At 74.8% G+C, this 53361-nt stretch carries 60 protein-coding genes and 1 pseudogene (1 of these 61 running past the window's edge); 42 read left to right on the top strand and 19 right to left on the bottom strand.

Annotated features, from left to right (window positions below; genetic code table 11):
- The first annotated feature begins 113 nt into the window (after positions 1–113).
- From PHK61_RS17125 to PHK61_RS17090, 8 genes are all read left to right on the top strand, one after another.
- A complete protein-coding gene (locus PHK61_RS17125; RefSeq protein ID WP_274282204.1) occupies positions 114–485 on the top strand; it encodes a hypothetical protein in 372 nt (123 codons plus the stop codon).
- Positions 486–1186: 701 nt separating this feature from the next.
- Positions 1187–1720, top strand: a complete 534-nt coding sequence (locus PHK61_RS17120) for a GtrA family protein (protein WP_274282203.1) — start codon at positions 1187–1189, stop codon at positions 1718–1720.
- A 322-nt stretch (positions 1721–2042) separates the two neighbouring features.
- Complete coding sequence (gene gatC, locus PHK61_RS17115; RefSeq protein ID WP_274282202.1) at positions 2043–2351, top strand: Asp-tRNA(Asn)/Glu-tRNA(Gln) amidotransferase subunit GatC; 309 nt, start codon at positions 2043–2045, stop codon at positions 2349–2351.
- Between the two features lie 672 nt (positions 2352–3023).
- Entirely contained in the window at positions 3024–4232 is a 1209-nt protein-coding gene (locus tag PHK61_RS17110; protein WP_274282201.1) for an epoxide hydrolase family protein, read from the top strand.
- A gap of 31 nt (positions 4233–4263) precedes the next feature.
- Positions 4264–5763 carry a DHA2 family efflux MFS transporter permease subunit gene (locus PHK61_RS17105; protein WP_274282200.1) on the top strand — a complete coding sequence of 500 codons (1500 nt, stop codon included), beginning with the start codon at positions 4264–4266 and terminating at the stop codon, positions 5761–5763.
- 48 nt (positions 5764–5811) lie between these two features.
- The gene (locus tag PHK61_RS17100) at positions 5812–6420 is read left to right on the top strand and encodes a sulfite oxidase-like oxidoreductase (protein ID WP_274282199.1); all 609 of its coding nucleotides are present in this window, start codon (positions 5812–5814) and stop codon (positions 6418–6420) included.
- Complete coding sequence (locus PHK61_RS17095; protein WP_274282198.1) at positions 6390–7124, top strand: ferredoxin reductase; 735 nt, start codon at positions 6390–6392, stop codon at positions 7122–7124. Before PHK61_RS17100 ends, PHK61_RS17095 begins: the two co-directional genes overlap by 31 nt.
- A gap of 13 nt (positions 7125–7137) precedes the next feature.
- The gene (locus tag PHK61_RS17090; RefSeq protein WP_274282197.1) at positions 7138–7404 is read left to right on the top strand and encodes a DUF6510 family protein; all 267 of its coding nucleotides are present in this window, start codon (positions 7138–7140) and stop codon (positions 7402–7404) included.
- Between the two features lie 32 nt (positions 7405–7436).
- Here the strand turns inward: PHK61_RS17090 and PHK61_RS17085 are convergent, their stop codons facing one another.
- Positions 7437–8624, bottom strand: a complete 1188-nt coding sequence (locus PHK61_RS17085; protein ID WP_274282196.1) for a TDT family transporter — start codon at positions 8622–8624, stop codon at positions 7437–7439.
- Positions 8625–8713: 89 nt separating this feature from the next.
- Between PHK61_RS17085 and PHK61_RS17080 the strand changes: the two genes are divergently transcribed.
- The 3 genes from PHK61_RS17080 to PHK61_RS17070 all read left to right on the top strand — a co-directional run bounded on the left by PHK61_RS17080 (position 8714) and on the right by PHK61_RS17070 (position 11030).
- Entirely contained in the window at positions 8714–9625 is a 912-nt protein-coding gene (locus tag PHK61_RS17080) for a LysR family transcriptional regulator (RefSeq protein ID WP_274282195.1), read from the top strand.
- A gap of 100 nt (positions 9626–9725) precedes the next feature.
- Positions 9726–10280 (top strand): hypothetical protein, encoded by a 555-nt coding sequence (locus PHK61_RS17075; protein WP_274282194.1) that lies wholly within the window; start codon positions 9726–9728, stop codon positions 10278–10280.
- Positions 10281–10382: 102 nt separating this feature from the next.
- On the top strand, positions 10383–11030 hold the full coding sequence (locus tag PHK61_RS17070) for a DUF305 domain-containing protein (protein WP_274282193.1): 648 nt from the start codon (positions 10383–10385) through the stop codon (positions 11028–11030).
- 35 nt (positions 11031–11065) lie between these two features.
- Here PHK61_RS17070 and PHK61_RS17065 read toward each other — a convergent pair whose 3' ends face one another.
- Positions 11066–11818: a MerR family transcriptional regulator gene (locus PHK61_RS17065; RefSeq protein ID WP_274282216.1), complete on the bottom strand. Its 753-nt coding sequence runs from the start codon at positions 11816–11818 to the stop codon at positions 11066–11068.
- Positions 11819–11890: 72 nt separating this feature from the next.
- The gene (locus PHK61_RS17060) at positions 11891–12922 is read right to left on the bottom strand and encodes a class I SAM-dependent methyltransferase (protein WP_274282192.1); all 1032 of its coding nucleotides are present in this window, start codon (positions 12920–12922) and stop codon (positions 11891–11893) included.
- Between the two features lie 241 nt (positions 12923–13163).
- Between PHK61_RS17060 and PHK61_RS17055 the strand changes: the two genes are divergently transcribed.
- From PHK61_RS17055 to PHK61_RS17035, 5 genes are all read left to right on the top strand, one after another.
- Positions 13164–13463, top strand: a complete 300-nt coding sequence (locus PHK61_RS17055; RefSeq protein ID WP_274282191.1) for a hypothetical protein — start codon at positions 13164–13166, stop codon at positions 13461–13463.
- Positions 13460–14857: a chloride channel protein gene (locus PHK61_RS17050; protein ID WP_274282190.1), complete on the top strand. Its 1398-nt coding sequence runs from the start codon at positions 13460–13462 to the stop codon at positions 14855–14857. Before PHK61_RS17055 ends, PHK61_RS17050 begins: the two co-directional genes overlap by 4 nt.
- Entirely contained in the window at positions 14838–15278 is a 441-nt protein-coding gene (locus PHK61_RS17045) for a DUF6325 family protein (protein WP_274282189.1), read from the top strand. The genes PHK61_RS17050 and PHK61_RS17045 overlap by 20 nt, the downstream gene beginning before the upstream one ends.
- Positions 15279–15290: 12 nt before the next feature.
- The gene (locus PHK61_RS17040; RefSeq protein WP_274282188.1) at positions 15291–15563 is read left to right on the top strand and encodes an SHOCT domain-containing protein; all 273 of its coding nucleotides are present in this window, start codon (positions 15291–15293) and stop codon (positions 15561–15563) included.
- Positions 15564–15630: 67 nt separating this feature from the next.
- Complete coding sequence (locus tag PHK61_RS17035) at positions 15631–16323, top strand: ankyrin repeat domain-containing protein (protein ID WP_274282187.1); 693 nt, start codon at positions 15631–15633, stop codon at positions 16321–16323.
- A gap of 58 nt (positions 16324–16381) precedes the next feature.
- On the opposite strand, the gene PHK61_RS17030 is transcribed toward PHK61_RS17035, so the two are convergent.
- Positions 16382–16843, bottom strand: a complete 462-nt coding sequence (locus tag PHK61_RS17030; RefSeq protein ID WP_274282186.1) for a group II truncated hemoglobin — start codon at positions 16841–16843, stop codon at positions 16382–16384.
- 212 nt (positions 16844–17055) lie between these two features.
- Entirely contained in the window at positions 17056–18123 is a 1068-nt protein-coding gene (gene oxdA / locus PHK61_RS17025) for an aliphatic aldoxime dehydratase (RefSeq protein WP_274282185.1), read from the bottom strand.
- A 127-nt stretch (positions 18124–18250) separates the two neighbouring features.
- Between oxdA and PHK61_RS17020 the strand changes: the two genes are divergently transcribed.
- The 4 genes and pseudogenes from PHK61_RS17020 to PHK61_RS17000 all read left to right on the top strand — a co-directional run bounded on the left by PHK61_RS17020 (position 18251) and on the right by PHK61_RS17000 (position 22048).
- Positions 18251–18526 carry a DUF4242 domain-containing protein gene (locus PHK61_RS17020; protein ID WP_274282184.1) on the top strand — a complete coding sequence of 92 codons (276 nt, stop codon included), beginning with the start codon at positions 18251–18253 and terminating at the stop codon, positions 18524–18526.
- 55 nt (positions 18527–18581) lie between these two features.
- Positions 18582–20633: pseudogene (locus PHK61_RS32085) on the top strand (ATP-binding protein); the annotation flags it as partial.
- A 187-nt stretch (positions 20634–20820) separates the two neighbouring features.
- Positions 20821–21225 carry a nuclear transport factor 2 family protein gene (locus PHK61_RS17005; RefSeq protein WP_274282181.1) on the top strand — a complete coding sequence of 135 codons (405 nt, stop codon included), beginning with the start codon at positions 20821–20823 and terminating at the stop codon, positions 21223–21225.
- 97 nt (positions 21226–21322) lie between these two features.
- On the top strand, positions 21323–22048 hold the full coding sequence (locus PHK61_RS17000) for a 2OG-Fe(II) oxygenase (RefSeq protein ID WP_274282180.1): 726 nt from the start codon (positions 21323–21325) through the stop codon (positions 22046–22048).
- 19 nt (positions 22049–22067) lie between these two features.
- Here PHK61_RS17000 and PHK61_RS16995 read toward each other — a convergent pair whose 3' ends face one another.
- A complete protein-coding gene (locus PHK61_RS16995) occupies positions 22068–22991 on the bottom strand; it encodes a LysR family transcriptional regulator (protein WP_274282179.1) in 924 nt (307 codons plus the stop codon).
- Between the two features lie 128 nt (positions 22992–23119).
- Between PHK61_RS16995 and solA the strand changes: the two genes are divergently transcribed.
- Genes solA through PHK61_RS16970 form a run of 5 tightly spaced genes read left to right on the top strand, consistent with a single transcriptional unit; the run spans position 23120 to position 29183 of the window.
- Positions 23120–24307, top strand: a complete 1188-nt coding sequence (solA, locus tag PHK61_RS16990; protein WP_420791403.1) for an N-methyl-L-tryptophan oxidase — start codon at positions 23120–23122, stop codon at positions 24305–24307.
- The gene (locus PHK61_RS16985; protein ID WP_274282177.1) at positions 24300–25625 is read left to right on the top strand and encodes an aromatic ring-hydroxylating oxygenase subunit alpha; all 1326 of its coding nucleotides are present in this window, start codon (positions 24300–24302) and stop codon (positions 25623–25625) included. Before solA ends, PHK61_RS16985 begins: the two co-directional genes overlap by 8 nt.
- The gene (locus PHK61_RS16980) at positions 25622–27028 is read left to right on the top strand and encodes an aldehyde dehydrogenase family protein (protein WP_274282176.1); all 1407 of its coding nucleotides are present in this window, start codon (positions 25622–25624) and stop codon (positions 27026–27028) included. The genes PHK61_RS16985 and PHK61_RS16980 overlap by 4 nt, the downstream gene beginning before the upstream one ends.
- Complete coding sequence (locus PHK61_RS16975; RefSeq protein WP_274282175.1) at positions 27025–28236, top strand: NAD(P)/FAD-dependent oxidoreductase; 1212 nt, start codon at positions 27025–27027, stop codon at positions 28234–28236. Before PHK61_RS16980 ends, PHK61_RS16975 begins: the two co-directional genes overlap by 4 nt.
- Before the next feature lie 11 nt (positions 28237–28247).
- Positions 28248–29183 carry a PDR/VanB family oxidoreductase gene (locus PHK61_RS16970; protein WP_274282174.1) on the top strand — a complete coding sequence of 312 codons (936 nt, stop codon included), beginning with the start codon at positions 28248–28250 and terminating at the stop codon, positions 29181–29183.
- Here PHK61_RS16970 and PHK61_RS16965 read toward each other — a convergent pair.
- Genes PHK61_RS16965 through PHK61_RS16955 form a run of 3 tightly spaced genes read right to left on the bottom strand, consistent with a single transcriptional unit; the run spans position 29167 to position 31466 of the window.
- Complete coding sequence (locus PHK61_RS16965; RefSeq protein WP_274282173.1) at positions 29167–29790, bottom strand: maleylpyruvate isomerase family mycothiol-dependent enzyme; 624 nt, start codon at positions 29788–29790, stop codon at positions 29167–29169. The genes PHK61_RS16970 and PHK61_RS16965 overlap by 17 nt on opposite strands.
- A 60-nt stretch (positions 29791–29850) precedes the next feature.
- The gene (locus PHK61_RS16960; protein ID WP_274282172.1) at positions 29851–30375 is read right to left on the bottom strand and encodes a formaldehyde-activating enzyme; all 525 of its coding nucleotides are present in this window, start codon (positions 30373–30375) and stop codon (positions 29851–29853) included.
- Between the two features lie 17 nt (positions 30376–30392).
- Positions 30393–31466 (bottom strand): alkaline phosphatase family protein, encoded by a 1074-nt coding sequence (locus tag PHK61_RS16955; protein ID WP_274282215.1) that lies wholly within the window; start codon positions 31464–31466, stop codon positions 30393–30395.
- A gap of 222 nt (positions 31467–31688) precedes the next feature.
- On the opposite strand from PHK61_RS16955, the gene PHK61_RS16950 reads away from it, so the two are divergent.
- A complete protein-coding gene (locus PHK61_RS16950) occupies positions 31689–31859 on the top strand; it encodes a hypothetical protein (protein WP_274282171.1) in 171 nt (56 codons plus the stop codon).
- A gap of 16 nt (positions 31860–31875) precedes the next feature.
- On the opposite strand, the gene PHK61_RS16945 is transcribed toward PHK61_RS16950, so the two are convergent.
- Together PHK61_RS16945 and PHK61_RS16940 are read right to left on the bottom strand one after the other, a co-directional pair.
- On the bottom strand, positions 31876–32676 hold the full coding sequence (locus PHK61_RS16945) for a hypothetical protein (protein ID WP_274282170.1): 801 nt from the start codon (positions 32674–32676) through the stop codon (positions 31876–31878).
- Between the two features lie 7 nt (positions 32677–32683).
- A complete protein-coding gene (locus PHK61_RS16940) occupies positions 32684–33232 on the bottom strand; it encodes an HdeD family acid-resistance protein (RefSeq protein WP_274282169.1) in 549 nt (182 codons plus the stop codon).
- A gap of 157 nt (positions 33233–33389) precedes the next feature.
- Here PHK61_RS16940 and PHK61_RS16935 point away from each other — a divergent pair, with 157 nt between their 5' ends.
- Genes PHK61_RS16935 through PHK61_RS16925 form a run of 3 tightly spaced genes read left to right on the top strand, consistent with a single transcriptional unit; the run spans position 33390 to position 36363 of the window.
- Complete coding sequence (locus PHK61_RS16935) at positions 33390–33860, top strand: pyridoxamine 5'-phosphate oxidase family protein (RefSeq protein ID WP_274282168.1); 471 nt, start codon at positions 33390–33392, stop codon at positions 33858–33860.
- On the top strand, positions 33857–34744 hold the full coding sequence (gene bla / locus PHK61_RS16930) for a class A beta-lactamase (RefSeq protein WP_274282167.1): 888 nt from the start codon (positions 33857–33859) through the stop codon (positions 34742–34744). Before PHK61_RS16935 ends, bla begins: the two co-directional genes overlap by 4 nt.
- Positions 34745–34764: 20 nt before the next feature.
- Entirely contained in the window at positions 34765–36363 is a 1599-nt protein-coding gene (locus tag PHK61_RS16925; protein ID WP_274282166.1) for a metallophosphoesterase family protein, read from the top strand.
- A gap of 45 nt (positions 36364–36408) precedes the next feature.
- On the opposite strand, the gene PHK61_RS16920 is transcribed toward PHK61_RS16925, so the two are convergent.
- Together PHK61_RS16920 and PHK61_RS16915 are read right to left on the bottom strand one after the other, a co-directional pair.
- Positions 36409–37152 (bottom strand): SDR family oxidoreductase, encoded by a 744-nt coding sequence (locus tag PHK61_RS16920; protein ID WP_274282165.1) that lies wholly within the window; start codon positions 37150–37152, stop codon positions 36409–36411.
- Positions 37152–37820 (bottom strand): RraA family protein, encoded by a 669-nt coding sequence (locus tag PHK61_RS16915; RefSeq protein ID WP_274282164.1) that lies wholly within the window; start codon positions 37818–37820, stop codon positions 37152–37154. Before PHK61_RS16915 ends, PHK61_RS16920 begins: the two co-directional genes overlap by 1 nt.
- A 51-nt stretch (positions 37821–37871) precedes the next feature.
- On the opposite strand from PHK61_RS16915, the gene PHK61_RS16910 reads away from it, so the two are divergent.
- Together PHK61_RS16910 and PHK61_RS16905 are read left to right on the top strand one after the other, a co-directional pair.
- Entirely contained in the window at positions 37872–38744 is an 873-nt protein-coding gene (locus PHK61_RS16910; protein WP_274282163.1) for a beta-keto acid cleavage family enzyme, read from the top strand.
- On the top strand, positions 38741–39478 hold the full coding sequence (locus PHK61_RS16905; protein ID WP_274282162.1) for a putative protein N(5)-glutamine methyltransferase: 738 nt from the start codon (positions 38741–38743) through the stop codon (positions 39476–39478). The genes PHK61_RS16910 and PHK61_RS16905 overlap by 4 nt, the downstream gene beginning before the upstream one ends.
- On the opposite strand, the gene ligD is transcribed toward PHK61_RS16905, so the two are convergent.
- Positions 39479–40456, bottom strand: coding sequence for a non-homologous end-joining DNA ligase (ligD, locus tag PHK61_RS16900; protein WP_274282161.1), 978 nt, complete (start codon positions 40454–40456; stop codon positions 39479–39481).
- Between the two features lie 224 nt (positions 40457–40680).
- Between ligD and PHK61_RS16895 the strand changes: the two genes are divergently transcribed.
- On the top strand, positions 40681–41190 hold the full coding sequence (locus PHK61_RS16895; protein WP_274282160.1) for a L,D-transpeptidase: 510 nt from the start codon (positions 40681–40683) through the stop codon (positions 41188–41190).
- Positions 41191–41233: 43 nt separating this feature from the next.
- Here PHK61_RS16895 and PHK61_RS16890 read toward each other — a convergent pair whose 3' ends face one another.
- The gene (locus PHK61_RS16890; RefSeq protein WP_274282159.1) at positions 41234–42886 is read right to left on the bottom strand and encodes an ABC-ATPase domain-containing protein; all 1653 of its coding nucleotides are present in this window, start codon (positions 42884–42886) and stop codon (positions 41234–41236) included.
- Positions 42887–43088: 202 nt separating this feature from the next.
- Between PHK61_RS16890 and PHK61_RS16885 the strand changes: the two genes are divergently transcribed.
- The 5 genes from PHK61_RS16885 to PHK61_RS16865 are packed head-to-tail and all read left to right on the top strand — an operon-like array spanning position 43089 to position 47935.
- The gene (locus PHK61_RS16885) at positions 43089–44840 is read left to right on the top strand and encodes a carbamoyltransferase family protein (RefSeq protein ID WP_274282158.1); all 1752 of its coding nucleotides are present in this window, start codon (positions 43089–43091) and stop codon (positions 44838–44840) included.
- Positions 44837–45850: an LLM class flavin-dependent oxidoreductase gene (locus PHK61_RS16880; protein ID WP_274282157.1), complete on the top strand. Its 1014-nt coding sequence runs from the start codon at positions 44837–44839 to the stop codon at positions 45848–45850. The genes PHK61_RS16885 and PHK61_RS16880 overlap by 4 nt, the downstream gene beginning before the upstream one ends.
- Entirely contained in the window at positions 45847–47418 is a 1572-nt protein-coding gene (locus PHK61_RS16875) for an amino acid adenylation domain-containing protein (protein WP_274282156.1), read from the top strand. The genes PHK61_RS16880 and PHK61_RS16875 overlap by 4 nt, the downstream gene beginning before the upstream one ends.
- 2 nt (positions 47419–47420) lie before the next feature.
- Positions 47421–47681 (top strand): acyl carrier protein, encoded by a 261-nt coding sequence (locus PHK61_RS16870; protein WP_274282155.1) that lies wholly within the window; start codon positions 47421–47423, stop codon positions 47679–47681.
- Positions 47678–47935 carry a hypothetical protein gene (locus PHK61_RS16865; RefSeq protein ID WP_274282154.1) on the top strand — a complete coding sequence of 86 codons (258 nt, stop codon included), beginning with the start codon at positions 47678–47680 and terminating at the stop codon, positions 47933–47935. The genes PHK61_RS16870 and PHK61_RS16865 overlap by 4 nt, the downstream gene beginning before the upstream one ends.
- Before the next feature lie 44 nt (positions 47936–47979).
- On the opposite strand, the gene ald is transcribed toward PHK61_RS16865, so the two are convergent.
- On the bottom strand, positions 47980–49077 hold the full coding sequence (ald, locus tag PHK61_RS16860) for an alanine dehydrogenase (protein ID WP_274282153.1): 1098 nt from the start codon (positions 49075–49077) through the stop codon (positions 47980–47982).
- A 93-nt stretch (positions 49078–49170) separates the two neighbouring features.
- Between ald and PHK61_RS16855 the strand changes: the two genes are divergently transcribed.
- The 3 genes from PHK61_RS16855 to PHK61_RS16845 are packed head-to-tail and all read left to right on the top strand — an operon-like array spanning position 49171 to position 50450.
- Complete coding sequence (locus PHK61_RS16855; RefSeq protein ID WP_274282152.1) at positions 49171–49683, top strand: Lrp/AsnC family transcriptional regulator; 513 nt, start codon at positions 49171–49173, stop codon at positions 49681–49683.
- Positions 49684–49693: 10 nt separating this feature from the next.
- Positions 49694–50068 carry a hypothetical protein gene (locus PHK61_RS16850; RefSeq protein ID WP_274282151.1) on the top strand — a complete coding sequence of 125 codons (375 nt, stop codon included), beginning with the start codon at positions 49694–49696 and terminating at the stop codon, positions 50066–50068.
- Positions 50058–50450, top strand: coding sequence for a hypothetical protein (locus tag PHK61_RS16845; RefSeq protein ID WP_274282150.1), 393 nt, complete (start codon positions 50058–50060; stop codon positions 50448–50450). Before PHK61_RS16850 ends, PHK61_RS16845 begins: the two co-directional genes overlap by 11 nt.
- A 24-nt stretch (positions 50451–50474) precedes the next feature.
- Here PHK61_RS16845 and PHK61_RS16840 read toward each other — a convergent pair whose 3' ends face one another.
- Positions 50475–51230, bottom strand: a complete 756-nt coding sequence (locus PHK61_RS16840; protein WP_274282149.1) for an alpha/beta fold hydrolase — start codon at positions 51228–51230, stop codon at positions 50475–50477.
- A gap of 46 nt (positions 51231–51276) precedes the next feature.
- On the opposite strand from PHK61_RS16840, the gene PHK61_RS16835 reads away from it, so the two are divergent.
- Positions 51277–51723, top strand: coding sequence for a MarR family winged helix-turn-helix transcriptional regulator (locus PHK61_RS16835; RefSeq protein WP_274282148.1), 447 nt, complete (start codon positions 51277–51279; stop codon positions 51721–51723).
- A gap of 44 nt (positions 51724–51767) precedes the next feature.
- Here the strand turns inward: PHK61_RS16835 and PHK61_RS16830 are convergent, their stop codons facing one another.
- Positions 51768–52568: a siderophore-interacting protein gene (locus PHK61_RS16830; protein ID WP_274282147.1), complete on the bottom strand. Its 801-nt coding sequence runs from the start codon at positions 52566–52568 to the stop codon at positions 51768–51770.
- Positions 52569–52629: 61 nt separating this feature from the next.
- Positions 52630–53187, bottom strand: coding sequence for a dihydrofolate reductase family protein (locus tag PHK61_RS16825; protein WP_274282214.1), 558 nt, complete (start codon positions 53185–53187; stop codon positions 52630–52632).
- Between the two features lie 69 nt (positions 53188–53256).
- On the opposite strand from PHK61_RS16825, the gene PHK61_RS16820 reads away from it, so the two are divergent.
- Positions 53257–53361, top strand: partial view of an FAD-binding oxidoreductase gene (locus PHK61_RS16820; RefSeq protein WP_274282146.1) — the beginning only. Its footprint extends 1257 nt past the window's final position; only the first 105 of its 1362 coding nucleotides appear in the window; its start codon is at positions 53257–53259; its stop codon lies beyond the right edge, outside the window.

The raw sequence follows: 53361 nt of genomic DNA, 5'->3' as shown, positions 1-53361 counted from the left end.
CCACGGCCAGCATGCTCGCCGACATCACGCTCAAGATTCAGGAGACACGCCCTAGTGGGTTATCCCCGAGAGGGAGACGCTGAAGAGCACACAAACCTGAGCGGAGGCCGCTCGTGGACGCCCAGACACCGCGAACCATCCTCCTTGCTGGCACGCTCGGCGCCTCCGAGATGGCGAGTATCGCTAACTACTGCGACCAGCTCCACCGCGGCGGCCAGACCGAGCTGCACCTGAACATGAGTGCCGTGACGGACTGCCGCCGTGCCGGCCTTGCCGGGCTGGAGGCCTTGGCCGCTGGGTCTTCCGCCATGGCGGTTTCCATTGGGGGCGCGCGCTGGGGCCAGTTCACGGCTCTGCTCAGCACGGCACCCATGCTCGATCTTCAGGACTTGTGCGACTCCGTCCACGCGCTGGTTCATGGCGAAGCCCCGTCCGGGGTGGGCTCAGGCCCGGGCCCGCCGCCTAGCGGGGGCATGACCGCGTGATCGGACCCCTGGGTCCAACGGCGACGCAACGTCGCGGACCGTGTCGAGCCGGCTCGCGACGGAGGACGGGCCGGGCACAACCGACTCGGCACTCGGCGGTGTTGCCGTGCGAACAACGAGGGCAGACTTGTCCGCACCCGTAGACCCTGGAGGTTCGGGAGCGGATAGGCGCCGGGGCTCGGGGCGGGACGAGGGGGCCCCGGCGCTGGCCAACCCGGCTGGCAGGTTCGTCCCTGCAGATGCGACTTGACGGCGGCGCCGACTCGAGCCGTGTTCAGGACGTGGATCGCACAGGGCCCCGGACCGGGCCCACCGGTGATACCAAAGGTGTCCCGACAATCCCGCGTCGTGAATCACCGGGTTCGGGAGTCGTTCGGGCTGTAGCGTGCGCCCGTGGTGGCGTGGCCGTGGGACGGTTCGTGGGACGAACGGGAGGCCACAGGAGACTTGTGTAGGCTCCCGGCGCGACCCCCCGCCACCCTGAAGACCAGGCAGAACGCCTGCGGGCACCGGGTCGCCCGGCCTCCGGGGGCGGGCGCGCAGGTTCGAATTCTGCCGGGGGCACGCGGTGATGTCTCAGGACATCCGGACGCCCGGACCCACGGTGTGTGGGTTCGGGCGTTCGTCGTTTCGGGGTTGTCGGTCGTCCGGGCTGGTGGTCGCGCATCAGGTCGATCTCGAGCTCGCCGAGGAGTCCGCCGATGGCGGCGCGGATCGGTCGTACCGTGGACGGTGTGTCCGCCGCGAGGTCGTGCCGGCCGTGCTCGCAGGGGTCGCGGCCCTGGCAGGTAGCACTGTGCGGCACTCGGGCACGGCTGCACGGCGACGACCCGGCCGCTCAGCTCGTCCGCTTCGTCACGGTGGGCGTGATCAGTTCTGCGGTCTATTTCGGTGCGTTCCTGCTGCTGCGGCCACTCGGTAGCCAGCCGGCCAACCTGATCGGCGCTGTCGCCTCGTCGGTTCTCGCCAACGAGCTCCACCGGCGACTCACCTTCCACGCCGGCGGGAGGATCAGCTGGTGGACGGCGCAATGGGAGGGCGGCGGGCTGGCCGTGGCCGGCCTGGTGGCCACCGCCACCGCCCTGGCCGTGTTCGATCCCGTGGTGAGCGACGCCTGGTGGGCGCAGGTGCTGCTCATCGGCGCGGTGACCGGCACGGTCGGTCTGGCGCGATTCTTCTTCCTGCGGCTCTGGGTGTTCTCCAGCCACACACGCCGGCCCGTACCCACGGCCTGAGCCGGAACCGGGAGCGGATACCTCGCGGCAGTGGTCGGAAACCACCACGGCCTGTGCCGCGCACGCGTTCGGGAGGACATTCTCCGGCATCGCGGCCGATGCCGACGACATTCCGAGAGACAGGGCACGAGCTCCGACCACCGGACGGAACGGATTCCGCGAGTCGGGATCGATGACCCGGCGGGCTGCTCGATCCCGAACTGCTCACCGGGACACCGACCGGACGAGTCCTCCGTGTGCTCGAAGACCCACAGTTCGGCCGTCTCCGTTCATGCCACGATTTCTCTCGCGGAGTGCCGAGGCGTGTCGGTACCGTCGAGCGATGGCCGCAGGCGCCGAGGCGGGGACCGGGATGAATCGGGCGACGGTCGCGCACCTGGCCCGCCTCGCGAGGCTCGCGCTGACCGACGAAGAGCTCGACCGCTACGTCCCGCAGATCGAGGCCGTCATGGCCATGGTCGGGACGGTCGGCGAGATCCCCGAGGACGTGCCGTCCACGGCACGACCCGCCGCCCTGGTCAACGTCACGCGACCCGACGTCGTCCTCCCCTGCCTGGCTCGGGACGAGGCGCTCCGCGCCGCGCCGTCGGTCGACGACGGGTACTTCCGCGTACCGCCCTCGGCGCTGTGATGCGTCGTCCGCGCGGCCGCCGACCGGCGTCAGCGCACCGTGCCCGGGCGATCGTGCTGGGCGGTGAGGCGGGCGATCAGATGATTCCCTTCCGTATTCACCGTCGGTATCCGCGGTGTCGCCTTCCGCACGATGCATGGATCGTGGCGTTGCGGGCACGCATCGTGAACATGTGAACGGTTCTTGACCCGACGTGGTGAAGGTCCTCAGGGCATCGAGCCGAGAGCGGTCGGCGATCCGTCCGCTCTTGTCCTCCATGTCACCTGGAAGGCCGCTTTTCGGGCATACTCTCGACGACAAGCCTGCTCCCCGTCGACGAGAGGAGCAACGATGGCCCGCACGTCGACCGCGCCTGTTCATTCAGGCGGCCTTCTGGCTTCTCAAGCCCCACACTGAGTCACGAGACGCGCTTGCTGCCTCTCTTCTGCCGCGGCGGTGACGCCCGGAAGCATTGTCGTAGGCCAGGTGTCCGCTCGGTACTGCGGGTGACATCCATTCGTTCGTCCGACCCGGTGGCGGTCGGACGTCCTCGTGCCGGCTCTCGCGCCCGGCATGTCGCACGTCGTCCGGAACGAATCGGACGTCGATTCCATCGAGCTCGAGAGCTCACCCGCCATGCCGTCCGCAGCCCGGGCCGCGTGGTCGGTTCCCGATCCATCCCAGGAGATGTTCGTGTCCCTCATCACCGATTCACGGGAAAGCACGACCGTCCGGCCCTTCCGCATCGCGACGCCGGAAGAGGATCTCACCGACCTGCGCCGCCGCCTCGCCCACACGCGCCTGCCGTCTCGCGAGCTCGTCGAAGACCGCTCGCAGGGTGTGCAGTCGGCAGCGATCCAGGAGATCGCCCGGTACTGGGCGTCCGACCACGACTGGCGCGCGTGCGAGGCCAGGCTGAATGCGCTCCCGCAGTTCAGCACCACGATCGACGGTGTCGACATCCACTTCATCCACGTGCCGTCGTCGCACCAGGACGCCCTGCCCCTGATCATGACGCACGGCTGGCCCGGCTCGGTGGTCGAGCTCCTGGACACCATCGGTCCACTGACCGACCCGGTCGCCCACGGAGGCCGCCCCGAGGACGCGTTCCACCTGGTGCTGCCGTCCCTTCCGGGCTACGGCTACTCGGCGTCCCCCACCGAGCTCGGCTGGGATTCCGGCCGGATCGCCCGAGCATGGGCGGAGCTGATGGCCCGCCTCGGCTACACCCGCTACGTCGCGCAAGGAGGCGACGTGGGCGCCGACGTCACGGACGCGATGGGCCGGCAGGGCCCCGAGGGACTGCTCGGCATCCACGTCAACCTGCTCGCGGGTGCTCTCGGCCTCAAGGACCAGCTACCGAACGACACCGACCAGGAGCGCGCCGCGCATGTCGCGGTCACCACGTTCACGACCGACGGCTTCGGCTACTTCCTCGAACAGTCCACCCGGCCGCAGACCATCGGCTACGCCCTGCTCGACTCGCCTGTCGCCCTCGCGGCCTGGATGCTCGACCACGACACGGACAGCTACGAGAAGATCCGGCGCGCATTCGTCGACGGCGCCCCCGTCGGCAACCTCACCCGCGACACCGTCCTCGACAACATCACCCTGTACTGGCTCACGGGTACCGGCGCCTCGGCCGCCCGGTGGTACTGGGAGTTCGGACGGTTCGTGGCCGGGGCGCAGGCATCTGGTCAGCCCCCGCCCGCGGTGTCGGTCCCGGTCGGCTTCACGACCTTCCCCGGCGAGCTGTGGGCCGCGCCGCGAAGCTGGGTCGACGCGGTGTATCCCGGCGTCGCCTACTTCAACGAGGTCGACCGCGGCGGGCACTTCGCCGCGTGGGAGGAGCCTGAGCTCTTCGCCCGGGAGGTCCGCGCCGCGTTCGCCGGCCTCCGCTGATCGTCCATTCCGCCGAGGGAGGGTCACCGCCGTGACGCAGCTCCCGGTGCCGGCAGCGGTCCCGCTCTCGTCCCCGGCCGGCCGATGGCTGGTCGTGGCCGCGGCCCTCGGGTCCGGCGTGGCGTTCCTCGACGGGTCCGTGGTCAATGTGGCGCTGCCGGCGATCGGCGACGATCTCGGGGGCGGGTTCTCCGTTCTGCAGTGGGTGCTCGACGGTTACCTGCTCACCCTCAGCGCACTGCTGCTGCTCGGCGGGGCCCTCGGAGATCGCTTCGGCCGCCGGCGGGTCTTCCTGCTGGGCCTCGTCGTCTTCACCGTGGCCTCGGTCGGATGCGGCCTGGCACCCGGCGGCGCCGCGCTGATCCTCGCGCGCCTCGCGCAGGGGATCGGGGGTGCGCTGCTGATCCCCGGGAGCCTGGCCCTCATCGACTCGGTCATCCGCAGCGACGACCGGGGTCGCGCGATCGGCACGTGGGCAGGGCTCAGCGGCGTCGCCGCCGCGCTGGGCCCCTTCCTGGGTGGCTGGCTGGTCGACGCGGCATCGTGGCGCTGGGTGTTCCTCATCAACGTCCCGATCGCCACCGCAGCGTTCTGGGTGACGGCACACCACGTCCCCGAGACCAAGGACCCCTCGGCACGAGGCAGGCTGGACGTCGCGGGCGCAGCCGCAGCCACCGTCGGGCTCGGTGGGATCGTCTACGGCCTCATCGAGGCGCCGGTGCACGGCTGGACCGCGCTCACCGTGGGCGCCACCGTCGGAGGGGCGCTCGCGCTCACCGCCTTCCCCGTGATCGAGCTGCGCTCCGCGAACCCCCTGATGCCGCTCGCGATGTTCCGCTCGGCCCAGTTCACCGGCGCGAACCTCGTGACCTTCACGGTGTACACCGCGCTCGGCGGCGCGCTGTTCCTGCTCGTCCTGCAGCTGCAGCAGGGTCTCGGGTACTCGGCCCTGGCCGCCGGGCTGGCGTTCCTCCCCTTCACCGTCATCATGCTGCTGCTCTCCAGCAAGGTGGGCGCGTGGGCGCAGCGGGTGGGCCCGCGGTGGCTGATGACCTTCGGCCCGGTCGTGGCCGGCGCAGGGCTGGTCCTGCTGATCGGGGTCGTCCCCGGCGCGGGCTACCTCGAAGCGGTGTTGCCTGCTGTCGTCGTCTTCGGGGTCGGGATGGCGTGCACCGTCGCGCCGCTGACATCCGCAGTGCTCGCGTCGGTGGCGCCCGAGCACGTCGGCGCAGCCTCCGGCGCGAACAACGCCATCTCCCGCGTCGCCAGCCTCCTCGCCGTGGCCGTCCTCCCGCTCGTCGTCGGCCTCGACACCAGCGGGTCCGGGCCCCTCGGACCCGGATTCTCCCGGGCGATGCTCATCTCGGCCGGGCTCTGCGTCCTCGGCGGCGCCGTCGCCGCCGTCACCATCGATCGGGGTGCCGCACTCACGCCGCACGTCCTGCCCGGACTGCACCAGGCCTGCCAGACGCCACCTCCGCCGCGCCCCACCCCGCCGACCGGCGCACCCACCGCAGAGGGTTCGCGGTGATCGCACCCGTGTCCTCCATCGGACCCGAACCACAGGAGCGTGAGGAAGATGGCATTCGTCTCCCGGGGATTCCTCGGGCGGTCCGGAACCCACCGGGGGACGGGGGAACTCCCCCCGGGCCAGTACGACGTCGGGGACGGCTTTCCCGTCCTGTCCGCCGGACCGACTCCGAGGACCGCGACCGAGGACTGGGACTTCACCATCGACGGCGAGGTCGCCGAGCGCGCGCGGTGGACCTGGCAGGAGTTCCGTTCGCTGCCCCGCGAGGACGTCGTCGTCGACATCCACTGCGTGACGAAGTGGTCGAAGTTCCGCACCGCATGGAGCGGGGTCTCCCTGGACACCCTGCTCGCCGCCGTCGACACGTCGGCCGAGTACGCCGTCGCCGTCAGCGACGGCGGATACACCACGAACCTCCCGCTCGAGGACCTCGTCGACGGCCGCGCGTGGATCGTCGACCGGTACGAGGGTGAGCCGCTGGCCGCAGAGCACGGCGGCCCCGCCCGCCTGCTGTGCCCGCACCTCTACTTCTGGAAGTCCGCGAAGTGGGTGCGTGGCCTCCGGCTGTCGAGCACGGACGAACCCGGCTTCTGGGAGACGCTGGGCTACCACGACTACGGTGACCCATGGCGCGAGCAGCGATACGCCGGCGACTGACGTGGCGGATCGCGACCGTCGCCACCATCACCCGCGAGTCCGACACCGCGCGGCGGCTGGCGCTCCGCATCGACGACTGGGACGGGCACCTACCCGGTCAGCACGTCGACGTGCGGCTGACCGCGCCGGACGGCTACCAGACCCAACGCAGCTACTCCATCGCCTCCGCGCCGGAGACCCCGACCGTGGACCTGGTGGTGCAACGGGTCCCCGGTGGGGAGGTCTCGCCCTACCTGGTCGACGAACTCCGGGTCGGCGACGAGCTCGAGCTGCGGGGACCCATCGGCGGCTACTTCGTGTGGCACCCCGACACGGACTCCCCGCTGCAGCTCGCGGCCGGTGGCTCCGGCGTCGCCCCGTTCCTGGCGGTGCTGGACCACCACGCCGCGATCCGGTCGTCGGTGCCTGTCCGGCTCCTGTACTCGGCACGATCTCTGGGCGACGTCATCGGCCGCGACCGACTGGACGGGCACGCCGGACGCGGTGTCTCCGTGACCATCGCCCTGACCCGGGAGCAGCCGCCCGGCTGGAGAGGCCTCCGGGGTCGGATGGACGCGGAGGCGATCCGGGAGCACACGACACCCGCCGACGCGCTCCCGAGGGTCCTGCTGTGTGGACCGACGTCGTTCGTCGAGGCCGTCGCCGACGGTCTCGTCGCGGAAGGCCACCCGACCACCGCCATCAAGATCGAGAGGTTCGGATGAAGCAGGAGCAGTCATGACCACGGAATCCCGACGCCTGGACGGCAACGCCGCGGCCGGGCGACTGGCCGACGTCTTCGTCTTCGACGCGACCGTGGTGCGGACCCGGTGCGGAACCTGCGGCACGAGCGCCCCGCTGGGGCACTACCACGTCTACGCCGATGGACCGGGCATGGTCGTCCGCTGTCCGACGTGCGAGAAGATGATCATGCGCCTCGCACAGACCCCGGGCCACACGTGGCTCGACATGGGCGGCGCAGCCACGCTCGACATCGGCGAGTGAGGTGAGCAGCCCGTCGAGGACACCCACGAGGGTCAGGCGAAGAGGTGCCCGCGGACGAGGCTGCCGTGGGCGGTGCGGGTGGCGACGACGGCCCAGGTCGCGAGCAGCAGCGCGTAGAGGCCGAGCGCGGCCCAGGCGAACGACGGCAGGTGCGTGCGCGCCGCCAGCGCGCTGGTGCCGGTGACGACGGTGCCCACGGGGAAGGTGAAGCTCCACCAGGTCAGCGAGAACGGCAGCCCGCGCCGCGCCGTGCGGATCGTGACCGCGGCGGCCAGGGCGAGCCAGATCATCGCGAAGCCCCACGTGGGGACGCCGTAGAGCAGGCCGAGCACCTGCGCGCCGGTCGCGTAGGGCTCGGGCAGTGTGCCGGCGGCCTGGGTGCCGAGCAGGTTGACCGCGGTCACCGACTGGCCCAGCGGTCCGAGCACGATCCACATCGTCGGCACCGCCGCGGCCGGGCCGGTGCCGTGCACGACGAGCTTGTTCCAGACCTGGGGCAGGATCGCCAGGGTCGCGAAGAGACTGATCCCGACCATCGCGTAGCAGGCCAGGATCAACGTGGTCCTGCCGGTACCGACGGCCATGTGCGGCAGCAGCAGGGCCCCGTCGGCCGCCGAGACCATCGGCGGCACCACCGGCATCAGCCAGCCACCGAACGCGGAGTCGGCGCCCACCTCGTGCTGAGTGATCATCCGGTAGGGAATCCAGACCGCGGTGACCAGCCCGATCGCGGTGCCGGCGCTCCAGAGCACCCAGCTGATCGTCACGGCCGCGGTCGTGCCGAGGACCGGCCCGCCGAGCAGCACCGACCCGGCGCCGACGGTCATGACGCCCATCGCGACCGCGCCCCAGGACTGGGCCATCACCGGGTTGCTCGCGTATCCGCGCGCGGTGTCGGTGTGACGCACCCAGTGCACCGCCCACGCGGTGGTCAGGGCGAGCAGCAGGACCGCCGCCAGGCCCCACACCACCGTGGCGAACACCCGCAGGCCGGGGAACCCGATCGGCAGGCTCGCCGCGGCACCACCGACGATGCCGGTGCCCATGATCGAGGAGAACCAGTTCGGCCCCAGGGCGGCGAACACGTCCCCGGGGCGGTCGAGATCGCGCAGCAGCCCCGCGCGGGCGAGCCGGTGCGGCGGGCGGACCTCGGGCCGGGCGGGGGTCGCCCCCGGGATGGTCGTCGGCGCCTGCGCCTCGCGCTCACCGGTCAGCGTCATGCGACCAGGCTGGCCGCGGACACCCCCGGTCCGGTAGGTGGCCGGACCTTGACAACTCATAAGCTGTGGTTGTGCCTCTGAGTCCGCGAGTGGTCGACCTCGGACCCTACGAGCTCCTGCTCTCGATCGCCGCCGAGGGCAGCATGGGGCGGGCCGCCGCGGTCCACGGCGTGAGCCAGGCCGCCGTGAGCGCACGCATCCGATCGCTGGAGGCCGCGCTCGGCCTCACCCTGCTCGAGCGCTCACCGCGCGGTACCCGGTTCACCCCGACCGGCGCGCTCGTGGCCGAATGGGTCCGCGCCGCGATCGCCGCGGCGGAGGCGCTGGACGCGGGCGTCGGCGCCCTGCGTGCCGAGCAGACGGGACGGCTGCCCGTGGCCGCGAGCCTCACGGTCGCCGAGTACCTCCTGCCGCACTGGTTGGTCGCCCTGCGCGACGAGCTGCCCGCGACGTCGGTCTCGCTGTCCACCCGGAACTCCGCCGACGTCGCCACCGACGTCCTGGCCGGCGACGCCGTGCTCGGCTTCGTCGAGGGCCCGACGATCCCCGACGACCTCGACGCCCAGGTCGTCGCCCGCGACGAGCTCGTCGTCGTCGTGGCACCCGACCACCCGTGGGCCGCGCGCCGGCGCGCCCTCGACGCGGCCCGGCTGGCCGAGACACCGCTGGTGGCGCGCGAACACGGGTCGGGCACGCGGGCCTTCCTCGAGGACTCGCTGGCCGTCCCGCTGGCGGCGCCCGCCCTCGAGCTCTCCTCCACCACGGCCATCAAGAACGCGACCGCGGCCGGGGTCGCGCCGGCCGTGCTCAGCTCCCTCGCGGTGGCCGGCGACCTCGCCGCCGGCACCCTCGCCCCGGTCCGGGTCGCCGGCCTCGACCTGCGCCGCGCCCTCCGGGCGGTGTGGCCCCGCGGGCGGCCCCTGACCGGCCCCGCCGCCCGGCTCCTGCGGATCGCGGCCGTGGCCGGGCGGTCGGCCGCCGGCGACCGGGACGGTCCGTGACGTCTCGGCGAGTCACCGAGCGGGCCCGCCGGCGGGCCCGTCCGTCGCGGGGGCGCCGGCACCTCGGGTGCGACACACCGGACTCGGTATCGTGGCCGCCGTGATCCGCCGGCACGGCCGCTCGCGGCGTCGCGCCGACCGCGCGGTGTCGGGGCGGCTGCTGGGCAGCCGGCCGGGCCGGGTCGCCCTCCTGGTGCTCGCCCTCGGGCTGGTGCTCATGCACCACGTCGTCGGCGCCCACCAGCACGCCGGTCCCGACGTCGCCCTCGACGGGGCCACACCGCTCACCGCGATCGCCGCCGACCGTGTCGTGCCGCCGGCGGCGCACCACGGCACCGCGCACGCGGAGGCCCACGCCGACGGTGCCCGGGAGCACGCCGCGAGCCAGGCCCTCCCCGGCACCTCCGACGCGGGCGCCGCGCTCCTGCACCGCCACACCGACGGGACCGGACACGACCACGCCGGGTCCCTGCTCCACCTGTGCCTCGTCGCCCTCCTGGGCGCCGCGGCCCTCCTGCTCCTGCTCGTGCTCGTCGCGCTGTGGCCGCGGCCGCCGTCCCCACGGACCGGCCCGGCCGGCGTCGCCCCGGCGACGGCGACCCGTGCCCCTCCGGCGTCCTCGAGACTCGCGGAACTCCAGGTCCTCCGGCTCTAGACCGGCCCACCGCCTGCGCGCACGAGCGCGCAGCGGCGCCGCGTCCTGCCCCCGGCACCGGCCCCACGCATCGGCCGGTGCCCAGCCGAAGGAGACCTCCTCGTGCGTGCCCGACTCGTCGGCGGCGTCATCGCCGCCGCCACCGCCGCCCTCGTGGCCGCGGGGTGTTCCGACCCCGGTACCGCTCCCCCCGCGGGCGGTCCCGCCCCGGCGCCGTCGCCGGCCTCGGCCGCCGCGGCGCCGATCTCGCCCGAGCACAGCCAGGCGGACGTCCTGTTCGTCCAGGGCATGATCCCCCACCACCAGCAGGCCATCGCCATGTCCTCGCAGGCCACGGACCGGGCGTCGTCCCCGGAGGTCAAGGACCTGGCCGCCCGCATCGGGCAGGCGCAGGCTCCGGAGATCGAGCGGATGAACCAGATGCTCGACGCGTGGGGGGCACCCCGCCCGCAACGCGGTGCCACGGCGATGCCCGGGATGCCGGGCATGCCCGGCATGCCCATGGGCGACATGCCCATGCACGGCATGATGAGTGACGCGCAGATGCACCAGCTGGCGGCGCAGGCCGGCGCGTCGTTCGACCGGATGTTCCTGCAGATGATGATCGAGCACCACACCGGTGCCGTCGAGATGGCGCAGGCCGAGCAGGTCCGGGGTCTCAACCCCCAGGCCGAGGAGCTGGCGGGCGCCATCGTCGCCGCGCAACAGTGGGAGATCGCCGAGATGCAGGGCCTGCTGAGCAGGGTCTGACCGACCGCGGGCGGCCCGGCGCGGGGCGCGGAGCGTCACGCGTCGGGCACGCCGAACAGCTCGTGGACCAGGACCAGGGCCTCCGCAGGCGCACGGACCTCGAGGATCGGGGTCGCCCCGAGGTGCAGGGTGAGGGCGAAGAAGGCGCAGCAGCCGGCTTCGGCGGTCGCGAGCTCGGCGAGCTCACCGATGCGGACGCGGTCGGGGTCGAACGTCAGCCGTACACCGCCGTCGATGGCCTCGCGCCCCGCGACGTCGCCGAGGACGGCCCGCCACCGGTCGACGCGGTCGAGGCGCTCGACCCCGTCGAGCGTGCACGCGATGACCGGTACCGCCCCGGGGGCGCGGCCGGCGGGTTCCCGCCGCAGCGCGGCGAGCGCGGGGTCGGTGCTGCGCCGCCCGAGGTCGGCGCACGACGGGTCGCAGGGCCCGTCGCGGGTGAGGGCGGCGAGCTGCCCGCGGGCGCGGGCGAGTCGCGCGCCGAACGCGCGCAGCTCGTCGATGCGCGCGTCGATCTCGACGATCCGGCGGTCGAGCAACGGGCCGAGCTCGCCCCGGACATCGGAGCACCGTCCGTGCTGCCACGGCTCGAGCAGCCGGCGGATCTCGGGCAGCGCCAGCCCGAGGCTCTTCGCGGTGCCGATGAACCGCAGCCGCTCGAGGGCGGCGCCGTCGTAGAGGCGGTAGCCCGACGGCGAGCGCCGCGCGGGCAGCACACCCTCCGCGTCGTAGAACCGCACCGTGGTCGCCGGCACGCCGGAGCGGCGCGCCAGCTCGGAGACCGTCATCCCGTCCACGCCGGCGACGGTAGACCTTCGAGTCGACTCGAAGGTCGAGCGACGGCGCGGGACCGTCCGTGATCAGTCGGAGCGCCGGGCGATCCCCATGATCGCGAGCCGCCAGGCGAACCACGGCTCCGGTGCCTGCGCGGCGATCGCCCGCGCGAGGTGGCCGTCGAACAGTTCCGCGGCGACCGCGCTGCGCCGCTCCGGGTCCAGGCCCTGGAGCAGTGACGGGCCGAACGACACGCGCAGCGCGGCCGCCACGGTGTCGGCGTAGCCCTCGCCGCCGGTCTGCTGCCAGAGCGGATCGCCGAGGTCGACGAACCGCAGCTGCTCGAGCACCAGGTCGCCGCCGGCGGTGAACGGCGCCTCCCACTCGGCCTCGGTGCGGTACCACGCCGGGATCGTCATCGCGGCCCGTTCGGCGTCGGTGACGATCCCGCGGTCGACGAGGTCCTGCAGGCCGCGGGCGACCTCGTCCATGGCGCGCTCCGCCCCGGACCGGCGGGCACGCCCCTGCCCGTGGGCCGCACCGACGACCACGACGAGCCGGGCCCCCGGCAGCATCTCGGCCGCCCTCGCGGTCAGGAAGGCGCTCCAGTCGGCGGCGCCGGCCCGGGCCCAGACGTCGTGCTGCTCCGCGGTGGCCGTGCTGGCCCAGAACCCGTCCAGCGGGCCCGGCACCTCGCGCAGCCAGTGCACGGCGATCGAGCTCCAGCCCAGGCCCAGAGAGGCGTCGGGCAGCAGCTGTTCGTAGAACGACCGACCGACCGCCGCCGTGTACACACCGGGACGGCGGTAGCTGCCCGGGTCCTCGGCGACGGTGTGGAAGAGCGAGGCGAAGTCGTTGTCGGGCAGGTCGGTGTGGAACACCCACACCGGCTGGTCCTCGCCGCGCGCCGCCCGGACGGCCTCCACCGCGGCCGACAGCGGTGCCAGCGAGTTGCGGCCCTCCGACGCGCCGTAGTCGGCCACCGTGACCGCCCCGGCCGGACCGACGGGGGCGCTCGTCGCGGCGGCCCGGAACAGCTCGACACCGAGCGTGGCCGACGCCGCCTGCGCCGACGCGTGGGCGTTGTACTGCCCGCCGCCCTCCATCACCGTGGACACGGGGTCAGGCTAGGGCGGACGGCGCCGATCCGGACGCGCCGACCCAAATTCCCCGGGGCAGGATGTCGCCGTGGATCTCATCTGGTGGGTCGTGATCGTGCTCGTCGTCCTCCTCGGCGCCGGCGGCGTCCTGGTCGCGCTGAGGGCCGGCAGGCGCGGGTAGTCACCTGCCGCAGGTGATGTGGGCGGCGGGGCCGGCCCCCACGGTGGACGGGCACCGCCCATCCACGGAGGTCCTGCCATGTCGTCGCGTCCCCCCGACCACGGGTTCAACTCCCGGCTCTTCCTCGGCGGCGCTGTCCTCACCGCCGTGGGCAGCCTCGTCGCGAGCGTCGGCCTCGGCCTGAGCAGCGTCGCCCTGCTCGAGGCCGTCCGGCGCTGGCAGCGCGGCACCGAGATGTCGCCCGGTCAGCTGGCCCGCCACGCCCTCGGGGTGGCCCAGGTGGCGACCAGCGCCGGCGCGCAGGCGTGGCAGGCCCCGATGCCGGACGGGCGCCGGGCCGTGGGGGCGGGCGACGGGCGCGCCCAGCCCGTGTCGTGACCTCGGGAGCACCGCCGGTCGACCCGCTGACCGTCCTGCGGTCACGCCGCTACCTGGGCCTGCTCGCGCTCGCCGCCGTCCTCGGCATCCCGATCTCGGCGATCGCGTACTGGTTCCTCGCCTTCGTCGGGCTCGCGCAGCACTGGGCCTTCACCGGGCTGCCGGCGGCTCTCGGGTTCACGACGGCGCCGCTCTGGTGGCCCCTGCTGCCCCTCGGGGTCGCGGGTGTGCTGGTCGGGCTGACCGTGCGCTACCTGCCCGGCCACGGCGGCGAGTCCCCGGCCGACGGTTTCCACGCCGGCGGCGCCCCGTCGCCGGCCGCCCTCGGCGGGATCGCCCTGGCCGCGGTCGCGAGCATCGGACTGGGGGTGGTCGTCGGCCCGGAGGCCCCGCTGATCGCGATCGGCGGCGGGCTCGCCGTCATCGCGCTGCGGCTGGTGCGGCGCGGGGATGCGCCCGCGTCCGCGGCCTCGGTGGTGGCCGCGACCGGGAGCTTCGCCGCGGTGAGCACCCTGTTCGGCTCCCCGCTCGCCGGCGCGTTCCTCATGATGGAGGCGATCGGCCTCGGCGGTGCCACGGCCACGATGGTGCTGGTCCCGGGGCTGCTGGGCGCCGGGCTCGGCTCGCTGGTCTTCCTCGGTCTGGACTCGTGGACCGGTTTCGGCACGTTCTCCCTGGCCGTGACCGACCTTCCTCGCGCGGCCACCCCGACCCTCGCGGGACTCGCCTGGGCGGTGGCCCTAGGCGCCGTCGCCGCCCCGCTGTGCTTCGCGATCCGGTGGACGGCCCTGCGGCTGCGGCCCGCGGTCGTGCGCGGGCCCGTGCTGTTCACCCCGCTGGTGGGCCTCGCCATCGGGGCCCTCGCGGTGGTCTACACCGTCTCGACCGGCCACCCCACCGGCGACGTGCTGTTCTCCGGCCAGGACGCGCTGGGGCCCCTGCTGCAGAACCCGGCCGCGTACGGGATCGGCGCGCTGCTCCTGCTCATCGTGTGCAAGGGCCTGGCCTACGCCGGCGCCCTGAGCAGCTTCCGCGGCGGGCCCACGTTCCCGGCCATGTACCTCGGGGCGGTCGGCGGCACCGCGCTCTCCCTGCTGCCCGGCCTCGACCCCCTCGCCGGCGCGGCGGTCGGGATGGGCGCGATGACGGTCGGCATGCTGCGCCTGCCGATGACCTCGGTGCTGCTCGCCACCCTGTTCCTCGGGTCGGCGGGGATCGCCGTGATGCCGCTGGTGATCGTCGGCGTCGTCACCTCCTACGTGGTCACCCTGCGCCTGCCCGACCCCGCCCCGGGATCACCCTCGGCGGGCGACGACCCCCCGGCGACGCCCGACGAGCATCGGGAGCCGGAGCACCGAGCTGGGAGGCAGGACCATGACCGAGCCGAGAACTGAGACGGGCCCGATCGACTACCTGGTCGTCGAGTTCCCGTCCGGCACGAGGACCGGCGAGGGGATGCCCCTGCTGCTCGACCTCGTCGACCGCGGCCTCATCCGCATCCTCGACCTGGTCTTCCTGGCCAAGGGCGCCGACGGCACGGTCGCGGGGCTCGAGCTCGCCGACCTGGACGGGGACGGCGACCTCGACCTCACCGTCTTCGAGGGCGCGTCCTCGGGCCTGCTGGGACAGGAGGACGTGGACGAGGCCGGCGCGGTGCTCGACCCGGGCACCACGGCCGCCCTGGTGGTCTACGAGAACGTCTGGGCGGCGCCGCTCGCCACCGCCCTGCGCCGCGGCGGCGCGCAGCTCGTCGCCGGCGGGCGCATCCCCGTCGACGAGGTCGAGGCCGCCCTCGCCCCGTCGGTCCACGCGTAGAGGAGTCGAGGAATGCCAGGACTGTTGCGAGGACTCGCCCGCACCGCGCTCGTGGCCGGCACGGCCACCGCGGTGTCCAACCGCGTCAGCCGGCGCCAGGCCGGCCGCTGGGCCGCGGAGGCCGCGGAGTCCGCGCCGCCGCCTCCGCCGCCGCCGCCCGCGTCCGGCCCGGGCCCCGGCGACGACACCATCGACCAGCTCCGCCAGCTCGGCGAGCTCAAGAGCCAGGGCATCCTGACCCAGGAGGAGTTCGACGAGCAGAAGCGGCGGATCCTCGGCCGCTGAGCACGAGCAGCGCAAGAGTCCGATCGGCGGACTGACAGGGCGATCTCGGTCAGCGAGGCTGGCCGCAATGGTCCGACCCGCCCCGGCCGTGACGCAGCTCCTCTGGGACGCCGTCCTCGAACGCTCCGACCTCGAGCCCACCGTCCTCGCCCTCCGCGACGCCCTCTCCGACGCCGTCGAGGCGGCCCACTGGGCGCACGTCGCGACGCTGCTCGACCGCACCGACGACGACCTGCCCTCGGCGCTGAGCGCCAACGCGCTGCGGGCGGGCGACGCGAGCGGGAGGGCGCCGCTGCACCACGCGGCGCTGCAGGGCGCCCATCCCGACGTCGTCGACGACCTCGTCGCCCGCGGCGCGTGGCGCACGCTGCGCACCGCGGACGGCGAGACCGCGGAGTCGGTGGCCCGCCGGCTCGGCCACGTCTCGCTCGCCGACCGGCTCCGCCCGGACCCCGTGATGGCCCTGGACGACGCGGCGGTCGCCGACATCGAGACCTTCCTGCGCGCGCTGGTGGAGGTCCGCACGCGGCGCCTCGACCGGCCGTTGCGCCCGCCCCAGCTCGGGCCGCTGCTCGAGTACCCCGACGCGACGATGTGGGTCCGCGTCCCCGGGATGTACGGCGGGTTCGCGTGCCGCTGGGCCGACGACGCGGGCGAGCCGACCGTCGAGGTGCGCAGCGCGAGCCGGGTCGTCGGAGGCTCCGGGCGCACGCACCACGTCACGGCCGAGGGCGTCGCGCTGGTCACGCGCGTGCTGTGACCTCGGGGTCGTGCGCCGGGCCGAGCTGTGGCCGGGCTGCGACGGGGCACCCGCCCCGTCAGGACGGCTGGTAGGGCGGCGCCACGCCCCAGCCCCAGCGCGGCACCGGGGCGTGCTCGACGACCTCGGACCCGGTCTGCGAGTTGTGCAGGGCCAGCCGGGTGCCCCACTCCACGTAGCCGACGAACGCCGCGCGGAACTCGGGATCGTCGGGCAGGCCGGCGTCGTCGGCGGCCCGGCTCATGGTCTCGGCGAAGCGCCGGCGCTGGTCGGCGGTGATGCCGAGCTGACGGTGGTGGGCCAGCATCCGCTCGTAGCCGCCGAGGGTCGCCGTGTACTCCGCGGGCCCGCCGAACACCTCGATCCACCACAGCGTGACGTGCGCGCGGTGCTCCTCGGTGACCCCGCCCGGGAAGAGCGGGCTCAGGAGGTCGTCGTTCTCCACCCGGTCGTAGAACGCGTCGATGAGGCGGCGGAAGGCGTCCCCGCCGCCGGCCCAGTCGTACAGCGTCGGCGTCATTGCAACACCGTAATCAGGCCCCGGTGGAGGGCGACAGACCTCGCCGGTCAGCCCAGGGTGAACGGATCGCGCGTGCCACCGGTGAGCTCGACCCACACGGAATTGGTCTCCAGGTAGCAGCGGCTCTCCGACGCCGGCATGGCGGGGATGATCATGGCCTTCCTCGACGACAAACGAGGAGATCGACCACTTCGGCGAGACCGTCATGCCGCTCATGCGGGAGGCGGGGCTGCGGTACTGACCGCGTCGCGCAGCAGGCCCGTCGCGGGGTGGCAGTTGACGTACTCGTAGTACTGCGCGTCGGCGTCGACCACCGAGACCTCGTGGTAGAGGCGCAGAGACGGGACGTGACGGGCCCGGCTGACGAACGCGACGAACACCTGCAGGTGGCTGGGGTGCGACTCGGCCCAGCGCTCGAGCAGGTCGAGCGAGCGCCAGTACGAGATGGCGTAGGTCGTGTCGAGCGGGTTCCCGTCGAGGTCGACGTTGCGCACGTAGCGGTTGCTGTAGCAGCCGAGACGCTGGCCGCGGTCGCGCAGGAAGTCCATGGCCTCGCGCAGCGCCGGCTCGATGGCGCCCAGGTAGAGCTCGCGCTCCTCGTCGGGGGTGTGGCGCCAGTCCTGGCCGGACCGGATCAGCGCCACGTTCTCGTGCCCGCGCACGACCACCCGGCCGCCCCGCGCCGGGTCGCCCGAGGCCTGCAGCTCGCCGTCCGGGCGCATCCGGTCGGTCTGCGAGCGCGGGATGCGGTCGCGCATCGCACCCCAGTAGGCGTGCTCCTCGACCTGGTCGCTGACGTCGTCGAGGACCCCGCCGACGCCGGGGAGGTCGTCGGTGAAGGGGTAGAGCGTCTCGAACCGCTCGACGCCCGGGGAGAGGATCTCGCGGAAGACGCCGACGCGCGCGGTCAGCCGTTCGGGCGCGCCCCACCAGCCGGCGACCTCCGGGCGCGCGAACCAGCGCTCGGAGGTGCCGGCGTCGCGCCAGTAGGCCGCCGCGACGAGGGTGTCCCAGCCCTGCGCGTCGACGTGGTGGGTGAGGTCCCACCCGCCCGGGCCGTCCTCGAGCGCGAAGCCGTCGACGATCGCCCGCAGGGCCTCCCACGCCTCGGCCCGGTGCTCCTCGCCGCGGTACTGCACGCCGAAGTAGCCCATGGCCACCGCGGTGACGTCCTCCCCGACGCGCGCCACCCAGATCGGGAACGGCGGCCGGTAGTCCTCGGGGACGCGCCGCGACAGCGTGCGGGGGCCCTGCAGGTGGGCGTCGATCGCGGATTCCACAGGTGCCTCCCGAGATGGGTACCGCCGGGCGAACGACGGGGATTGTCTCCCGACGCGGGGCGCCGCCGCCCGCTCCTAGCGTCCTCGCAGGCCACGAGGCCGACACCCGAGAACGAGGAGCGATGACATGGCCACCTTCCTGATCGAGCGGACCATCCCCGGCGCGTCCGACCTGTCGACCGAGCAGCTCGCGGAGATCGCGGCGACGTCCAACGAGGTCGTGTGCGACCTCGGCGTCCCGTACACGTGGCGCCACAGCTACGTCGCCGGCGACAAGTTCTACTGCGTGCACGAGACCGACGACGCCGAGACCGTCCGCGAGCACGCCCGGCGCGGCGGGTTCCCCGCCGACCTCGTCGTCGAGGTCACCGCCACCATCGGGCCCGGGACCGCGGGCCGCTGATCCGGTGACGCGCCGGCCCTGCCCCCGCCGCCGCACCCCCGCTACCGTGCGGCGGATGGAGGCGGACGGGGTCCCGGTGCCGTCGCCGCTGACTCCGCTGGTCGGCCGGGAGCGCGAGGTCGCGACGGCGCGGGCCCTGCTGGGCACCCACCGCCTGCTCACCGTGGTCGGCGCGGGCGGCTGCGGGAAGACCCGGCTCGCGGTGGAGGTCGCCGGCGGTGTGCCCGGCGCGGTCTTCGTCGACCTCGCCCCGCTCACCGACGCCGCGCTGGTGCTGCCGACCGTCGCGCGCTCGCTCGGGCTCGGCGAGGCGGGGCCGCAGCCCCTGGTCACGACGCTGCACCGGCACCTCGCCGACCGCGACGGCTTCCTGCTGCTCGACAACGTCGAGCACGTGCTCGACGCCGTCGACGGGCTCGCCGACCTGCTCGGCCGGTGCCCGCGGCTGCGCGTGCTCGCGACGAGCCGCTGCCCCCTGCGCATCCCCGGCGAGCAGCTGCTCCCCCTGGGCCCGCTGACCGTCCCCGACGCGACGGCCGACCCCCGCGCCGTCGCCGGCCTCCCGAGCGTGACGCTGTTCCTCGACCGGGTGCGCGCCGCCGAGCCCGACCGCCGCGTCTCGGACGCGGACGTGGCCGACGCGGCGCGCATCTGCCGGGCGCTCGACGGGCTCCCGCTCGCGCTCGAGCTCGCCGCCGCGCAGGTGCGCACGGTGGGGCTCGCGGGTCTGCTCGCCGACGGCGGGATCGGGACGTCGCGCTCGCCGCGGCGGGCGGTGCCCGCGCGGCACCGGAGCCTGGAGAGCGCCGTCGCCTGGAGCGTCGCCCTGCTCGACGACTGGTCGGCGACGGTGTTCGCCCGGCTCGCTGTCTTCGCGGGGAGCTGGACAGCCGAGGTCGCGCAGCGGGTCTGCGGGGCGGGGCGCGACGTCACCCCGGCCCTCGCCGAGCTCGTCGAGCACTCCCTGGTCGAGGTCGTGCCCGCGGGTACCGGGGTGCGCTACCGGATGCTGGAGACGCTGCGGCGGCACGCCGCGGGTCCGGCCCGCGACGACGACACCGTGCGCCGGCACACCGACTGGTGCGCGGAGGTCGCCACCGCGGTCGTGGACTGCCCGGGGCCGCAGGAGGCGGCGTGGATCGACGTCGCGCAGGCCGAGGTCGCCGAGCTCCGGTCGGCGCTCGAGCGCTGCCCGCCTGCGGAGACCGCCACCGGCCTGCGCACGGCGGCCGATCTCTACTTCTTCTGGGACATGCGGGGCTACCTCGGCGAGGGACGGTCGCACCTCGAGCGCCTGCTCGCCCGGCCCGAGGCCGCCCACGACCCGGCCGCCCGCCAGGCCGCGCTGCAGTCCCTCGGGCTGCTCCTGCTCTGGCAGGACGACCTCGCCGGCGCGTACCGCGCGCTGGAGGAGGCGTCGGACCTGGCCGAGCGCCACGGCGACGCCGCCGGCTGGGCCTGGTGCGCGGGCAGCCTCGGCATCGCGCACTTCGCCGGCGGGGACGTCGCGGCGATCGCCGCGCGGGCCGAGCGCGGCCTCGCCGTCGCGCGGCGGGAGGCGGCGTGGATGCCGCTGCTGCGGACCACCTGCGGGCTCGGCCTGGTGCGGTGGGCGCAGGGCCGGCCGGACGAGGCCCGGGCCCTCCTCGAGGAGAACGCGCGCCTCGCCGCGCCGTCGCCGTGGGGTGCGGCGAAGGCGGGCTGGTTCCTCGGCTGGTTCGCGTTCCTCGACGGCGACCTCGACGCCGCCGACCGGCGGTTCCGGGACGGCGCGGCGGCCTTCGCCCACATCGGCGACCGCCGCTCGCTGCCGGACTGCCACGACGGCGCCGCGTGCGTCGCCGCCGCCCGCGGGGCCGCGGCCGAGGCGCTGGAGCTCTTCGCCACGGCCGACGACCTGCGCGAGCGCGCCGGCTCCCGGCGCAACGCCTACCTGCGGCCGCACTGCGACCGGGCCCGTGCCGCGGCCCGCGCCGCGGTGGGCAGCGCGCCGTCCCACGGGGTCACCGCGCGCGAGCTCGAGGTCGCGCGGCTCGTCGCCGAGGGGCTGACCAACCGCCAGATCGGCCGGCGCCTCGGCATCAGCGAGCGGACCGCCGAGCGGCACACCGAGAACCTGCGCGCGAAGCTCGGGGTGGGCACGCGCGCCCAGATCGCGGCCTGGGCCGCGGCGGTACCCACGTCGCCCCCACGGGGCGTGGCGGCCGTCCCGGGATACCGGGCGGCGCCGGACCCCGCTGGGCTGAGCGCAGCGGCCCCGCACCCCGCGGCCGCCCGGTCCCGAGGAGTCCGCCATGACCACGCCGCTGCAGAGCCCCGACGTCGCCGCCCTCGAGGAGGCCTACCGCGCCTTCGCCCGCGGCGACGTCGCCGCCGTGCTGGGCATGCTCGACCCGCAGGTCGCCTGGACCGAGGCCGCGGGCAGCGCCTACGCCGGCACCCACGTCGGCCCGGAGGCCGTCGTGGCGAACGTCTTCGCCCGGCTCGGGCAGGACTGGGAGAGCTTCGTGCCCGTCCCCTCCGAGTTCGTGGCCGCGGGCGCGACGGTGGTCGTGCTGGGCACCTTCGAGGGCGTGCACCGCGCGACCGGGCGCGCGATGACCTCGCGCTTCGCCCACGTGTACCGCCTGACCGACGGGCGGGTCACGGCGTTCGAGTCCATCAACGACACCCACGAGGTCCGCCGGGTGATGGCCTGAGCTCGGCGTCGCCGGCACCGTCGAGCGGCGCTGCCCCCTCGCGGAGCCCGTCGGCGCGGGGTGCCACGGAGCCGGGCCGGTCGGTGTTCTCGGGGACATGGCGCCCACGACGACCGACGTCCCCGCCCTGCCCGCGCTGGACGGCCTCGACTGGACGAGCATCGGCACGGCCCTCGACCGCGACGGCTACGCGCGGCTCGGTCCGGTGCTCGACCCCGCGCAGTGCGCGGAGACGATCGACCTGTTCGACCGCGACGAGGCGTTCCGGTCGACCGTCGACATGGCCCGGCTCTCCTTCGGCGAGGGCCGCTACCGCTACTTCGCCGACCCGCTGCCCCCGCTCGTGCAGACGCTGCGCACGCGGCTCTACCCGGGCGTGGCGGGCGTGGCCAACCGCTGGGCCGAGGCACTCGGCGAGGACGGCTGGCCCGACGAGCACGCCGGGCTCGTCGAGCGCTGCGCCGCCGCCGGCCAGCACCGGCCGACGCCGCTGGTGCTGCGCTACGGCCCGACCGGCTACAACTGCCTGCACCAGGACGTGTACGGCGACCTGACCTTCCCGCTGCAGCTGCTGATCATGCTGAACACGCCGGACGTCGACTTCACCGGCGGCGAGAGCGTGTTCGTGGAGCAGCGCCCGCGCCAGCAGTCGCGGGCGATGGTCGTGCGCCCGGGGCTCGGCGAGGGCGTGGTCTTCCCCGTGCGCTACCGCCCCAAGCTCGGCGCGCGGGGCTACCACCGCGTCCAGATGCGCCACGGCGTCTCGGCGGTGCACACGGGCGAGCGCCACGTCCTCGGCGTGATCTTCCACAACGCGCGGTAGCCGCCGGCCGGCGACGGCGTCAGGGGTCCAGCGCGTCGAGGCCCGTCTCCGTCACGTGGCGCAGGGCGTCGAGGCCGGCGGCGATGGTGGGCAGTTCCTGGGACCCCGCGCGGACGGCCGCGATCACGCGCCGGGTCGGCACCGGCGGCGTCGTGATCGGGAGGCGCCGCGTGTCGTGGTGCGCGGGCAGGTCGGCGAGGCGCGGGACCAGCGCGACCCCGAAGCCGCGCGCGACCAGGGCGGCGCCGGTGTCCCACTCGTCGGCGTAGTGGGCGATGTCGGGGGCGAAGCCCGCCTGGGTGCAGGCGAGCGTGACGAGCTGGTGGTAGGCGCGGCCCGTGTTGCCGCAGACCCACGGGTCGGCGCTGAGGTCGCTCAGCGCGACGACGTCCGCCCCGAGCAGCGGGTGCCCCGGGCCGACGAGGATGTCGAGCGGCTCGTCGAACAGCGCGTGCTGGTCGAAGGCCGGGTCGGACGCCGGCGGGATGCTCGGCGTCGCGACGACCACGGCGAGGTCGACGTCGTCGGCGGCGAGCAGGTCGAACGAGCGCGCCGGCTCGGTCTCGCGCAGGCGCGCGCGCAGCTGCGGGTGCTCCTGACGCAGGTGCTCGAGGACGCGCGGCACCACCACGGCCGCCGCGCTCGAGAACGCCGCGAAGCGCAGCGTCCCCCCGACCGCCCCCGCGCGGTGGGCCGCGAGGTCGGCCCGCGCCTGCTCCCACTGGGCGGTCAGCGTCTCGCCGTGCTCAAGCAGCGTGCGGGCCGCCGGCGTGAGCCGCACGCCCCGCCCGACGGGTTCGAGCAGCGCCACGTCGAGCTCGCGCGCGAGCGCCTGCATCTGGTGCGAGACGGCCGACGGGGTGAGCCGGCAGACCTCCGCGGCGGCGGTGACGGTGCCGTGCCGGGCGATGGCCGCGAGCACCCGCAGCCGCCGATCAATCATGTAGCCAACGTACAAGATCATAGGTTCGACGTTTCGATGGACGTGGACGGAATCCGGCTCCCACACTGCGGTCGAGCACCACGTCACCGCCGCCGTCCGGTGCGCCCGAACACCACCTCGAGCAGGAGATGCCCGTGTCCCACCGCGTGATCGTCGTCGGCCTCGGCGGGCTGGGGTCGGCGACGCTCTACCGCCTCGCCGCGCAGCTCGGATCCGGCGTCCTCGGCCTCGAGCAGTTCGAGCTCGGCCACGTCCGCGGGGCGTCCCAGGACCACTCCCGGATCATCCGGCTCGCCCAGCACCAGGAGGAGTACGCGGCCCTGGCGGCGCCCGCGTACAAGGCGTGGCACGAGGTCGAGGCCGAGGCGTGCCAGCAGATCGTCACCCCCACCGGCGGGCTGGTCATCGAGGACCGGGCCGCGCGGGCGGGCATCGCCACCGGCAACCGCAACATCGAGGGCTACACCGCGATGTTCGACCGCTACGGCGTCGCCTACGAGCGCCTCGACGCCGACGAGCTGATGGCGCGCTGGCCGCAGTTCCGGCTCACCGGCGGCGAGCAGGCGCTCTACCAGCCCGACTCGGGCATCGTCGACGCCGCCCGGGCCAACGCCGTCCACCGGGCGCTCGCCCGCGCCCACGGCGCCGAGATCCGCGACCGCACCCCGGTGCGCGCGCTGCGTCCCGACGGCGAGGGCGTCGCGGTGGTCACCGACGACGGCGTCCTGCACGCCGACCGCGTCGTCGTCGCCAGCGACGCCTGGACCAACCAGGTCCTCGCCGAGACCGGCACGGCGCTCCCCCTGACCGTCCTGCAGGAGCAGGTCACCTACTACGCCACCCCGCACCTGGCGGAGTTCGCGCCGTCGCGCTTCCCGGTGTTCATGTGGCACGGCCGGCACAACTTCTACGGCTTCCCCGTCTACGGCGAGGTCGCCACCAAGCTCGGCCAGCACATGGGCGGCCACGAGACCACCGCCGACGACCGCACCTTCGAGCCCGACCCCGTGCGCCGGGAGCGCTACGCCGACTTCGTGTCCCGGCACGTCCCGCGCTTCGGCGGCCCGGAGCTCTACTCGAAGACCTGCCTCTACACCGTTCCCCCGGACCAGGATTTCGTGCTCGACACCCTCCCCGAGCACCCGCAGATCGTCGTCGCCAACGGCGCGGGCCACGCGTTCAAGTTCGCCGCCCTGATCGGGCAGCTGCTCGCGGAGCTCGCGCTCGACCACACCCCGTCCCAGCCGATCGAGAGCTTCTCGATCACCCGCCCCGCCCTGACCGATCCGAGCCACCCGCGGAGCTTCCATGTCTGAGACGACCCTGCCGGCGACCCCGGCGGCTCTCCCGGCCCGTCCCGTCGACCCGGCCACCTACACCGACGAGGCCACGTACGCCGCGACCCGGCTGCCCGTCGAGCTGGCCTCCACCCTGCTGCCCGACACCTACACCGCGCCCGAGTTCTTCGCGCTCGAGCAGGAGAAGGTGTTCGCGTCGAGCTGGGTCGCGGTCGGCCTCGCCGCCGATGTCGACCGCCCCGGCGCGTGCGTCGTCGTCGACGTCGCGGGCCGCTCGGTGATCGTCACGCGCAACCGCCACGGCGAGCTGCGGGCATTCCACAACGTCTGCCGCCACCGCGCGACGAAGCTGCTCGCGAACGACGCCCGCGAGGTCGGGCCCCGCGGGCGCATCCGCTGCCCGTACCACTCCTGGACCTACGACACCGACGGCCACTGCCTCGGCACGCCCCTGTTCGAGGGCTCCGACGTCCCGGCCGGCGAGGAGTCGATCTTCGACACGTCGGTCGCGAAGGGCTTCGACAAGGCCGACTACGGGCTCCACGCCGTCGCCGTCGACACCTGGGGCCTGTTCCTGTTCGTCAACCTCGACCCGGACGCGCGCCCGCTGTCGGTGCAGCTGGGCGACCTGCCGGCGCGCTTCGCCGACTACCGCCTCGACGAGTGGGTGCCGCAGCGCCGGCTGACCTACGACATCAACGCGAACTACAAGCTCGTCGGCGAGAACTTCATGGAGTACTACCACCTGCCCTGGGTGCACCCCGAGCTCAACCAGGTCTCCAAGTTCTCCGACCACTACCGGTGGCAGGGCCCCGGGATGTACACGGGCATGTGCACGACGCCGGTGTCGCGCAACACCGACGCCGGCGGCTGGGACGGCCTGCAGCCGCTGAGCACGCTCGGCGCGCAGGACGCCGACGCCGGCCGGTTCGTGTGGCTGTTCCCGTCGACCGCGCTCGTCGTGCTCCCGAACCACGCGTTCGTGCTGTTCAACCGGCCCGTCGCGGCGGACCGCACGGTCGAGACCGCGGTGCTGCTCGCGCACCCCGAGTCGCTGGAGGGGGCGGGCGGGGACGACACCGCCGAGGACGGCATCGAGCAGCTCGCCAAGTTCTGGGACCTCGTCAACCGCCAGGACATCGAGATCGTCGAGCGGGTGCAGGAGGGCATCGAGAACCCGGCCTACCGCGGCGGGCGGATGTGCTTCCGGTTCGAGGAGCCGCTGCACCGGTTCCAGAACATGGTGATCGACAAGGTGGTCGGCGTGGACCGCGTCCCCGCGGGAGACCCGCTGGAGCCCGGCGACACGATGACCCGCATGTTCCCGGACCCGTGACCGGCGACGGCCGCACGATCCCCGTCGAGGACCCCTCGACCGGCGCGACGATCGCCGAGGTCGCGCGCGGCGACGCCGGCGACGTCGACCGCGCCGTGACCGCCGCGCGGGCCGCCGCCCGCCGGACCCGGACCGTCCCGCCCGCCGACCGTGCGCGGCACCTGCGCGCCCTGGCCGCCGCGCTGGACGCCGACCGCGAGGAGCTCGCCCGCCTCGAGACCCTCGACACCGGCAAGCCGCTCTCGCTCGCGCGCGGCGAGGTCGCCGGGTGCGTCGGGTACCTCGACTACTACGCCGGCGCGGCCGACAAGCTGCACGGCGAGACCATCCCGATCGGCCCCGGCTCTCTGGCCTGGACCGTGCGGGAGCCGGTCGGGGTCACCGCGCACATCGTCCCGTGGAACGCGCCGCTGTCGATGCTGTGCCGCAGCGTCGCCCCGGCCCTCGCCGCCGGGAACACCGCGGTGGTCAAGCCCGCCGAGCAGACCCCGCTGACCGCGCTGCGGTTCGCGGGGCTCGTCGGGGCCGCCGGGTTCCCGGACGGCACCGTCGAGGTCGTCACCGGGCTCGGCGCCGAGGCCGGGCACGCCCTCGCCGCGCACCCCGGGATCGGCTCGCTGACCTTCACCGGCTCGGTCGCCACCGGGCGGGCCGTGCTGCGGGCAGCCGCCGAGCACATCACGCCGGTGGTCACCGAGCTCGGCGGCAAGTCCCCGCAGATCGTCTTCGCCGACGCCGACCTCGACACAGTGGCCGCGCAGGTCGTCACGGGCTTCACCACCAACAGCGGCCAGTACTGCGACGCCGGCACCCGGCTGCTCGTCGAGCGGGCGGTGCAGGACGAGCTCGTCGAGCGGATCGTCGCCCGCACCGCGGCGCTGTCGATCGGGGCGGGCATCGACGACCCCGACCTCGGCCCGCTCGTCTCCGCCGAGCACCACCGCCGGGTCGCCGGCTACGTCGAGATCGGGCGGCAGGAGGGCGCGCGGGTGGCGGACGCCCCGCGCGAGCTCCCCGGCGCCGGGTACTTCCTCGCGCCGACCACGTTCACCGACGTCACCCCGGACATGCGCATCGCCCGCGAGGAGATCTTCGGGCCGGTGCTCGCCGTGCTGCCGTTCGACGACGAGTCCCACGCGGTCGCGCTCGCCGACGACACCGACTACGGCCTGGGCACCGGCATCCACACCCGCGACATCGACCGCGCGCTGCGCGTGGCCGACCGGGTCGACGCCGGCTACGTGATGATCAACGAGTACTTCGCCGGCGGCCCGGGCGTGCCGTTCGGCGGCACCAAGCACAGCGGCACCGGCCGCGAACGCGGGCTGGTGGCGCTCGAGAGCTACGTGAAGCTCAAGACCGTCGTCGCGCGCGTCTCCCCCCACCAGGAAGGAACTCCGTGAGCACCACGGCTCGCCCGACGGCCGACGTCGTCGTCATCGGCGGCGGCCTCGAGGGCTGCGCCGCCGCCCGGGCCCTGACCGCCCGCGGCGTCACCGACGTCCTGATCGTCGAGCGCGCGACCGTCGGCTCGGGCGGCACCGGCAAGTCCTCGGGTGTCGTGCGCTGCCACTACGGCGTCTCCTCGCTCGCCGCGATGGCCGCACGCAGCCTGCAGACCTTCGAGCACGCCGAGGAGGTGCTCGGCGCGGACGTCGGCTTCCACCAGACCGGCTACGTCGTCGGGGTCGGCCCCGAGGACGTCGACGCCTTCGCCGCCTCGCTCGACGACCAGCGCGCCGTCGGGGTGAAGACCGAGGACGTCGACCACCGCGAGGTGCAGAGGCTCTGGCCGGTCGCCGACCTCGAGCCGTTCGCGGCCTTCGCGTTCGAGCCGCGCGGCGGGTACGGGGACGCGTACCAGACCGCGCAGGCCTTCGCGGGCGCCGCGCGCCGTGCCGGCGCCCGGCTGCGCCAGGGCACCACGGTCACCGCGATCCGCACGGCCGGCGACCGCGTCACCGGCGTCGAGCTCGCCGACGGCACGGTCGTCGCGACCGGCACCGTGGTGCTCGCCGCCGGCCCGTGGTCGGTCCCGTTGCTCGCCGCGCAGGGCATCGAGCTGCCGCTGACCCCGCACCGCGAGCAGATCGTGCTCGTCGACCCCGGTCAGCCGCTGGGGCCGGTGCCGGTGTTCTCCGACCTGGTCTCGCTGCAGTACATCCGTCCCGAGGGCGGTCCCGAGAGCAGGGGGCAGCTGCTGTTCGGCAACTCGGACCTCTCCGTGCTCGAGCCGGCCGACCCCGATCGCTACGCGAACCGGGCCAGCCCGGATGCGGTCGAGGTCGCGGTCGAGAAGGTCGGGACCCGGCTGCCGGGGCTCGCGGACCCGGCGGTCGCATCGACCTACGCCGGGTGCTACGACGTCACGCCCGACTTCAACCCCGTGATCTCGCGGACCGGGCTGGACGGCCTGGTCGTCGCCGCCGGGTTCTCCGGCCACGGCTACAAGATCTCCCCCGCCGTCGGTCGGCTCGTCGCCGACCTCGTCGTCGACGGGGCGAGCTCCGATCCCGACATCCCCGCCGAGGACTTCCGCCTCTCCCGATTCGCGGAGGGTGCGCCGCTCACGAGCCCGCACCCGTACGTGGGCGCCGGCCAGATGCGCTGACGGAGACCACCATGGACATGATCATTCAGGAGCGCCGCGACGAGGCCGACGGCGTCCTCTCCCTGACGCTGGCCCGCGCCGACGGCGGCGAACTGCCGGCCTGGGCGCCCGGCGCGCACGTCGACGTGCACCTCGGTCCCGACCTGGTGCGCCAGTACTCGCTGTGCTCCGACCCGGGCGACCGGCAGCGGTGGCGCCTCGGCGTCCTGCGCGAGCCGGCGAGCCGCGGGGGCTCCGAGTACGTGTTCGACAAGCTGCACGGCGGCGACATCGTCACCGTCGACGGGCCCCGCAACCACTTCGCGCTCGAGCCCGCACCGCGCTACGTCTTCGTCGCCGGCGGCATCGGCATCACCCCGATCCTGCCCATGATCGCGGCGGCCGAGGCGGCGGGGGCGGACTGGACGCTGCTCTACGGCGGGCGCACCCGGTCGTCCATGGCGTTCGTCGACGAGCTCGCCGGGTACGGCGACCGGGTCCGGCTCGCCCCGCAGGACGAGGTCGGCCTGCTCGACCTCGCCGGGCTGCTGGCGACGCCGCATCGCTCCACCCTCGTCTACGCCTGCGGGCCGGCCCCGATGCTCGAGGCCGTCGACGCCCTCGTGGCCGGCTGGCCCGCGGGGAGCCTGCGGGTGGAGCGGTTCGCGCCGAGGACGCGCGAGGACACCGGCCGCGAGGCCTTCGAGGTGGAGTTCGCGGCCAGCCGCGTGGTCGCGACCGTGCCGCCGGACCGGAGCATCCTCACGGTCGCCGAGGAGGCCGGGATCCCCGCGCTCTGGGCCTGCCGCGAGGGCACGTGCGGGACCTGCGAGACGCCGATCCTCGCCGGCCGGGCCGCGCATCGCGACTCGCTGCTCACCGAGGAGGAGAAGGCCGACCAGACCACCATGTTCATCTGCGTCTCACGGGCCGAGCCGGGGTGCGCGCGCCTCACGCTGGATCTCTGAGCGCGCCCGTCCCGGGTCCGGCGAGCTCGCCGGGCGCGGTCGGGCGCCCGCACGCGGCGAGCAGCAGCGCGAGCGCGGCGCCGCGCACCTCCGGGCCCTCGCCCAGCGCGAGGTCGGTGTCGGTGGCGACGAGCCGGACGCGGGCGACGAGCTCCTTCGCGCCGCCGAACGACGCCGGCGTCCGCGCCTGGAGCCGGAGCGCGCGGACGACGGCCGGCGTCGGGTAGGCGCGCACGAGGCCCAGGGGCCGGCGGACGTCCTCGCCGTGCACGATCTCCTCGACCAGCCGCGTGTCGAGCGGCGCCGGCGGGGTCGTGCGCCGCCGCGTCACCGCGCGGAGCCGCCCGAGGGTCGCCGCGGGGGTGGCGCCGCGCTCCCGCGCCACGCCGCGCGCGTTCTGGCGGTCGAAGTCGAATCCGGCGCGGGCGAGCCCGACCACGAAGCCGATCCGGGTCGTGCGCGCGGTGTCGACGAGGTGGGCGACGACGTCGTGCACCGCCCAGCCCGGGCACGGCGAGGGCTCGTCCCACCGCCGGTGGTCACTGCGCTGCAGGTCGTCGACCAGCGCCGCGCGCTCCGCGTGCACCATCGACCAGACGTCGTCCACGGTCTCTCCTCCCGTCGTGCTCCTGGACGTGTGACGGCCCGAGACGGGAGGACTCATCGGTCAGGCGCGGCCGCCGTACGCGGGGTGGGTCACGGTGTCGCGCTCGTCGACCAGGCGGCGGGCGTGCTCGCGGGGCCTGCCCTGCACGGCCTCGGCGACGGCGCGGCTCGTCGCCTCCCGGGCCGCGCGGCACACCGCGTCCTCGTCGCCGGCGCTGGCGTCGATCCACACCGACACGAACACCAGGGTCTCCTGGTCGGGGGCGAGCAGCTCGGCGGCGACCGCGTCGAGCACGCCCCGCGCCACCCCGACCTGGCACGCCCCGAACACCAGGCTCTCCAGCTCGCGGCTGTCGGTGGGGATCTTGTTGAGCATGATCGTCGGCGGGAGCAGCGTCTCGTACGACGGCTGGTCGGGCCCGAGGCTGACGAGGATCGGCGCGAACCCGGGGCCCGGGGACGCGAACGCCGTGGTCAGCGCGGCGGCCGTGGGCGACGCGCGCTCGGCGAGCACGACGTTGACGTGCACGCCGTCGGGTGGCGTCCCGCCCCATCCCTGGCTGATGCGGCCGTCGAGTCCCGGCACGGTGGCCCCCTCCCGTCTCAGGTGCGCGCCGCGGCCAGCAGCGGCACCACGTGCTCGTCCCCGGTCAGCGAACCGTGCTGGCCCGGCAGGCGGGAGAGCAGGCGCTCGCCCTCGGTGCGCACCACCGCGGCACTCCCGCGCAGCGCGGCCACGACGTCGGGGATGCGCGGGCGTACCCGGTCGTCGAGCGGGCCGAACCAGCCGCGCTCCACCACCTCCGCGCCGGACAGCACCCACGCGTCCTCGCCGAGCACGCCGCGCCAGGTGGCGAGCACGTCGTCGGCGGCGCCGTCGGCGGCGTAGACGAGGCGGGCGCGCGGGTCGCCGCCGACCAGGGCCACCCCGGCGCGCAGGTCGGGGTCGGTGTCGGCGTCGTGGCGGCGATCGACGGTGACCATCCCGTGGTCCCCGGTGACGGCCAGCAGGGTGCCGGCGGGGAGCTCGGCGACGAGCTGCTCGACGAGCCGGTCGATCGCGCGCAGCTGCCAGCGCCAGGCCGCCGAGCCCGGGCCGTGCAGGTGGCCGAGCTGGTCGAGGTCGGCGTGGTAGGCGTAGACGAGCTGGGGCCCCGGGCGGCCGAGGGCGTCGAGCAGCTCGGCGGCGAGGTCGCCGAACGCGCCCACCCCGCGGTAGTGCGCGCCCCGCAGCGCCGAGCGTGTCAGTCCGGACCCGCGGAAGGCGCGGGCGGACACGACGGTGGCGCCGACGTCGCGGGCCACGGCGCGCTCGAAGACCGTGGGGTGGGGCTGCACGGTCTCCGGGGGCAGGAGCTCGCTCGCGTCGCCGGCGTCGCTGGTCCAGGTCAGCGAGTCGAGCAGGGTGCCGTCGACCCGGAAGCGGATGCCGAGCGTGCCGTGGGTGCCCGGCGGCAGGCCGGTGCCCAGCGAGGTCACGCTGATCGACGTGCTGCTCGGGAAGCCGACGAGCAGCGGCCCGTGGTCGGCCATCGCGGCGAGGAACGGCGCGTCCGCCGCGTGCTCGTGCAGCAGGCGGTGCCCCAGCCCGTCGACGAGCAGCAGGGCGGCCGCGCGCACCGGCGGGAGCCCGAGGCGCGCGGGTCCGCCGGTCACCGCGTCGAGCAGCGCCGGCATGACGTCGTGCAGCCCGGGACGGGACGGATCGGGCAGGACGAGCTCGGCGGCCTCCACGCGCCGCATTCTGTCCCGCGGACGCCGAGCCGCGGAACCGTCGACGGTGCGTACCCACGAGCACACCGCGTGCCGAATACGTTGGGCCGTTCGAGTGATGACTACTGGCGCTGACACGCACTCCCTGTCACCGTCGGGACTCTCGGTGACCGGAGGAGGCCCACCATGAGCGTCGACGCCCCGACCCGACCCGCCGCCCGCGGGACGCGGCGCGGTCACGTGCACGACCGGACCTGCTACTGGGACGTCTTCGCGTGCCGGTGGGCGGGCCCGGCGCACCCGGACCGCGCGCACTCCGCGACCGTGCCGGCGCCGCGGCTCTCGCCCGAGGCCTGACGCGCACCCGCCGGGCTCAGACGCCCGCCGCGAGCAGTCCGCCCGACGCACCGAAGAGGTGGCGCTCGGCGACGAGGGCGAGGAAGCGGCGCGCGAGCTGCGGCGACGCCGCCACCCCCGCGGGCACCGCGGCGCCGACCTGCGCGTACGCCCGCCCGGCCAGCTGCTCGAGGAGCTCGGTCACCGGCCCCTCGCCCGACCCGGCGAGCCGCGCCAGGCCCGGACCGGCGAGCGTGCGCTCGGCGTGCTCGGGGAAGACGCCGGCCAGGAACAGCGCGCCGTCGCCGATCCGGCGCCACACCCCGGCCTGCTGGTCGGCCGGCACGGCGGTGAGCAGGCGCGCGAGGGCCGGGAGGTCGAGCTCGTCCCAGCGCTCGGCGCGCCGGCCCCACTCGTCGCGGCGCCACACGATCCCCGAGGCCGGCCGGGAGTACGAGGCGAGCAGTTCGGCGAGGTGCAGGCGGTGCTCGGGCTCGGTCGCGAAGGCGGCGAGCACCGGCGCGTCGAAGATCGGCACCCGGGTCCGCGGGGCGGTCCGGTCCGGGGTGTGCAGGCGCCCGACCAGCGCGCCGCCCGTCCGGTGGACCGCTGCGGCGAACACGAGGAACGGCGAGACGTGGCGGAAGCGCCCGCTCTCGTCGCGGCGCGCGGCGAGCACGGCGTCGGCCACCGCCGGGCGGTCGAGCAGGTCGAGCAGCAGCTCGGGACGACGGCGCAGAGGAGCGACCCGGCTCGGCTCGCCGTCGGCGAGGGCCAGGAGGTCGCGGTCGGTCAGGTGCTCGCCGTAGCGGTGCCCGACGGCCTCGCGCGCGTCCATCGCCTCATCATGCGTCGCGGCGCATGCTCAGGGCGAGACCGATGTCCATCGCGCCGCGGAACAGGAAGCCGAGCGCGATGAAGATGGCGAGCGTCCCGACGGCGGTGCCGGGCGACACGAGCAGGACGAACGCGACCACGAGGCTCAGCGCGCCGAGCCCGATGTTCCACCACCGGTGATCGCGCTCCGAGAAGCCGACGAGCAGGTCGTGCACGCCCGCGACGACGAACCAGAGGATCAGGCCCCAGACGAGCACGAGGATGCCGCCGCCGGGCTGGAAGAGCACCAGGACACCCGCCACGAGCGCGAGGACGCCGAAGGCGGCGAGCCACCCGCGTCCCGTCGAGCCGGTGTCCGCGCGCCAGGCGACACCGATCTCGAGGGCGCCCTGGATGATCAGGCCGATGCCCAGCGCGAAGGCCACGCCGAGGAGCGCGAGGCCCGGCCGGAACAGCGCGATGATGCCGAGCAGCACCCCGATGATCCCCGAGGCGAGGACCCAGCCCCATCCGCCGGACTCCCGGCGGACGCCCGCCCCACTGAGTGCGCTGGCCATCCCAGATCCCCTCCCGCCACACCGCTGATCAGGCACATCGAATCGCCGACGGCGCCCCGTGTCGAGAGGACATCCGGCCGCGGGTCCGGAGATCACCCGTCGCGGGCGCCCGCCCCGCTCCTTGCCGCCGGTGTGTGGGCGTGGTGAGGTCCGCGTCGTGGCCACTCCGCTGCTCGATCCCGCCGTCCCCGGCGACGCCCACGCGGCCCAGCGCCTGGCGAGCGAGGCGGTGATCTGGCTGGGCACGGTGGCCGCCGACGGGCGGCCGCACACGGTGCCCGTGTGGTTCGCGTGGGACGACCCCAAGGTGACGATCTTCAGCCGTCCCGACACCGCCAAGGTCGGCCACCTGCGCACCCACGACCTCGTCACGGTCGCCCTCGACACCGCCGGGCAGGGCACCGACGTCGTCACCGGCAGCGGGCACGCCCGGCTCTCGGAGTTCGGCAAGGTCGAGAAGGCGCTCGACGCGTTCGGGCGCAAGTACGCGCCGATGCTCGGTGACCAGCCGCTCGACGCCTGGCTGATGACGTTCTCGCTGCCGATCGTGGTCACGCTCGACCGGTTCGTGGCGTGGCGCAGCACGAGCGCCGGCCTCGAGTACCGGTCGCTACCCTCCCGCGGGTGATCACCCGCCGCACCGCGCTGGTCGGGGCCGGCCTCACCGTGCTGGCCGGGTGCGCGCCGGGCAGCACACCCCCTCCCGAGCCGGGGCCCCGGACGATGTCCGAACCGCCGATGGCCCTCGCCGGGCTCGAGCAGCGCTCGGGGCGGCGGATCGGGCTGCTCGCCGTCGACACCGGCAGCGGGCGGGCCGTGGCCCACCGCGCCGACGAGCGGGCGCTGATGTGCTCGACCGCGAAGGTCCTCATGGTCGCGGCGGTGCTCGACCGCGCCCGCACCCAGCCCGGCCTGCTGGACCGCACGATCCGCTACACCCGCGCCGACCTGCTCTCCTACGCGCCGACGACCGAGCGCTCCGTCGACACCGGGATGACCGTGGCCGCCCTGTGCGAGGCGGCGATCGTCGTCAGCGACAACACCGCGGCCAACCTGCTGACCGGCCTGCTCGGCGGGCCGGCGGCGACCACCGCCTACGTCCGCACCCTCGGCGACCCGACGACGCGCCTGGACCGCCTCGAGCCCGGGCTCAACGAGACCGCGCCCGGCGACGAGCGCGACACCAGCACCCCGGCGGCCATGGTGGCCGACCTGCGGGCGCTGGTCCTCGGTGACGCCCTCGACCCGGCCGGGCGCGAGCGGCTCACCGGCTGGATGGTCGGGGCCGTCACCGGCACCGAGCAGATCCGGGCCGCGCTGCCCCGCGACTGGCGCGTCGGGGACAAGACCGGCTCGGGCGCGCAGGGCGAGAACAACGACGTCGCGGTGGTCCGGCCGCCGGGCCGGGCACCGTGGGTGATCGCCGTGTTCACCAGCCCCGCCGACCCGGCCAGCACGAACGGCCGCGCCACGATCGCCGACGCCACGCGGATCGCCGCGGCCGCCCTCTGATCGGCACTACGGTGCGGGACATGGGGGACAGCGAGCCGGTCACGCTCCCGGCGGTGCGCTGGCTCTCGCCGACCGAGCTGATCCGCACCGGCGTCACGGTGGTGCTCGGCAGCACCGTCGCGGCCTACGCCGACAAGCGCGACGTCATGTCGGGGACGACCTTCGCGCAGGGCGTGTCGGTCCACGACGCGGCCGAGGGCGAGGACTTCTGGGTCGACTTCCTCTGCGACACCGGCGACGGGTTCCGCGCCATGGCCACGGTCGCGACCCTGCTCGGCGCCCCGGAGCTCACCGTCGACGGGCATGTGCTCCCGCGCGGGCGGGTGCTGCTGATGGGCGGCGACGAGGTCTACCCGGTGGCCGGGACCCTCGCCTACGAGCAGCGCCTCGAGAGCCCGCTGCAGGAGCAGTTCGTCCGGGCCCCGGAGGAGGAGCCGCCGACCGTCTACGCGATCCCCGGCAACCACGACTGGTACGACGGCCTGACCGCGTTCCTGCGGGTGTTCTGCCAGGGGCGGCACCTCGCGGGGTGGGACACCGACCAGCGCCGCTCGTACTTCGCGCTGGCCCTGCCGCGCGGGTGGTGGGTGCTCGCGATCGACATCCAGCTCGACACCTACATCGACGCCACCCAGCTCGAGTGGTTCCGCGAGGTCGTCTCGATCATCCCGGACGGCGACCGGATCGTGCTGGTCACCGCGGCACCGGCCTGGTACGGCGCGCAGGACGGCGACGACCGCTCGATGGACCGGCTCGCCTTCTTCCTGCGCGAGGTCCTCGGCGGGCGGGACCTGCCCGTGCGGCTCGTGCTGACCGGCGACACCCACCACTACGCCGTCTACACCCTCGAGCACCCCGAGCAGGAGCAGGTGCTCGTCACGGCCGGGCACGGCGGGGCCTACACCTCGCCGACGCACTTCCTGCCCGCCGCGCTCGACGTCACCACCGACCTCGCCGCCCCCGGGACCGAGCGCGCCACCGGCACGCATCGCTACGTCCGGGGCCCGCACACCTTCCCCACCGAGAGGACCTCGCGCGCCGAGGCCTTCAAGGTGCTGTGGCGGCTGCCGCTGCGCAACGGCCTGCTCCTGCCCCTGCTCGTGCTGCTGCCGGCGCTGGTGATCGTGCCATGGGTGCTCGGGGTGCCCGCGGTCTCGGTGATCGCGGGTCTCGCCGTCGCGGGCGGGTCGTACGCGTTCGTCGTGCCGCAGCGCGCGGGACGCCTGCGCCGGGTCGGTCTCGGACTCGCGCTGACGATCCCGGAGCTGGCGGTGGCGATCGCCGCGACCGTCGTCGCCGTCCGGCTGGACGACCCGCTCGCCACCGTGCTCGTCGTGCTGGCCGCGGGCCTGCTGTCCAGCCTGGTGCTCTCGACGTTCCTGCTGCTCGCCGCCCGCGGGGCCAACCGCAACGAGCTCTTCGCCGCGCAGAGCATCGAGGACCACAAGGGCTTCCTGCGCCTGCGGATCGCCGACGACGGGACGCTGACGATCTACGCGCTGGGCGTCGAGCGGGTGCCGCGGCACTGGCGGTGGTCCCCCGGGGCGACGCCGCGCTGGACCCCGACGACCCCGGTCGAGGCGCACCTGGTCGACGAACCGATCGTGCTGCGTCCCTGACCGTCCCCGCTCGGGACCGGGGCGAGCACGGGAGGGGACTCGCGCTCACCGTCCGCCGGCGACGTCGAGGACGCTGCCCGTGCAGTAGGACGCCTCGTCGGAGAGCAGGAACGCGACCGCCGCCGCGACCTCGTCGGCCGTGCCGGCTCGGCCCACGGGCACCATCGGGCCGATGCGTTCCACGCGGTCGGGTTGCCCGCCGGAGGCGTGGATGTCGGTGTCGACGATCCCCGGCCGCACGACGTTGACCCGCACGCCCTCGTCGGCGACCTCCTTGGCCAGCCCGAGCCCGAGGGTGTCGACCGCGGCCTTGGACGCCGCGTAGTCGACGTACTCCCCCGGCGCGCCCAGCCGCGACGCCGCCGACCCCACGAGCACGATCGACCCGCCCGGACCGCCGTGCGCGGTCGAGAGCCGCCGCACCGCCTCGCGGCAGGAGACGACGGCGCCGACCACGTTGATCGCGAGCATCTCGGCGACCCGGGCGGCCGACATCGCGTCGACGCGCGACCTCGGCACCACCACGCCGGCGTTGACGACGACCCCGCCGAGCGGCCCGAGCGCGTCCGCCGCCGCGAACGCGGCCTCGACGTCGGCCTCGACCGCCACGTCCGCGCGCACCGCGCTCGCCGTCACCCCGGCCTCGCGGGCGCGGGCGGCGACGGCCTGCGCCGCGTCCTCGTCGCTGCGGTAGGTCAGGCAGACGTCCCACCCGGCCGCCGCGGCCCGGGCGACGACGGCGGCGCCGATCCCGCGGCTGCCCCCGGTGACGAGGAGGACCGCCCCCATCAGACGAGGAACCGCAGCGACGAGTCCCGGCCCTCGGCGCGCGCGGCGCGGTGCTCGGCGAGGTTCGTGTGCTCGGCCAGGCCGCGACCCTCCCCCATCCCGGCGAGCACCGCCGCCTCGGCGCGCTCGACCTCCTCGGCCCCCGCGAGGGCGGCGCGCAGCTGGTCGGGCGTGGCCACGGCGAGCCCGTCGTCGTCGCCCAGCACGAGGTCGCCGGGCCGCACCGGCACCCCGCCGAGCGCGACCGGGCCCTCGTCGAGCCCGCGCGGGTCGCGGGCGCTGCCCGAGGCGGGCGTCGAGCCGCGCGCGAACACCGGCAGCCCCATCCGGCGCAGCCCGGCGACGTCGCGGCAGAACCCGTCGATCACGACCCCGGCCAGCCCGCTGCGGCGTGCCTCGGCGGTCACCAGCTCGCCGGCGACGGCGCGGGCGCCCCGCGGGTTGACGACCACGAGGACCGAGCCCGGCGGGGCCTGCCCCGCGGCGAGGAGCACGGGGAGGTGGTCGTCGGGGGCGACGACCGTCACCGCGGGCCCGGCCATCCGCACCTCGGGCACCATCGCCCGGATCGCGGGGTCGGGCAGGAGGATGGTCTTGTCGGCGTCGCACAGCGAGGAGGTCGCGAGGGCGCGCACCCGGCCGAGCTCCTCGGCGGTGAGGGGATCCACGGGACGGATGATCCTCGACGCGCGCCTCCGGGGCGACCATCCTCGACGTCCGTGCCCTCCCCCGTGATCCTCGAGGTCGCCGTCAACGGCGCCACCCCGCGCTCGGTGAACCCGCACGTGCCGCTGACCCCGGCCGAGGTGGCCGACGAGATGCTCGCCTGCGTGGCGCGGGGGGCGAGCATCGCGCACGACCACCACGAGGCGATGTTCGTGCCGGACGGCGTGCACGCCGTCGAGCCGTACGTCGAGGCCTGGTCGCCGGTGCTCGCGCAGTACCCGGACCTGCTGCTCTACGCGACGATGGCCGCCGGGGCCCGCGGGATCCCGATCGAGACCCGCTGGGCGCACCACGAGGAGCTCGCCCGCCGCGGGCTCGGCGGGCTCTCGCTCGTCGACCCCGGCTCGGTGAACCTGGGCCTGACCAGCGACGGCGCCATCGCCGAGGCCGCCGCCCCAGGCCCGTACCAGAACAGCCTGGCCGACACCGAGCACATGTTCGCCCGCTGCGCGCATCACGGCACCGGCCCGTCGATCTCGATCTTCGACCCGAGCTTCCTGCGGGTGGCGCTGACCCTGCACCGGCACGGGCGCGTGCCGCGCGGCGCGATCGTCAAGCTCTACTTCGGCGGCGAGCTGGAGTTCGGGCTGCCCCCGACGACCACGGCGCTCGAGGCCTACCTCGAGATGCTCGAGCCGAGCGGCCTGCCGTGGTCGGTCGCGGTCCTGGGCGGCGACGTCGTCGCCTGCGGGCTCGCCGAGACCGCGGTGCTCCGCGGCGGGCACGTGCGCGTCGGGCTCGAGGACCACGCGGGCCCGTCGACGCCGACGAACACCGCGCTCGTCGACGAGGTCGTGGCGCTGCTCGCGGACCTGGGCCGGCGCCCGGCGACGATCGCCGAGACCCGCGGGATCCTCGGGCTGTGAGCTCCCTGGTGGCCCGCCTGCGGGCGGCCGGGTGCGTGTTCGCCGAGGAGGAGGCGGCGCTGCTGGCGGGCGCGCCGGAGTCCGCCGTCGCCCGCCGGGTGGCCGGCGAGCCGCTGGAGCAGGTGCTGGGGTGGGCGGAGTTCGCGGGCCTGCGGGTGGCGGTCGCCCCCGGGGTCTTCGTGCCGCGGCGGCGCAGCGAGTTCCTGGTCGGGCGCGCGCTGGCCCTGCTGCGCGGCCGCGAGACGGTCGCCGACGTCTGCTGCGGCACCGGGGCGATCGGGGCGGCGCTGCAGGCGGCCCGCCCGGGGCTCGTGCTGCACGCCGCCGACGTCGACCCCGCCGCCGTGGCCTGCGCCCGCGCGAACCTGCCGGGCGCGGCAGGCGTGCACGCCGGTGACCTGCTCGCCGCGTTGCCCGCGTCGCTCGCCGGGCGGGTCGACCTCGTCGTCGCGAGCACGCCGTACGTGCCGAGCGACGCCGTCGCCGCCATGCCCCCGGAGGCGCGCGAGCACGAGCCGCGCGCGGCCCTGGACGGCGGCGGGGACGGGGTGGACGTCGTGCGGCGGCTCGCGGCGCAGGCACCGGGGTGGCTGCGGCCCGGCGGTCACCTGCTCGTCGAGTGCGCCGGGCACCAGGGCGACCTCGCCCGCGACGCGCTCGCCGCGGCGGGGTTCACGGCGTCGGTCGCCCGCGACGAGGAGCACGACGCGACGGTGGTCGCCGGGGTGCGGTGATCACTCGCCCTTCTCCGCCGCGCGCTTGCGGCGCTTGCCCTCGTGCATGGCCTGCACGCGGGCCACGGGGATCGTGCGGCCCTCGGCGACGAGCTCCTCGGGGAGTGCCTGCGGCGCCGGGCGGGCGTCGGCGTCGGCCCACGGGTCCGGGCGCTCCGGCGCGGTCGCGACGGTGATCTCCGCCGGGACCACGGTGCCCAGCTCGTCCCAGGAGACCGGGAACGACACCGGCAGGCCGGGGCGTACCCGCGGGCTGTAGACCGACGCGATCGTCGAGCCGCCCGCGCGGGTGGGGTCGACGAAGACCTTGCCGCCGCGGTCGGCGCGGATGAACGCCGTGGTCGCGATGTCCGGGTCGAGGCGCTCGGTGCGCACGGCGAGCGCGCGGGTGGCGCCGGCGACGTCCTCGTGGGTCGGACCGGGGGCGAGCGGGACCAGGATGTGCACGCCCTTGGCGCCGGTGGTCTTCACGACGCCCCGCAGGCCGGCGTCGTCGAGCGCGCGGCGCACGAGGCGCGCGGCGGCGACGACGGCGTCGAACCCGGCGCCCTCCGGCGGGTCGAGGTCGAGCACCAGGTGCTCGGGGACGTCCATCGCGTCCGCCCGCACGAGCGTCGGGTGGTACTCGATCGCCCGCTGGTTGGCGAACCACAGCAGCGTCGGCAGGTCGTCGCACAGGGCGTAGGCGACCTCCCGGTGGGAGCTCTCGGCCCAGAACGACACCGTGCGCACGAAGTCCGGCGCGTACTTCGGGACGTTCTTCTGCATGAACGGCTTCTGCCCGCGCAGCGCCCGCACGACCGACAGCGGGCGCCCGGCGAGCGCGGGGAGCATCCGCGGCGCCATGCGGTCGAGGTAGTCGACGAGCGCGCGCTTGGTCACCCCGGCGCCGGCGAACAGTTCCTGATCGAGGTTGGTCAGCGCCACGCCGGCGCGCTCCTCGCCCGCGTCCCGCCCGCCGGATCCCTTTCCCGCCACGGCGTCACTTTCCTGCTCAGGACCGCCTCGGGCAAGGCGGCGGGGGGTCCGCGACCCCACTGATCGGGATGAGAGAGTCCCCGCCCGGCAGGACGCTCCGCGACGGAACGCACGCGGAGCGTCACCCCGAGGGACCACCCGGACAGACCACTCGTCCGTGGCACCCCCGCTGCCGTTGAGAGGGAGGCGCCGCGGGGACGGCGCGACCGGTCGAGAGGAGCACGGTGGGTCGGCACACGTGGATGGGCATCACCCCGGAGACGCGCGAGCGCGCCCGGCGACGGGTGGGCGGCCGCGTCGCCGCGATCGTCCTCGGCCTCGTCGCGGTCGCGGGCCTCGGCGGCGTGGGCGCCGTCGCGGTGGCCGCGCCGAAGGCGGCCATGCCGTGCGAGGACAACGTCAAGGCCTGCGCCCGCCTCTCGACGAACGAGGCGTGGCTGAGCGACGGCCAGGGCAACATCATCCGTGGCCCGGTCCGGATGAACCACGGCGCGCCGGGCAACGAGACCCCGCTGGGCTTCTTCGCCGTGCAGCGCAAGGAGGAGGTCCACCTCTCCAAGGAGTTCAACAACGCGCGGATGCCCTGGTCGGTGTTCTTCGACGACAACGGCCGCGCGTTCCACGGCGGCGACCCGTCGCGCCAGTCGGCCGGCTGCGTGCGCATGGCCGACCCCGACGCCCAGGCGTTCTACAACAACCTCAACGTCTACGACCGGGTCCAGATCGTCCCGTGACGCCCATGTGAGCGAACTTCGGGGCTATCACCCCGAAGTTCGCTCACATGCCCTTCAGCCGCAGGGACCGCAGGCGGTTGAGGGCGGCGGCGACCTCGTGGCGGCGGGGGCGGGCGAGGTCCTCGGACCGCCCGTCGAGCAGCGCCTCCAGGCCGCCGCGGTCGAGCTCGGCGTCGAGCAGGTCCAGCCCCTCGGCCAGGGTGATCGTGCCGTCGAGCACGCCGTCCCCGAGCAGGGCCAGCGCCCGCCCGATGCCCGCGACCTGCGAGCGGTCGGTGATCTGCTCGACCGCGGACAGGTCGATGTCGTCGGCGCCGAAGGTCAGCGTGTCGCGGCCGCGGGCGGTCACCCGGCGCTTGCCCTTCGCCGTCGGGTCGAGCGAGCCCGGGTCCACGACGCGCGGTGTGACCGCCGGGAAGCCGGTGTGCTCGACGGTCCGCGGCGGCCCGGCGGCGGCGATCTCGTGGGCGCGCGCCGTGACGTCCGACGCGCGGTACGCGTCCATCATGATCACGGTGTCGGCGACGCCGAGATAGTCGCCCGACCCGCCCATCACCAGCACCGTCGACACCCCGTGCTCGGCGTGCAGCGGGCGCACCCGCTCGACGAACGGCACCAGCGGCTCGGTCGCGATCAGCTGCTGCATCCGGGCGTCGCGGATCATCATGTTGGTCGCCGAGGTGTCCTCGTCGATGAGCAGCACGTCCGCGCCCGCCTCCACCGCCTCGACCGTCGACGCGGCCTGGCTCGTGGACCCCGACGCGTTGGTGGTCGAGAAGTCGTCGGTCGGCTCGCCGGAGGGCAGGTGCGCGACGAACGCCGACACGTCGTCGTGGATCACCGCCCGCCCGTCCTCGGCGCGCAGCTTGACGGCGTCGGGCCGGGTGACCACCTGCTCGCGCCCGTCGCCGGGCACGTGGTCGTACACGCCGGCCTCCAGCGCGCGCAGCAGCGTCGACTTGCCGTGGTAGCCACCGCCGACGATGAGCGTGACGCCCTCGGGCACCCCGAGGCCGCTCACCTCCCCGGCGTTGGGCGCGGTGAGCGTCACCCGCAGCTCCGCCGGGCCCCCGAACGGGGTCGCGCCGTCGAGCGGCCGGTCGTCGACCCCGCTGCGCCGCGGCAGCACGGCCCCGTCGGCGACGAACGCGACCAGCCCGCGCCCGGCCAGCGCCGCCCGCAGCGCCACGGCGTCCTCGACGGTCTCGACGAACGCCCGCGCCGCGTCGTGGTCGGCCCCGGCGATCGCCTCGCGGGCCGCGGCCGGCAGCGTGTCCCCCAGCAGCGTGGCGGCCTCGCGCCCGAGGATGCGGCGCTTGGGCCCCGGGAACGGGACGCCGACCTCGACCACCACGACGCCGTCCTCGCCCACCGTGCCGGCCGTGCGGTCGAGCACCTCGGGCCCGCCCGCGTCGACGTGCACCGGCGTGCCGCGCAGCGCCCGGCGCAGCCCGCGCAGCAGGAACGCGGCGAGGGCGCGGCGCCGGTCGGCGGTGGCGTACAGGTCGGCGGGCAGGCCCGCGTCCGTGACCGTCAGCCGCACCCGGCTCGGCGGCGCGAACGGGTCGGCCTGGACGCGCAGCACCTCGAGGCCCACGCCCCCGACGTCCCAGCGGCCCGACAGCGACTTGTAGCGCCCGTAGCTCGCTCCTTCGAGGGAACGCAGGGTGGCGGAGAGATCGTCGCGACGAGACATCGATCGCAATGTGCCCATCGGCGACAGCTGACAACCCCCTGCGACCTGGGCCGTTCCAGGAAGAACCGATCATCTTCCCTGTCGCGACCCCGCTGTGCAGCCCCGGAGTTGCGCCCGCCATAGTGGACGAGACCCGACACCGACGCAGTGCACCGTCGGCGCAGTCGATCTGCGCCGCCGACCCTCGGGGGGAAGCACCACCGTGATCGTCCTCGGCCTGTCCGGCCTTCCGCACTCCCAGGACCACCTCCGTCGCTCGCACCCCGGCATCTCGAAGCTCGACGAGCGCATCTGCCAAGGGCTGGACAGCGCGGCGGCCGTCGTCGTCGACGGCCGACTCGTCGCGGCGGCGAGCGAGGAGCGGTTCACCGGCGACAAGGGCACCGGCGCGCTGCCGGTGCACGCCATCGACTACGTCCTGCGCGAGGCGGGGGTCTCCGCCGACGACGTCGACGTCATCGCCCACGGCTTCGACTACGACCGTCACCGCCGCGCCTTCGAGATCACCGGAGCACCGTTCGACGAGGTCTACGCGAGCGCGACCGTCGTCGACGGACTCACCGCCGCAGGCTGGACCCGTGTCGCCGAGCGCTTCCGTCCGGTGCGCCACCACGTCGCGCACGCGGAGTCCGCCCTGGCACCCAGCGGCTTCGACTCGGCGCTGGTCGTGGTCAGCGACGGCATGGGCGAGACCGAGTCGCTGTCGGTCTACCGCGCCACCGGCGGGGAACTCGAGGTGCTCCACACGCAGCCCATCGCGACGTCGCTGGGCATCCTGTACTCGATCGCGACGCGGTTCCTGGGCTTCCAGTTCAACTCCGACGAGTACAAGGTCATGGGTCTCGCGCCCTACGGCGACCCGGAGCGCTTCCGCCCGGTGTTCGAGAAGCTCGCCCGCTTCGACGCCGACCGCGGCGCGGTGGTCATCGACTGGCCGGCGGGCGCCCTCGCGGAGCCCGAGCAGGGCTACCCCCACGCCCGCGCCTTCCTCGCCGAGGCCGCCTTCACCCCGTCGGAGCCCGACGGGTCCATCCAGCGCGACGAGGCCGACTTCGCCGCGTCGCTGCAGGAGCGCCTCACGACGGTGCTGGTCGAGCTCGTCGGGCACTGGCTCGAGCGCACGGGCGAGCGCCACCTCTGCCTGGCCGGCGGCACGTTCCTCAACTGCAAGTCCAACCAGTCGATCGCCGACCTGCCGGGCCTGGAGGGCATGTTCGTCCAGCCCGCCTCCGGCGACGACGGCACGGCGCTCGGCGCGGCCTGGTCCGCTGCCCGCGCCGAGGGCGACCCGGTGACGGCCACCGGCCCGTTCGACCCGTACCTCGGCCCGCAGTACACCGAGGACCAGGTGCAGGCGGCCCTCGAGGCACGCCCTGACCTCACCTGGCGCCACGTCGGCGCCACCGACGAGTACTTCGCGGCCGCCGCCGACGACATCGCCGACGACCGGATCATCGCGTGGTTCTCCGGGCGCATGGAGTTCGGACCGCGCGCGCTGGGCAACCGCTCGATCCTGGCCCGGCCGGACGGCAACCGGATCAAGGACCGGATCAACGGCGCGGTGAAGTTCCGCGAGGCGTTCCGGCCTTTCGCCCCGGCGGTGCTCGACGAGGACGTCGACCGGCTGTTCGTCACGCACGGCTTCGAGCCGGACCGCTACATGCTCTGCACAGCCCACGTGCGGCCCGAGGCGCGCCGCACCGTGGACGGGATCGTGCACGCCGACGACTCGGCCCGCATCCAGACCGTGCGGCCCGACCTCGCACCGGGCTTCCACCGCCTGCTCGGCAAGGTGCGCGACCGCACCGGTGCCGGCGTCACCGTCAACACCTCGTTCAACGTCAAGGGCCAGCCGCTGATCATGGACCCGGTGACGGCGATCGACACCTTCGCCGGCATCGCGCTCGATCGGCTCTACATCGAGGGCTTCGTGGTGGAAGGCACCAAGGCATGAGCCTCACGGTCTACTCGACCTGCCCCCAGTCCAAGGACGTCGCCCCCGGCGAGTACCTCGCGGCCGTGGCGGCGACGGCGCGCTGGAGCGAGGAGGCGGGCTGCGCGGGCATGCTCGTCTACACCGACAACAGCATCGCCGACCCGTGGCTGGTGTCGCAGACGGCGATCGCGGCGACCGAGCGGCTCGCCCCGCTCGTGGCCGTCCAGCCGGTGTACATGCACCCGTACACCGCGGCGTCGATGGTGTCCTCGCTGGCCTGTCTGCACGGCCGGTCGGTGCACCTGAACATGCTCGCGGGCGGGTTCAAGAACGACCTCGTGGCGCTCGGTGACGACACCGAGCACGACGACCGCTACACGCGCACCGTCGAGTACACGCAGATCCTCACCAGCCTGCTCCGCGGGGAGACCGTGACCCGCGAGGGCCGGTGGCACCAGGTGCAGAACCTCAAGCTGGCCCCGGCGTGCCCGCCGGAGCTGATGCCCGAGGTGCTGATCTCCGGGTCGTCGCCCGCCGGGCGGGCCGCGGCCGCCGAGATCGGGGCCACCCCGATCCGCTACCCGGAGCCGCTGGCCGAGACCGACCCCGCCGACGCCCCGAGCGGCGGCGGCGTGCGGATGGGGATCATCGCCCGCGACGACGCCGACGAGGCCTGGCGGGTGGCGCACGAGCGCTTCCCCGCCGACCGCACCGGGCAGGTCGCGCACGCGATGGCCATGCGCGTGACGGACTCGCACTGGCACCACCAGCTGGCGCGCCGGACCAAGGCCCCCACGCCGTCGGCCGAGCTGGGCGCCGAGCCCGAGCCCTACTGGCTCGGACCGTTCGAGAACTACCAGTCGTTCTGCCCCTACCTGGTCGGGTCGCACGACCGCGTCGCCGCCGAGGTCGCGCGCTACCTCGAGCGCGGTGTCGAGGTGTTCGTGCTCGACATCCCGCCGGACGCCGAGGAGCTCGGCCACGCCGGCGAGGTGTTCACCCGGGCCACCGCGGCGGTCGGCGCATGAGGCACCTGCAGGATCTCCTCGCCGCCGCGGTCGACCGCCACGCCGATCGCACCGCGATCGTCGGAACCGACGAGGTGATGAGCTACGCGGAGCTCGACGGCGCGGTCAACCGCATCGCCCACGTGCTGCTCGACCGGGGCCTGACCCCCGGCGCGCGGGTCGGCGTGCTCGCCGAGAAGTCGCCGTGGACGATCGCGGCGCTGATCGGGACGCTCCGGGCCGGCGGCGCGTACGTGCCGATCGACCCGGCCGGCCCGGCGTCGCGGGTGGCGCGCATCGTCGGCGCCGCCGAGCCCGAGGTCGTGCTCGTCGACGCCGCCTCGCGCCCGCTGCTCGACGAGGTGCTCGCCGAGCTGCCCGGACCGTACCCGACGATCGGCGCGCTCGACGCCCAGGACGACGTCGCGTTCACGCGCGCCGACCTGCTCGGCGCCTCGGCCGGCACCCCCGGCGTCGCGCCGGTCGACCTGGCGCACCTGCTCTTCACGTCGGGCTCCACCGGCGTGCCCAAGGGCGTGATGATCACCCACGACACGGTGATCGCCTTCGTCGACTGGGCGCTGAAGCACTTCGGCACGCGGCCCGGCGACCGGATCTCCGGGCACCCGCCGCTGCACTTCGACCTGTCGACCTTCGACATCTACGCGACGCTGGCGGCCGGTGCGGAGCTGCACCTGGTCCCGGCGACGCTCGGGGTCGACCCGCGCGCCACGGCGTCGTTCATCCGTGACCGAGCGCTGACGCAGTGGTTCTCGGTGCCCAGCGTGCTGACCTACCTGGCGCGCTTCGACGCCGTCGCCCAGGACGATTTCCCCGCGCTCGAGCGCCTCCTGTGGTGCGGCGAGGTGCTGCCGACGCCGGTGCTCGCGCACTGGATGCGCAAGCTGCCGCACGTCCGTTTCACCAACCTCTACGGGCCGACCGAGGCGACGATCGCGTCGAGCTTCTACGACGTGCCCGAGGTCCCCGCCGACGAGACGGTGCCGGTGCCGATCGGGCGGGCGTGCGACGGCGAGGAGCTCCGGGTCCTCGACGAGGCGATGGCGCCGCTCCCCGCGGGTGAGGTCGGCGATCTCTGGATCGGCGGGGCCGGGCTGTCGCCGGGCTACTGGCGCGCCCCGGAGAAGACGACGGCCGCGTTCCGCCCGGACCCCTCCGGCGAGCGGCTCTACCGCACCGGCGACCTCGCCCGGGTCGACGGCGAGGGCGTCGTCCACTTCCTGGGCCGCGCCGACTCGCAGATCAAGAGCCGCGGGTACCGCATCGAGCTCGGGGAGATCGAGGCGGCGCTGGCAACGGTGTCGGGGATCCGCGAGCTCGCCGTCGTCGGCGTCGAGACCGGCGGGTTCGAGGGCACCACGATCTGCTGCGCGTACTCGGTGGCCGAGGGACACGTGCTGCCCGCCGCCGACGTGCGCCGGCGGATCGGTGAGCTCGTCCCGAAGTACATGGTCCCGGCGCGCTGGGCCGAGATGGACGACCTGCCCCACAACGTCAACGGGAAGATCGACCGGCCGGCCCTGCGGAAGCACTTCGCCCCCGTCGGCGCCGTGACAGGAGGACGCTGACGATGCCCGACGCCACCACCGGCGGGCCGATGACCGACCAGCTGACCGACCTGGTCCGTGACCGACTCGGAGTCGATGTGCCCTCGTCGGACACCGACCTCATCGCCGAGGGCCTGATCGACTCCCTGGCCCTGGTCACACTGATCGTCGGCATCGAGGACACCTTCGGGTGCCGGCTGCCGCTCGACGACTTCGACATCGACCGCTTCCGCAGCGTCGACGCGATGGCCGCGTTCCTGGTCGAGAGCGGGGTGACCGCGTGAGCGCACCCACCGCCGAGCTGGCCGCCCTCGAGGAGCACCTCGCGGCCGTGCTGGCCGGGCTCGGTGCCCCGCCGGCCGACCGCGACCCGCTGCTCTGGGCCGCGCACGAGGCCGCGTTGTGCGCCCGCGAGCTGCTCGCGCTGCGCACGGGCGGCGGCGACGCCGACTGGGCGTCCGTGCTCGCGTCGGCGCGCGCGTCGATGGCCGCCGTGTCCTACGCCCGCCGCGAGACCGGGGCGCTGCCGGGGGCCTGAGCGGCTCGTGGGCAGGTCGGGGCGACCGGGTAGTGGGCCCCCGACTAGAGGCCGCGGACCGGCAGGCCGTGCGCCTCGCCCACGGCGGCGCTGTGGAGCTCGCCGGCGTGGGTCGCGAGGCCGTCGGCCAGCCCGGCGTCGGCGGCCAGCGCATCGCGCCAGCCGCGGTCGGCCAGGGCGAGCGTGAACGGCAGGGTGGCGTGCGTGAGCGCGTGGGTGGAGGTGTTCGGCACCGCGCCGGGCATGTTCGCCACGCAGTAGAAGAGCGTGTCGTGCACCGCGAAGGTCGGGTCGGAGTGCGTCGTCGGGTGCGACGAGGCGAAGCAGCCGCCCTGGTCGATGGCGATGTCGACGAGCACCGCGCCCGGCTTCATGCGCGCGACCAGCGCGTCGGGCACCAGCGTCGGGGCCTTCGCGCCGGGCACGAGGACGGCGCCGACGACGAGGTCGGCGTCGAGCACGGCGCGCTCCAGGTTGTCGGCGCTCGAGTACATCGTCTGCACCCGCCCGGCGTAGCGGGCGTCGAGGGCGCGCAGGGTGTCCAGGTTCGTGTCGAGCACCGTGACGCGGGCGTGCATGCCCACCGCCATCTGCACCGCGGACGCACCGGAGACGCCGCCGCCGATCACCACGACATGACCCGCCGGCGCGCCGGGGACGCCGCCGAGCAGCAGGCCGCGGCCGGCCTGGGAGCGCATGAGGTGGTAGGCGCCGACCTGCGGGGCCAGGCGGCCCGCGACCTCGCTCATCGGGGCGAGCAGGGGCAGGGCACCACCGCGGGTGACGGTCTCGTAGGCGATCGCGGTGGTGCCGGCGTCGAGCAGGGCCTGGGTGCACGCCCGGGACGCGGCGAGGTGCAGGTAGGTGAAGAGCGTGAGGTCCGCGCGGAGTCGGTGGTACTCCTCGGCGACCGGCTCCTTGACCTTGACGACCAGGTCGGCGTCGCCCCACACGTCGTCGGCGTCGGCGAGGATGCGCGCGCCGGCCTGCTTGTACTCGTCGTCGCCGAACGCGGAGCCGAGGCCCGCGCCTTGCTCGACGGTCACATCGTGGCCGTGGGCGACGAGCTCGCGCACGCCGCCGGGCGTCAGGGCCACCCGGAACTCGTTGTCCTTGACCTCGGCGGGCACCGCGACCTTCATCGTCCATCTCCGTCCGTCGGCGTCTCCCCTCCAGCGTGAAGTTCCTGCACCGTGATCGGTATATCGCCGCAGATGATTCTGTAGATTCGGGCCATGCGCGAACGATCGGACGACGCGGTGCGGGCAGTGGCCGTCGCGCCGAACGATCTGCGGGGGCTCGACGAGGTCGACCGGGCGCTGCTGGCCCACCTCGTCGCCGACGCGCGGATCACCAACGCCGCGCTGGCGCAGGCCGTGGGCGTCGCGCCGTCGACGTGCCTGGCCCGGGTGCGGTCGCTGCGCGAGCGCGGGGTGATCCGCGGCTACCACGCCGACGTCGACCCGGCCGCCGTCGGCCTGCCGCTGCAGGCGATGATCTCGGTGCGGCTGCAGAGCGACGCGCGCGACCGCCTGGGCGAGTTCACGGGGCTGGTGCGCCGGCTGCCCGAGGTGCGCGACGTGTACTTCGTCGCGGGCGAGGACGACTACCTGCTGCACGTCGCGACGGCGGGCACGGGCGCGCTGCGCGACCTCGTCGCGCGGCTCAACGCGCACCGCGACGTGGCGGGCACCGTCACCAGCCTGATCTTCGACCACCTCCGGCCCGTGCCCGGCACCGGCTCGTAGGCTGCCGTCCGTGATCGTCGGCCTGACCTTCGTGGTCCTCGCGCTCGCCCTCGCGTGGGCGCTGTGGTGCGTGGTCTCCGCGGTCGTGGGCCAGGCGCCGACGTTCGGCCACCGCATCGGGCTGCTGGTGCTCGAGGGCGTCGCGCTGGTCGTCGCCCTGGTGATCGTGGTCGGGCTGGTCGTGGAGGGCGGGCGCACCACCGGCGCCGTCGTGGAGATCGTCGGCTACCTGGTCGCGATGCTGGCGGTGCTGCCGATCGGGGCCGCGCTGGCCCACGGCGAGCGGACGCGGTACGGCTCGGTGGTGCTGGCGGTCGCGGGCATCACGATCGCGGTGCTGGCGCTGCGCACCGGCCAGGTGTGGACGGTGACCGGTGCCCGCTGAGCGCTCCCTGTCCGCGGGGCCCGGGCGGGTCCTGCTCGTGGTCTACGTGGTGTTCGCGATCTCGGCGGGCGCCCGGGCGCTGTACCAGATCGCGGTGCAGTTCGAGCGCGCCCCGGAGGCCTACGTGCTCTCGGCGTTCGCGGCGGCGGTGTACCTCGTCGCGGCCGTCGCCCTCGGCCGGGGAGCGCGGCGGGTGGCGCTGGTGGCGGTGGTGATCGAGCTGGTGGGCGTGCTCGCGATCGGGACGCTGTCGCTGCTGCGCCCGCAGGACTTCCCCGACCCGACGGTGTGGTCGGACTTCGGCATCGGCTACGGCTTCGTCCCCGTCGTCCTGCCGGTCCTGGGCCTGCTCTGGCTGCGCCGCGCCTCCGTACGTGAGTGAAGTTCGGGGCTATGGCACCGAAGTTCACTCACATAGGAAGGCGAGCAGGGCGGCGGTGACCTCGTCGGGCGCCTCGAGGGTGGGGTAGTGACCGGCGCGGGGGACCTCGACGACGTCCTGCGCGAGCTCGCGGGCCATGCGCTGGTGGTCGGGGCTGTCGAGCAGGCCGACGATCGCGAGGACGGGGAGCCGCAGGTCCCGGGACCGGGTGACGGCGTCGGCGACCGGGGTCGGGAGCACCGGCGTGCCGTCGGGGACGTGGCGATCGAGCGTGTCGTCGGTCATCCGCCGGACGTGCGCGAGCACCGCGGGGTCGACGTCGTCGAGCGGGCGCCCCGGACCGAACCCGAGCTCGAGGAAGATCGCGGTCCAGCGCTCGCGGTCACGGTCGCGCGCGGCCTGCGCCCAGCGCGCGAGGAGGTCGAGGGTGGCGGGGTCGCGGAACTCCGCCCCGCTCGCGCCGGCGCCGCTGACGACGAGCCCCGCCACCAGGTCCGGCGCCTCGAGCGCGAGGTCGACGGCGACCGACGCCCCGAGCGAGATGCCGGCGACGGTGACCGGGCCGAGGTCGAGCCCGCGCACGAGCGCGGCGACGTCGTCGACGTGGCGGAAGGGGGCGGTCGGCGTCGGGGAGGTGCCATGGCCGCGCAGGTCGGGCGCCACGACGCGGTGGGTGCGCGCGAGCGCGGCGATCTGGGGTTCCCAGAGGCGGTGGTCCAGCGCGCCGCCGTGCAGGAGGAGGACGGGCGGGCCGTTGCCCTGGTCGACGTGGGCGAGCATGACACCCAAGGTGTCATGTCTCAGGAGACATGACAACATGGGTGTCATGACCGACCCCGGCGTCCGCCTCGCGGCGGTCTTCGACGTCCTCGGGCCCCTCTACCGCCGCGGCGTGCGGGCCGTCGAGCAGGAGGGCGGCATGCCGGTCGGCGTCCGCGCGGTGCTCGACGCGCTGGCGGGCCGCGGGGCGACGACGGTGCCGGGACTCGCGCGCACGCTGACGCTCTCCCGGCAGTTCGTGCAGCGCTCGGTCGACGACGCCGCGGACCGCGGCTGGGTGCGCACCCGTGAGAACCCGGCACACCGCCGCTCGGTGCTCGTGGAGCTCACGGCATCCGGGGAGCAGGTGCTCGGCGAGGTGCGCGACGGCGAGCGCCGCGAGCTGGCCGCCCTGGAGAGCGACCTCGGTGCCCACCTCGACCCGGGCGACCTCGACGCCTGCCTGCGCGTGCTGCGCGCCCTGTCCGCCCGCCTGGTCGACCACCCCACGTGAGCGAAATTCCCGGCTATCGCCGGGAATTTCGCTCACGAGGCGGGTCAACCCAGCCCGGTGCCCTCGACGCCACGGCGCCAGTAGCCGTCGAGGTCGACCGCCGCGGTGGGCAGGAGCGCGCGCAGGCGCCGACGCACCGGGCGCAGCGCCCCCGCTTCGGCACCCATCCACGCGAACCCCTCGCCCGCCGGCGGGGTGAACGCGGCGACGCCCTCGTCGAGCAGCGTCGTCGTGCCCGGCGCGGCGCCGTCGCGGTGGCGCCAGTCGACGGTGACGTGCGGCGGGACGTCGACGAGGTAGGCCTCCTCGGCCGCGTCGGCGACCTCGACGACGACGTGCACGGGGACCGTCGGCAGCTGGTCGACCCAGCGCGCCAGGGCCGGGAGCGCGGTCTCGTCGCCGCCGAGCAGGTACCAGTCGCGGGCCTCGACCGCGAGGCTCGAGCGCGGGCCGTGCAGCCACAGCGCGCCGCGCGGGTCCTCCGCCCACGCGCCGGCGCGCCCCCCGCCGTGGCGCACGAGGTCGATCTCGACGACGCCGGCCGCCGGATCGTGGCGGCGCAGCGTGTACTCGCGATACGGGCGCGGGAGCCCCGCCGGCGGCACGACGAGCCCGCGCGCGTTCAGCTCGGGCTCCGGCGGCTCCTCCCCCGGCGCGGACGGGAAGAAGACCTTGGCGTGGTCGGTCGGCCCGGCGACGGGCAGGTCGTGCAGGTCGCCCGCGAGGCGGACCCGGCGCATCCGCGGGGTCAGGTCGTGGACCTCGACGACCTCCACCCGCCGCGGACGCGTCGCCTCGGGCGTGTGCTCGACGTGCGAGACGATCGGGGCGTCGCGGACCACCATGCCCCGAGGCTAGCGAGCGCGTCCGCGCGGCCGGCTCAGTGCCGGACCTCAGTGCCGGACCTCAGTGCCGGACCCGGTAGCGCAGCTGCAGCGCGCCGCTCGCGAACCGGCGTTCGCCGACGAGCTCCAGGTCCAGGCGCAGGCCCTCGGGCAGGAACCGTGTGCCGCCGCCGACCACGACGGGCATGACCACCGGCGCGATCTCGTCCACCAGCCCCGCCGCGAGCGCCGTCGCCGCGAGGCACGGGCCGTCGACGGTGGCGTCGCCGTCCGCCGTGAGCGCCCGCACGGCGTCGGGGTCGAACGTGCGCTCGATGCGCGTGCGCGCGCTCGACACGGTGTCCAGGGTCGTGGAGTAGACGATCTTGTCGGCCGCCTGCCACGTCGTGGCGAACTCCGCCATCTCCGGCGGCTCGTCCGGCAGGGCGTCCGCGGTCTCCCAGAAGACCATCGTCTCGTACATCCGCCGCCCGTAGAGGAACGTGCCGACGCCCTGGGCGGACTCCTCCATGGCGCGGTGCAGCTCCATGTCCTCGGTGATGCCCCAGCCGAAGTCGCCGTCGGCATCGGCCGTGTAGCCGTCGAGTGTGGTCATCATCGAGTAGATCAGCCGGCCCATGTCGCGCCCCTCGTCTGATTGCATTTCACAACTGGTTCGCAGCGTAGCGGTTCGTGCTAGACCTCGGGGATGTTCGACCTCCTCGCCGACGCGGTCGGCGCCGAGCACGTGCTGCCGGGCGACGACCCGGCCGTCGCGGACCTGTGCGCCGACGAGGCCCTCGGCATCCCGGCG

This window comes from Actinomycetospora lutea, assembly GCF_028737205.1.
In the GTDB taxonomy this organism is placed as follows: Bacteria; Actinomycetota; Actinomycetes; order Mycobacteriales; family Pseudonocardiaceae; genus Actinomycetospora; species Actinomycetospora lutea.
This window is presented reverse-complemented; position numbering and strand designations above follow the sequence as displayed.

Coding starts and splice junctions, on each gene's coding strand:
- PHK61_RS17120 (WP_274282203.1), top strand. CDS start 1,187: ATGGCGGCGCGGATCGGTCGTACCGTGGACGGTGTGTCCGCCGCGAGG.
- gatC (WP_274282202.1), top strand. CDS start 2,043: ATGGCCGCAGGCGCCGAGGCGGGGACCGGGATGAATCGGGCGACGGTC.
- PHK61_RS17100 (WP_274282199.1), top strand. CDS start 5,812: ATGGCATTCGTCTCCCGGGGATTCCTCGGGCGGTCCGGAACCCACCGG.
- PHK61_RS17095 (WP_274282198.1), top strand. CDS start 6,390: ATGGCGCGAGCAGCGATACGCCGGCGACTGACGTGGCGGATCGCGACC.
- PHK61_RS17090 (WP_274282197.1), top strand. CDS start 7,138: ATGACCACGGAATCCCGACGCCTGGACGGCAACGCCGCGGCCGGGCGA.
- PHK61_RS17085 (WP_274282196.1), bottom strand. CDS start 8,624: ATGACGCTGACCGGTGAGCGCGAGGCGCAGGCGCCGACGACCATCCCG.
- PHK61_RS17065 (WP_274282216.1), bottom strand. CDS start 11,818: ATGACGGTCTCCGAGCTGGCGCGCCGCTCCGGCGTGCCGGCGACCACG.
- PHK61_RS17055 (WP_274282191.1), top strand. CDS start 13,164: ATGTCGTCGCGTCCCCCCGACCACGGGTTCAACTCCCGGCTCTTCCTC.
- PHK61_RS17045 (WP_274282189.1), top strand. CDS start 14,838: ATGACCGAGCCGAGAACTGAGACGGGCCCGATCGACTACCTGGTCGTC.
- PHK61_RS17040 (WP_274282188.1), top strand. CDS start 15,291: ATGCCAGGACTGTTGCGAGGACTCGCCCGCACCGCGCTCGTGGCCGGC.
- PHK61_RS17035 (WP_274282187.1), top strand. CDS start 15,631: ATGGTCCGACCCGCCCCGGCCGTGACGCAGCTCCTCTGGGACGCCGTC.
- PHK61_RS17030 (WP_274282186.1), bottom strand. CDS start 16,843: ATGACGCCGACGCTGTACGACTGGGCCGGCGGCGGGGACGCCTTCCGC.
- PHK61_RS17020 (WP_274282184.1), top strand. CDS start 18,251: ATGGCCACCTTCCTGATCGAGCGGACCATCCCCGGCGCGTCCGACCTG.
- PHK61_RS17005 (WP_274282181.1), top strand. CDS start 20,821: ATGACCACGCCGCTGCAGAGCCCCGACGTCGCCGCCCTCGAGGAGGCC.
- PHK61_RS17000 (WP_274282180.1), top strand. CDS start 21,323: ATGGCGCCCACGACGACCGACGTCCCCGCCCTGCCCGCGCTGGACGGC.
- PHK61_RS16995 (WP_274282179.1), bottom strand. CDS start 22,991: ATGATTGATCGGCGGCTGCGGGTGCTCGCGGCCATCGCCCGGCACGGC.
- solA (WP_420791403.1), top strand. CDS start 23,120: ATGCCCGTGTCCCACCGCGTGATCGTCGTCGGCCTCGGCGGGCTGGGG.
- PHK61_RS16985 (WP_274282177.1), top strand. CDS start 24,300: ATGTCTGAGACGACCCTGCCGGCGACCCCGGCGGCTCTCCCGGCCCGT.
- PHK61_RS16970 (WP_274282174.1), top strand. CDS start 28,248: ATGGACATGATCATTCAGGAGCGCCGCGACGAGGCCGACGGCGTCCTC.
- PHK61_RS16955 (WP_274282215.1), bottom strand. CDS start 31,466: ATGCCGGCGCTGCTCGACGCGGTGACCGGCGGACCCGCGCGCCTCGGG.
- PHK61_RS16950 (WP_274282171.1), top strand. CDS start 31,689: ATGAGCGTCGACGCCCCGACCCGACCCGCCGCCCGCGGGACGCGGCGC.
- PHK61_RS16945 (WP_274282170.1), bottom strand. CDS start 32,676: ATGGACGCGCGCGAGGCCGTCGGGCACCGCTACGGCGAGCACCTGACC.
- PHK61_RS16940 (WP_274282169.1), bottom strand. CDS start 33,232: ATGGCCAGCGCACTCAGTGGGGCGGGCGTCCGCCGGGAGTCCGGCGGA.
- PHK61_RS16925 (WP_274282166.1), top strand. CDS start 34,765: ATGGGGGACAGCGAGCCGGTCACGCTCCCGGCGGTGCGCTGGCTCTCG.
- PHK61_RS16920 (WP_274282165.1), bottom strand. CDS start 37,152: ATGGGGGCGGTCCTCCTCGTCACCGGGGGCAGCCGCGGGATCGGCGCC.
- PHK61_RS16890 (WP_274282159.1), bottom strand. CDS start 42,886: ATGTCTCGTCGCGACGATCTCTCCGCCACCCTGCGTTCCCTCGAAGGA.
- PHK61_RS16880 (WP_274282157.1), top strand. CDS start 44,837: ATGAGCCTCACGGTCTACTCGACCTGCCCCCAGTCCAAGGACGTCGCC.
- PHK61_RS16875 (WP_274282156.1), top strand. CDS start 45,847: ATGAGGCACCTGCAGGATCTCCTCGCCGCCGCGGTCGACCGCCACGCC.
- PHK61_RS16870 (WP_274282155.1), top strand. CDS start 47,421: ATGCCCGACGCCACCACCGGCGGGCCGATGACCGACCAGCTGACCGAC.
- ald (WP_274282153.1), bottom strand. CDS start 49,077: ATGAAGGTCGCGGTGCCCGCCGAGGTCAAGGACAACGAGTTCCGGGTG.
- PHK61_RS16855 (WP_274282152.1), top strand. CDS start 49,171: ATGCGCGAACGATCGGACGACGCGGTGCGGGCAGTGGCCGTCGCGCCG.
- PHK61_RS16840 (WP_274282149.1), bottom strand. CDS start 51,230: ATGCTCGCCCACGTCGACCAGGGCAACGGCCCGCCCGTCCTCCTCCTG.
- PHK61_RS16835 (WP_274282148.1), top strand. CDS start 51,277: ATGACCGACCCCGGCGTCCGCCTCGCGGCGGTCTTCGACGTCCTCGGG.
- PHK61_RS16830 (WP_274282147.1), bottom strand. CDS start 52,568: ATGGTGGTCCGCGACGCCCCGATCGTCTCGCACGTCGAGCACACGCCC.
- PHK61_RS16825 (WP_274282214.1), bottom strand. CDS start 53,187: ATGGGCCGGCTGATCTACTCGATGATGACCACACTCGACGGCTACACG.